This window comes from Sphingobium lactosutens (assembly GCF_013393185.1).
Taxonomy (GTDB): Bacteria; Pseudomonadota; Alphaproteobacteria; order Sphingomonadales; family Sphingomonadaceae; genus Sphingobium; species Sphingobium lactosutens_A.
Genome location: NZ_QJQX01000022.1, coordinates 57,672 through 115,342 on the forward strand (window position 1 = coordinate 57,672; position 57,671 = coordinate 115,342).

Here is a 57,671-nt window from a genome sequence, read left to right on the forward strand (position 1 = left end):
ATCCCTTCTGGGCGCATCCCCGCATCGTCATCACCCCCCATATCGCCAGCATGACCCGGGCGGACAGCGCCGCGCGGGCGCTGATCGCCAATATCCGCCGGCATGAGGCGGGCGAGCCGATGGATGGCGAAGTCGCGCGGAATCGAGGCTATTGAAGGCGCGACATTCCATGCCGTTCGCAGCGCCCCTTCTGCCGTTTCGTCCCTGCCCCGATGCCCCGATTGCCGCTTGCCCCGAAGCGCGGCAAACTATGCCGAAAGGATCGCGAGAAAGCCGTAAATCTGCGTCCCGACCCGAGGATATCGGGCGCATGTTCCGGCTCCGCCATGTCGTAATGCTGTTGTCACACGGCTTCCCAAGCCAATCGTAGAACCTGCAAAGGACGCTCCGTCGATGCCCAATTTCCGGCCCAAATATATCAGTTTCGACTGCTATGGCACGCTGACCCGTTTCCGCATGACCGAGATGGCGACCGCCTTCATGGCCGATCGCGTCGCGGCGGAAGACCTGCCCGCCTTCTGCAAGGACTGGAGCGCCTATCGCTTCGACCAGGTGATGGGTCCGTGGGAACCCTATCAGGAAATCATCCGCAATTCGCTGGCGCGCACCTGCAAACGCTGGGGCGTGGACTATCGCGAGGCGGACGCCGATGCGGTCTATGCCGCCGTGCCGACCTGGGGTCCGCATGACGATGTGCCGGGCGGCCTTTCCAAGATCGGCGACAAGATCCCGCTCGTCATCCTGTCCAACGCGATGAACGACCAGATCCATCATAATGTCGGGATGTTGGGCGCGCCCTTCCATGCGGTCTACACCGCGCAGATGGCGCAGGCCTACAAGCCGCGGATGCAGGCGTTCGAATATATGTTCGACCAGCTCGGCGCGAAGCCGGAAGAGATGATGCACGTCTCGTCCAGCTTCCGTTACGACCAGAACACGGCCACCGACCTGCATTTCGGCTGCCGCGTGTTCGTGGGCCGCGGGCACGAGCCGTCCAACGCCTTCTATCGCGACGTCGAAATCCCCCATATCGGCGCGCTGCCGGCGGTGGTGGGGCTGTAAGAGCGCCATGACGGCTCCCTCCCTCTCCTATTGGCTGGCCACCGCCCCCCCTTTCGCCGGCGGGGCGCAGGGCGGCGTCGAAGGCAAGGTGGACGTCGCCATCATCGGCGGCGGCTTCACCGGCCTGTCGGCGGCGCTCGCGCTGGCGAAGCAAGGCGCCAGCGTCGTGCTGCTGGAGAAGGGACGGGTGGCCGGAGAGGCTTCGGGACGCAACGGGGGTCAGTGCAACAATGGCACGGCCCACGACTATGGCGCGCTGTCCGCGCGTTTCGGCAAGGATGTCGCCAAGGCCTATTATCGCGCCCATTGCGACGCGGTGGATCTGGTCGAGCGGATCGCGGCGGACGAAGGCATTGATTGCGCCTTTCGTCGCTGCGGCCGGGTGAAGCTGGCGGCGAAACCGGCGCATTATGACAAGCTGGTCCGCGCCCACGATCTGCTGGCGGCGGAGGTAGACGAGAATGTCCGGCTGGTGCCGCCCGAGCGTATCCGGGAGGAAGTGGGATCGGACGCCTTTCATGGCGCGCTCATCCAGACAACCAGCGCACAATTGCATCCGGCGCGCTTCGGCGTGGGGCTGGCCGAAGCGGCGGCGCGGGCGGGCGCGCGAATATTCGAAAATGCCGAAGTCACGGGCATGGATCGTCTGGCCGGCGGCGGCTGGAAGGTGACGACGCCCAAAGGATCGGTCATGGCTTCACAACTGCTGGTCGCGACCGGCGGCGCGCCGCCGGCGGCGCCGTTCGGCTTCTTCCGGCGGCGGATCGTGTCGGTCGGCAGCTTCATCATCGCCACCGACCCGCTGGACGATGCGCTGATCGCGCAATTGCTGCCGAACCGGCGCAATTATGTGACCAGCAAGAATATCGGCAATTATTTCCGCCTGGCGCCGGACAATCGCCTGATCTTCGGCGGGCGGGCACGCTTTGCGATCAGCGATCCGCGGTCGGACCTGAAGAGCGGGCGCATACTGGAAGAGGTAATGGGCGACATCTTCCCGGCGCTGAAGGGCGTGGGCGTCAGTCATGTCTGGGGCGGGATGGTCGACCTGACCGCCGACCGCCTGCCCCGCGCGGGCGAGCAGGACGGGATGTATTATTCGATGGGCTATAGCGGCCATGGCGTGCAGATGGCGACCTATATGGGACAGGCGATGGCGCGGGTCATGGGCGGCGATACAAGCCCCAATCCCTGGGCCGGGCTGGACTGGCCCAGCGTGCCCGGTCATTTCGGCAAGCCCTGGTTCCTGCCAATGGTAGGCCTGTGGTATAAATGGCAGGATCTGATCCATTGATGGACGATATTTCTGCCCTTTCGCGGCGCGGGCTGATCGGTGCGGGGCTTAGCGCAGGTCTGGGCCTTGGGGCCGGGCTGCTGCTGCCTGACAGTGCTCTGGCCGCCAGCAAGCCCCGTCGCGGCGGACGCATCCGCGTCGCTAGCCTGTCCAGTTCGACCGCCGACACGCTCGATCCGGCCAAGGGCGCGCTGTCGACCGACTATGTGCGCCATTATATGCTCTATAACGGGCTGACCGAGATGGGCGGCGACCTGATCGCCCGCCCTGCCCTGGCCGAAAGGATCGTCAGCAACGACCAGACGGTCTGGCACATCAGGCTGCGCAGGGGCGTGACCTTCCATGACGGCGCAAGCCTGACGAGCGAGGACGTCGTCTGGTCGCTGCTGCGGCATAAAGACCCTGCGGTGGGATCGAAGCTTGCCACCATCGCCGAGCAGTTCGCTGAGGTCAGGGCGGCAGGCAAGCAGGACGTCGTCATCCGCCTGACCGGTCCCAATGCCGACCTGCCCGCTATTCTCGCCCAGTCCCATTTCCTGATCCTGCGCGCGGGCACGAAGGATTTCCGCACCGCCAACGGCACCGGTCCCTATATGGTCAGCCAGTTCCGGCCGGGCGTACGGACGCTGGTGCGGCGTAATCCGAATTACTGGAAAACGGGCAAGGCCTGGCTGGACGAGATCGAACTGATCGGCATTCCCGACGAGGTGAGCCGGGTCAATGCGCTGCTGTCAGGTGACGTACAGCTGGTGATCGCGGTCAATCCGCGATCGACCAGGCGGATCATGGCGTCGCGCGGCCATGCGCTGCTGGAAACGCAATCGGGCCTCTACACCAACCTCATCATGCGGCAGGATCAGTTGCCGACCGGCAACGCCCATTTCGTCGCGGCGATGAAATATCTGTTCGACCGGCCGCTGATCAAGCGGGCGCTCTATCGCGGTTATGCGACGATCGCCAACGACCAGCCGATCCCGCCCTTCCACCCCTATTATCGCAAGGATCTGCCGCAGACGGCGCTGGATCTGGACAAGGCGCGCTGGCATCTGCAACGCGCGGGCCTGTCCGGCGTCCGGCTGCCGATCTATGCGTCTCCGGCGGCGGACGGATCGGTCGACATGGCGTCGATCCTGCAGGAATATGGGTCGCGCGTCGGCCTGAACCTGGCAGTCAACCGGGTGCCGGCGGACGGTTACTGGTCGACCCACTGGATGAAGCATCCGCTCGGCTTCGGCAACACCAACCCGCGCCCGACCGCCGACCTGTTGTTCAGCCTCTTCTACAAGTCCGATGCGGCCTGGAACGAGAGCGGATGGAAGAATCCGCGCTTCGACCGGTTGCTGCTGGAGGCGCGCGGCGAGGCCGATCAGGCGCGGCGCAAGCAGCTTTATGGCGAAATGCAGGGGCTGGTCCATGATCGTTGCGGGGTCGGCATCCCAGTCTTCATCAGCCTGATCGACGGCTATGACCGACGGCTAAAGGGGCTGCGGCCGGTGTCGCTGGGCGGCCTGATGGGCTATCAATTCGCCGAACATGTATGGTGGGAAGGCTGATGGCGGGCGCTTCGACTTCCAGCGGCGCAAAGGCCGCACTCGTCCTGATCGGCCAGCGCCTTGCTTCGTCGCTGCTGACGCTGTTGCTGGTGTCGGTGACAATCTTCGTCATCGCGCAACTGCTTCCGGGCGACGCCGCGCAGGAAGCGCTGGGCCAGAGCGCGACGGCGGAGCAGGTCGCAGCGCTGCGGCACGAGATGGGCCTCGATCAGCCTGCGCCGGTCCGCTACATCAGCTGGCTGACGGGGATGGTGAGCGGCGATCCGGGCCAGTCGCTGGTCGCCGGCATGCCGGTGTCCGAAGTCATTTCCAGCCGCCTGCCCAACAGCCTGCTGCTCGCCGCATTGACGGCGCTGGTCGCGGTGCCGGTGGCGCTGGCGATCGGCATCGGATCGGCGATGAACCGGGGCGGACGGCTTGATCGCGCGCTCAACATCAGCACTTTGTCGATGGTGGCGGTACCTGAATTTCTGGTCGCGACGATCGCCGTGCTGATCTTCTCGGTCAAGCTGCGCTGGCTGCCCTCGATCGCGCTTGCGTCCGACGAGATGAGCTGGGGCGACTATCTGCGCGGCGCGGCCATGCCGATCCTGTGCCTCAGCATCGTCGTCATCGCCCAGATGGCACGGATGACGCGGGCGGCGGTGATCGACCAGATGGACCGACCTTATGTCGAGATGGCGCTGCTGAAGGGCGTCGCACCGGTGCAGATCGTCCTGAAGCACATCATGCCCAATGCGATCGCGCCGATCGTCAACGCCATGGCGCTGAGCCTGTCCTACCTGCTGGGCGGGGCGGTGATCGTGGAAACCATCTTCAACTATCCGGGGCTTGCCAGCCTGATGGTCAATGCCGTCACCAGCCGCGACATGCCGCTGCTCCAGGCCTGCGCGATGATCTTCTGCGCCGCCTATCTGATCCTGATGCTGATCGCGGACGTGACCGCGATCCTCGCCAACCCAAGGCTGCGCGCGCAATGATGGCACGGTCGATCAAGGGGGCGATTGCCCTGCCGCTGTCGGGCAAGATCGGCCTGACGCTGGTCCTCTTCTGGATCCTGGCCGCGCTGATCGGGCCGATGCTGGCACCCTATCCGGTCGGCGCCTTCGTTGCCTTTGACGTGTTCGACGGTTCGTCGGGCGCCCATTGGCTGGGCAGCGACTATCTGGGCCGCGACGTGCTGAGCCGATTGCTGTGGGGCGCGCGCTATACGGTGGCGCTGGCCGCCGCCGCCGCCTTGCTGGCGAGCACGACCGGCACGGCGCTGGCGCTGACCGCCGCGGTGGGCGGGCCGAAGGTCGACGAACCGCTGTCGCGCTTCATGGACATGCTGATCTCCATCCCGTCCAAGATCTTTTCGCTGGTGCTGGTGGCGGCGTTCGGATCGTCGCTGCCGCTGCTGCTGCTGATCGCGGCGATCACCTATGTGCCGGGCAATTACCGCATCGCCCGCGCGCTGGCGGTGAACCTCGCGCAAATGGACTATGTGCAGGTTGCGAAGGCGCGGGGCGAGGGACGGTTCCATATCGCCATCGCCGAAGTGCTGCCCAACATGATCCATCCGCTGCTTGCCGATTTCGGGCTGCGCTTCGTTTTTATCGTTCTGCTGCTGTCGGGCCTCTCCTTTCTGGGCCTTGGCGTGCAGCCGCCAGACGCGGACCTCGGATCGCTGGTGCGCGAGAATATTTCGGGGCTGGGCGAAGGGGCGCTCGCCATCCTGGCGCCGGCCGTTGCGATCGCAACGCTGACGGTGGGGGTTAATTTGCTGATCGACGCCCTGCCGGGCAGGGGGAAGCGCAAATGAGTGACGCCTTCCATGTCGAGGTGAAAGACCTGTGCGTCACCGCGCGCAATGCCAAGGGCGAGACTTTCCCGATCGTCAGCGGCATCGATTTCGCGCTGAAGCGCGGCGAGGTGCTGGCGCTGATCGGGGAATCGGGGTCGGGCAAGACCACCATTGCCCTCACCCTGCTGGGCCATGCCCGGCCGGGCGCGACGATCGCGGGCGGCTCGATCCGCGTGGGCGATGTCGACATTTGCGCGCTCGATGCCAAGAGCTTGGCGCAGCTGCGCGGCAACCGCATCGCCTATATCGCGCAGAGCGCCGCGTCCGCCTTCAACCCGTCGCGCACGATCATGGATCAGGTGGTCGAGCCGGCGCTGATCCACGACCTGATGCCGCGCGACAAGGCGGAGGCCAAGGCCGTCGAGCTGTTCAGCGCGCTCGCCCTGCCCTTCCCCGACACAATCGGATCGCGCTATCCGCACCAGCTATCCGGCGGGCAGTTGCAGCGGCTGATGGCGGCGATGGCGCTGATTACCGATCCCGAACTCGTCATATTGGACGAGCCGACCACGGCGCTGGACGTGACGACGCAGATCGAGGTGCTGCGCGCGTTCAAAGCGGTGGTGCTGGAGCGCGGGGCGACCGCCGTCTATGTGTCGCACGACCTGGCGGTGGTGGCGCAGATGGCGGACAAGATCGTCGTGCTCAATCAGGGGCGCATCCGCGAGGCTGGCGCCGCCGATCAGGTGCTGCACCGGCCGGCGGACGACTATACCAAGACGCTGATGGCGGCGGCGCGCCCCGCGATCCGGCCGACGCCGAAGCAGGCCGATTTGCCGACCGCGCCGCTGCTGGAAATACGCGGCGTCACGGCGGGCTATGGCAAGATTGGCAAGGATGGCCGGCCGCGCGTGCCGGTGCTGCGCGACATCAACCTGACGATCGAGCGCGGCGCGACCTTGGGCGTAATCGGCGAATCCGGGTCGGGCAAGTCGACCATCGCCCGCGTCATTGCCGGGCTGCTGCCGCCGGCGAGCGGGCAGGTTTTGCTGGACGGCGAGCCGTTGCCGCCGGGGCTGGCGGGTCGGAGCCGCGAACAGTTCCGCCGGGTGCAGCTGGTGTTCCAGAATGCCGACACGGCCCTCAATCCGGCGCATAGCGTGGGGCAGATACTGGAAAGGCCGCTGGCTTTCTATCACGGGCTGAAGGGCAATGCCGCGCATATGCGGGTGCTGGAACTGCTGGACCTCATCCGCCTGCCGGTGAACCTGATCGACCGCAATATCGGCGGGCTTTCTGGCGGGCAGAAGCAACGCGTCAATCTGGCCCGCGCGCTGGCCGCCGATCCGCAACTGATCCTGTGCGACGAGGTGACGTCGGCGCTCGACACGGTGGTCGGCGCGGCGATCCTGGACCTGATGGCGGATTTGCGGCGCGATCTGGGGATCGCGACCATGTTCATCAGCCATGACATTTCGACCGTGCGGGCGATCTGCGACGATATCCTGGTCCTCTATTCGGGGACGATGGTCGAAATGGGACCGCGCACCGCTTTCCAGAGCGCGCCCTTCCATCCTTATACCGACCTGCTGATCGGGTCGGTGCCGGAAATGCGCGCGGGCTGGCTGGAGGAAAGCCATGCCGGGCGCAAGCCGCCGCCGGTCGGCGCGGCCGGCGACCATCCCGACCTCTGCCGCTTCCTGCCCCGCTGCGCCGCGCGCGTGGATGGTCTCTGCAACATCACCCCGCCGCCCCGCCATCCGCTGGAAAAGGGCAGCCGCATATTGTGCCACCATGGAGACGAAAGCTTGATCGCGTCATGAGCCGGTTCGTTCGACTGGGCGAAACCGACCGCCCTGCTCTCACCCTGCATGTCGATGGCCACGCCGTCGCGGCGCTGGAGGGCGATACGCTGATGGTCGCGCTGCTCGCCACCGGCGGCACGCTGCGCCAGAGCGAATTCGGGCCGGAAAAGCGCGCGGGCTTCTGCCTGATGGGCGCATGCCAGGATTGCTGGGTCTGGACCGAGAATGGCGATCGCCTGCGCGCCTGCTCCACGCTTGCCGCACCGGGCCAGCGCATCCTCACCAGCCAGCCGGAGGCGTCATGGCCGAGCCACGGATAATCATCGTTGGCGCTGGCCCGGCCGGCACGCGCGCGGCGCAAGCCTGCGTCGCGGCGGGCATCCGCCCAATCGTCATCGACGAAGGGCGGCGCGACGGCGGGCAGATCTACCGCCGCCAGCCGGAGCATTTCACCCGGCCGTATGAGAAGCTCTACGGCACCGAGGCGAACCTGGCGCAGGCGGTGCATGGCGCGTTCGACGCGATCCGCGACCGGATCGACTATCGGCCCGAAACGCTGGTCTGGAACATCGCCGATCGGCATGTCTGGACGGCGAACCAGACAATCCAGGCGGCGTTGCCGTTCGACGCGCTTCTGCTCTGCACCGGGGCGACCGACCGGCTGATGCCGGTCAAGGGCTGGAACTATGCCGGCGCCTATAGTCTGGGCGGGTCGCAGGTAGCGCTCAAGAGCCAGGCGGTGTCGATCGGGCATCGCGTGGTGTTCATGGGATCGGGGCCGTTGCTCTATCTGGTCGCCAGCCAATATGTGGAGGCGGGCGCGCAGGTGGCCGCGGTGCTGGATACGTCGCCCTTCTCGGCCCGGGTAAAGGCGATGCCGGATTTGATGGCGGTGCCTTCGGTGCTGTGGAACGGCGTTAAGCTGACGCGGGTGCTGAAGCGCGCCGGTGTGGTCGTCCAGCATGGCGTGACGCCGCTGGAGATTGTCGGCGATGCCGATACGGGCGTCAGCGGCATCCGCTATCGCGATGGCGGCGGCAAGGAACAGCGGATCGCCTGCGATGCGGTGGCGATGGGTTATCATCTGCGGCCCGAAACGCAGCTGGCCGATCTGGCGCGCTGTGCCTTCGCCTTCGATCCGCTCACCCGGCAATGGCTGCCCGAGCGCGATGGCGACGGGCGGGCGAGCGTCGAGGGCGTCTATCTGGCGGGCGACGGCGCAAAGATATTGGGCGCGCGGTCGGCTGAAGCGAGCGGGAAGCTTGCGGCGCTGGCGGCTTTGGGCGATCTGGGCCTGCCGGTGGACAAGGGCGAGATGACGAGCCTGCGCGCCGATGTTGCCACCTATGCCAGGTTTGCGCGCGGGCTGGCCAGGGCGTTTCCCTGGCCTGCGGCGCAGGCCGCCGCTTTGCCCGATGAGGCGGTCCTTTGCCGCTGCGAGGGCGTGACGGCGGGCGATCTGCGCGCGGTGATGCGTGAGACAGGCGCAAAGGAAGCGAACCGGGCCAAAGCGTTCAGCCGGGTCGGCATGGGCCGCTGTCAGGGCCGCTATTGCGGCCTGGCCGCCGCCGAGCTGATCGCAGCCGAGGCCGGCATTCCGGTCGAGCAGGTCGGCCGCCTGCGCGGGCAGGCTCCGGTCAAGCCACTGACGATCGCGATCGGAGACGAAGAATGAGCGGGGCGAGCGACGTCATGATCGTGGGTGGCGGGCTGATGGGGTCTTCCGCCGCTTTGTTCCTGCGCGGGCACGGCATTTCGGTCACGCTGCTGGAAACCGACCTGATCGGGCGGCAGGCGAGCGGCACCAATTTCGGCAATGTCCGGCGGCAGGGGCGCGCGATCCACCAATTGCCGCTCGCCAACCGCGCCATCGCCATCTGGCGCAAGTCGCGCGAACTGTTGGGCGCGGATATCGAATATCTCCAGTCGGGGCATATCCGCGTCTGCTATCGCGAGCGGCCCGAACTGGTCGGCGCGATGGAGGAATATGCGGACAAGGCGCGGCTGGAGGGGCTGGACCTCGAACTGCTGAGCGGCAATGCGCTGCGCGACAAATTCCCCTTCTTCGGGCCGGATGTGTTGGCGGGTTCCTATTCGGCGACGGATGGCCATGCCAATCCGCGCCTCGCCGCCCCCGCCTTCGCCCGTGCGGCGCAGAAGCTGGGTGCGGTGGTGCATGAGAATACGAAGATTATCGACGCGCAGAAAGTCGGCGAGGATTTCATCGTCACGGCGGCCGACGGGCGGACCTTCCGCGCGCCGATACTGCTGGTGACGGCGGGCGCCTGGGGCAATGCGCTGTCGTCGCAGTTCGGCGAGCCGGTGCCGATCGTGCCGCGCGGGCCGAACATGAGCGTGACAGAGCCGGTGCCCTATGCGATTCCCCCCGCCGTCGGCGTGATGACGCCGATCGAGGAAGAGACGGTCTATTTCCGGCAGGTCGCGCGCGGCAACATCGTGCTGGGCGGCAGCACGCGCGGACCATCCTATCCCGACGACTATCGCGCCTATGTGCTGCCTCAGAACACGCTGAGCCAGCTGAAACAGATACGCCGGCTGGCGCCGCAACTGGGCAAGCTCAACATCATCCGCGTCTGGTCCGGCATCGAAGGCTATATGCCCGACAGCCAGCCGGTCATGGGGCCGAGCGCAACGACCAGCGGCCTTTACTACGCCTTCGGCTTTTCGGGGTCGGGGTTTCAGATCGGGCCGGGCGTGGGCGAGACGATGGCCGAGGTCATCGCCAAGGGCGCGACGGATATTCCGATGGAGCCGTACCGGATCGCGAGGTTTGCGGCGCAGGGTTGAAACAGAATGGGCGGCTCCAACGAGCCGCCCATTCTGTTTCAGAATTCGATCAGCGCAGTCTTGGTCTTGAGATTGGCCATATAGGCTTCGCGGCCCAGATCCTTGCCGATGCCCGATTGCTTGTAGCCGCCGGTGGGCAGGATGAAGTCGTTGCTGCGGCCATAGCGGTTGACCCAGACGGTGCCGGCCTCGAGCGAGCGCGTCGCCCGGAGCGCTCTTGCCACGTCGCCGGTGTGGACGCCGGCGGCGAGGCCATAGTCGCTGTCATTGGCAAGGGCATAGGCCTCCTCCTCATCGGCGAAGGTCTGGACGGTGAGGACCGGGCCGAAGATTTCACCCTGCACGGCCTCGCTGCGCTGATCGACATTGGCGAGCAGGGTTGGCGCGAAATAGCTGCCCTCCTGCGGCGCAGTCGCGCGGCCCCCGCCGGCCAGTATTTCCGCCCCGTCGACCACCGCCCGCTTGACGATGCCGTCCATCCGGTCGAGCTGGCCTTCGGAAATGATCGGCCCCAGCGTCGTGTCGGTGCGCCAGGTCGGGCCGGCGCGGTGCGCGGCGAAGGCGGCGAGGATTCGGTCGATCACCTGATCGGCAACCTTGTCCTGCACCAGCAGGCGCGATCCGGCGACGCACACCTGTCCGGCGTTGAGCGTGATGGCGCGTGCGACGATCGCCGCCGCCTTGTCGATGCCGGCGTCGGCGAAGACGATCTGCGGGCTTTTGCCGCCCAGTTCCAGCGTCACCGGCTTGGGTCCGGTCTGCGCGCAGGCGGTCATGATCGCCGCGCCGGTGGCGGTCGATCCGGTGAAAGTGACCTTCGCGACTTCGGGACGGCGCACCAGCGGATCGCCGACCGATCGGCCGTCGCCCTGGACGATGTTGAACACGCCCGCGGGCAACCCCGCCTCGATCGCCAGTTCGGCGAGACGCACGATGCTGAAGGGCGTCATTTCCGAGGGTTTCAGGACCACCGAATTGCCCGCCGCGATGGCCGGGGCGATCTTCCACCCGGCCATGACCAGCGGCAGGTTCCACGGCGCGATCGCGGCGACGACGCCATAGGGTTCGGCGATGGTGAGGCCCAGCTTGTCGGGCGTGGTCGCCGCGACCTCGCCGCCAACCTTGTCCGCCCATTCGGCGAAGAAGCGGATCGTTTCTGCGGTGTAGCTCAGATCCCAGCCGTTGATCTCGTTGATCGTGCGGGTCGATCCCAACGCTTCGAGCGGGGCGAGCGTCGCGCCGTCGGCGTCGATCAGGTCGGCCCAGCGGCGCAAAACCTTCATCCGACCGCGCGGGTCGGTCTGCGCCCAGCCGCCGCTCTTATAAGCAGACTGTGCGTTTTCGACGGCCTGCGCGAGCTGATCCGCGTCGACGCTGTCGAGGTCCGCCTGCACCCGGCCGTCCGATGGGCGGCGCACGGTGATCGCCGGCCCGCGCCCTTCGACCCGGCGCCCGCCGATGAAATTATTGGCCCTGGGCAGGCTGATCTGATCGGGGTCGAAACCGGTCACGGCATATATCTCCTTGTGCGGACTTCCGGGCAGGATAAGGGTGCGCGGCGGCATTTGTTGCAGTTGCAAAGGAAAACCCGCGCGATAATCTTCCAAAAATATTGCGAAGGCAGCAGCCAATGCTTGGCGCGGCCTCCTAATGTCCGGCCACTGATTCCGATCAACCCCGGCGGGCGTCCCCCCTAACCCCGCCAAGGAGCAAGAGGCATGGCGACAGGCATAGAGGCGATGGTGGAGTTGCGGCGCATGACCGCAGAGGATCTCACCGCCGCCCACGGGCTTTCAAGCGAGCAGAAATGGCCCCATCGTATCGAGGATTGGGAAATGCTCCTGAGCCTTGGTTTCGGCTATGTGGCAACGCGCGACGATGAGGTTATGGGCACGGCCATGGCCTGGCTCTATGGCGAGGATGCCGCGACGCTGGGCATGGTGATCGTGTCGCCCCGCGCGCAGGGCATGGGCATCGGCCGACGGCTGATGGACGCCGTGTTGGCCGACCTGGGCGACCGCACCGTGCTGCTCAATGCGACCGACGAAGGCGCCCCGCTCTATCGCAAGATGGGGTTTGAACCGGTCGGACCCGTATTCCAGCATCAGGGCGCTGCCTTCTCGGTGCCAATGGCGGAACTGATCCCCGATGAACGGGTGCGGCCGCTGGGCGCGAAGGACATGGCCACGCTGCACGGTCTGGCGAAGCGGGCGACCGGCATGGATCGCGCCGCGCTGCTCGACGCGCTGGTGCCCGGCGCGCAGGGCGTGGTGCTGACGCGCAGCAACGAGCCGGTCGGCTTCGCCCTATTCCGTCGGTTCGGGCGCGGCTATGTCGTCGGGCCGACAGTCGCGCCGGATACGGGCGGGGCGAAAGCCCTGATTTCCCACTGGCTGGGGTCCAATGCAGGCATGTTCTGCCGGCTCGACATACCGGAGGAAAGCGGACTTGGCGCCTGGCTCGACGATCTGGGCCTGCCCTGCGTCGGCCGGGTGATGCGCATGGTGCGCGGCCCCTTGCCCAAGGCCGACCCGGCCATCACGATCTTCTCCCTCACGACGCAGGCGCTCGGATGACCCTTTCGCTCAACAATCCCGCCCTCTTCATCGAACAGGCGTTCATCGGCGGCCAATGGGCCGGCGCAGCGTCGGGCAAGACCGTGCCGGTCGACAATCCGGCGACCGGGGCAATCATCGGCAGCGTGCCCGATTGCGGCGAGGCCGAGACGCAGGCCGCCATCGCGGCAGCCGAGGCCGCCTGGCCGGCCTGGCGCGCGAAGACTGCCGGCGAGCGCGCGGCACTGTTGGAGCGCTGGCACGCGCTGGTGCTGGAAAATCTGACCGACCTTGGCCGGATCATGACCGCCGAGCAGGGCAAGCCGATCGCCGAGGCCGAGGGCGAGATCCGCTATGCGGCGAGCTTCATCAAATGGTTTGCCGAGGAAGCGCGGCGGATCGACGGTGGCATGGTTCCCGCGCCAGAGGCCAATCGCCGCATCCTCATCATGAAGGAGCCGGTCGGGGTGTCGGCGGCGATCACGCCGTGGAATTTCCCGGCGGCGATGATCACGCGCAAATGCGCGCCGGCGCTGGCCGCCGGTTGCCCGGTGGTGGTGAAGCCGTCCGAACTGACGCCGTTCAGCGCGCTGGCGTTGGCCAAGCTTGCGGAAGACGCGGGCCTTCCGGCCGGGGTGTTCAACATCGTGACCGGGATGCCGACCGCGATCGGCGGAACGCTGACCGCCAGTCCGGTGGTGCGGAAACTGTCCTTCACCGGATCGACCCGCGTCGGTGCGCTGCTGATGCGGCAGTGCGCCGACACCATCAAGCGGGTCAGCTTCGAGCTGGGCGGCAATGCGCCGCTGATCGTATTCGACGACGCCGATCTGGATATCGCCGTCGCCAGCGCGATGGTCAGCAAGTTCCGCAATGCGGGCCAGACCTGCGTCTGCGCCAACCGCATATTGGTGCAGGATGGCGTCTATGACGCCTTTGCCGAGAAGCTGGCCAAGGCCGTGTCCGCGCTGAAGGTCGCGCCGGGCGATCAGGCGGGCAGCACGATCGGACCGCTGATCAACGCCGCCGCCGCCGACAAGGTGAAGGCGCATATCGACGATGCGCTGGCCCATGGCGCGAAAATCTTCGCGCAGGCGCCCGACGGCGCGACTGGCGAGCGGTTCGCGACGCCGGTGGTGCTGACCGGCGCGACGCGCGCCATGCGGCTGGCCGAGGAAGAGACGTTCGGCCCGGTCGCGCCGCTGTTCCGCTTCACCCATGAGGAGGAAGGGATCGAGCTGGCCAATGCGACCAGCTATGGCCTGGCCAGCTATTTCTACACCGAGAATCTCCATCGCGCCTTTCGCGTGGCGGAGCGGCTGGAGGCGGGCATGGTCGCGCTCAACAGCGGATTGGTCGCGATGGAGGTCGCGCCCTTCGGCGGGGTCAAGATGTCGGGCCTGGGCCGCGAGGGCGCCCATGCGGGACTTGAGGAATATCTGGAAACCAAGGCGTTCCATATTGCGGGGCTGAAGCTTTAAGCCCCGCACTTTTCTTCAGAAACAACAGCCCTTTGACTGGCCCAGGGCGAACGGAGTGATTATGTCCGCCACCAACCGCAACTATTCCATCTCCGTCATCCCCGGTGACGGCATCGGCAAGGAAGTCATGCCGGAGGGCATTCGCGTGCTGGAGCGCGCGGCGAGCCTGTACGGCTTTTCGATCGAGCAGACTTGGCAGGATTTCGCCTGCTGCGACTATTATGCCCAGCATGGCCAGATGATGCCGGACGACTGGAAGGAACGGATCGGCAATCCCGACGCGATCTTCTTCGGAGCGGTGGGCTGGCCCGATACCGTGCCCGACCATATTTCGCTGTGGGGGTCGCTGCTCCAGTTCCGGCGGGAATATGACCAATATGTCAATCTGCGCCCGGTTCGGCTGATGCCGGGCGTGCCCTGCCCGCTGGCCGGGCGCGAGCCGGGCGACATCGATTTCTGGGTGGTCCGCGAGAATACCGAGGGCGAATATAGCTCGGTCGGCGGCAAGATGTTCCCCGGCACGCCGCGCGAGGTGGTGATCCAGGAAACGGTGATGACCCGTCACGGCACCGACCGCGTGCTGCGCTATGCGTTCGAGCTGGCGGCGACGCGGGAGCGCAAGCATGTGACGTCGGCCACCAAGTCCAACGGCATCGCCATCACCATGCCCTGGTGGGACGAGCGGGTGGAGGAGATGGCGAAAAACTATCCGACCGTCACCCATGACAAATATCATATCGACATATTGACCGCGCAGTTCGTGCTGAACCCCGATCGCTTCGACGTCGTGGTGGCGTCGAACCTGTTCGGCGACATCTTGTCCGACCTGGGTCCGGCCTGCACCGGAACGATCGGCGTCGCGCCGTCGGGCAATATCAATCCGGACCGCACCGCGCCTTCGCTGTTCGAGCCGGTGCATGGCTCCGCGCCCGATATTGCCGGCAAGGGCATCGCCAATCCGGTCGGCCAGATCTGGTCGGCGGCGATGATGCTGGAACATCTGGGCGAGGCGGACGCCGCCGCCGCGATCATGCGCGCGGTCGAGACGGTGCTGGCGAAACCGGGCCTGCGCACCGGCGACCTCAAGGGCAAGGCGAACACGCAGGAATGCGGCAAGGCGATCGCCGAGGCGCTAGGCTGATAGGAAAAACGCCGCTTAGCTTCGCACATTTCCCGCCGATTTCGACATTTTATTGCAGCCGCCTGATCCTATCGGAAAGCCGCGTCGGGAAAATATGAGGGCGTGCCAGACCTGCCGCAGCAGGAACGGTACGCCCTTTTCATTGTATGAGTTCATAGCATATCAAGGGGCCTGTAGGACAGCAGCAGATTATGCCGCGTCGCTTCGCGATTAAGGGCGGGGATGGCCGCCATCCGCGCAATATCGGGCTTTCGCTCTGCGGCATGCGGCTAGGCTGATGCCATGACCACAACAGCGAGCCCCCCTGATGACGCTGCATAGCAACCGGTCCCTGCTGGACATCGACCGCGACCACCTGATCCATCCCGTCACCTCCTTCCGCGGCCATGAGGCGCATGGCGCGCTGCTGCTGGAAAGCGGCAAGGGCATGTGGCTGAAGGACATGGAGGGCAAGGAACTGCTCGACGCCTTTGCCGGCCTGTGGTGCGTCAATGTCGGCTATGGCCAGGACAGCATCGCCGAGGTGGCGGCCGAACAGATGCGCCGCCTGCCCTATGCGACCGGCTATTTCCATTTCGGCAGCGAGCCGGCGGTGAAGCTGGCGCAACGTCTGGTCGACCTCAGCCCCGAGGGACTCGACCATGTCTATTTCACGCTGGGCGGGTCGGACGCGGTGGACAGCGCGATCCGCTACATCACCCATTATTACAACGCGATCGGCAAGCCGACGAAGAAACAGTGCATCGCACTAGAACGCGGCTATCATGGATCGAGCAGCACCGGCGCGGGCCTGACGGCGCTCGCCAATTTCCATCGCGGTTTCGACCTGCCGCTGCGGTGGCAGCATCATATCGCGTCGCCCTATCCTTATCGCAGCGATCTGGAGGGCGACGACGCGGCGATCATCGCGCGGTCGGTGCAGGAACTGAAGGACAAGGTCGCGCAGCTGGGCGCGGACAATGTCGCCGCTTTCTTCTGCGAGCCGATCCAGGGTTCGGGCGGCGTCATCGTGCCGCCGGTCGGCTGGCTGAAGGCGATGCGCGAGGCCTGTACCGAGCTGGACATATTGTTCGTGACCGATGAGGTCATCACGGCATTCGGTCGCACAGGTCCGATGTTCGCCTGCGAGGCGGAGGGCGTGTCCCCCGACCTGATGACCGTCGCCAAAGGACTGACCGCCGGCTATGTGCCGATGGGCGCGGTGCTGATGTCGGACAAGGTATATCAGGGCATCGCCAATGGCGCGGCGGCCGATGTCGTGATCGGCCATGGCGCGACCTACTCCGGGCATCCGGTCAGCGCGGCGGTGGGCCTTGAGGTGCTGCGCCTCTACACCGAAGGCGGCATATTGGCGAACGGGCAGAAAGTCGCCACCCGCTTCGACGCGGGCATGGCGGGCATTGCCGATCATCCGATGGTGGGCGACACGCGGGGACGCGGGTTGCTGGGCGCGATCGAGCTGGTCGCGGACAAGGGCAGCAAGGCGCGCTTCGATCCCGGCCTGAAACTGGCCGACCGACTGTTCGCCAAGGGATATGAGAATGGCGTGATCTTCCGTGCCTTCGCCGACAATATCATCGGGCTTGCGCCGGCGCTCTGCGCGTCCGATGAAGAAATGGACATGATCTTCGCCCGCATCCGCAAAACGCTCGACGACCTGCTCGAAGAAGCAGATATTCGCGCGGCGGTGGGATAAGAAACGAAGGGGGAGCAGGCATATGTTGGGCGGACCAAGACTGGACAGGATCGACCTCAAGATCCTCACGCAGCTTCAGCAATCGGGCCGCATCACCAATGTCGAGCTGGCCGACGCGGTGGGCCTGTCCCCCAGTCCCTGCCTGACCCGCGTGAAGCGGCTGGAGAAGGCGGGCTACATCACCGGCTATGGCGCGCATATCAACCTGCACAAGCTGGGCGAATATCTGACCGTCTTTACCGAGGTGACGCTGACCGAGCATCGCGCCGGCGACTTTTCCCGGTTCGAGACGCGCATCCGCAAGCTGGACGAGATCGTCGAATGCCATCTGGTCAGCGGCGGATATGACTATCTGCTGAAATTCGTGACCCGCGGCGTGGCGCATTATCAGTCGATCATCGAGGGGATGCTGGAGAGCGACTACGGCATCGAGAAATATTTCAGCTATGTCGTGATCAAGTCGCCCTTCATCAAGCATCATTACCCGATCCAGCATCTGTTCGGCGAACAGAGATAGGGCGTTTTGTTGAGAACCGCACCGGCCTTCAAACGAGTCACGCGCCTCGTTTGAAGGCCGGTGCGGCAAAATGTGCGTTTCAGCACATTTTCAGATAAGGCTTTCCCATGACCGACATTGCCGACCTGATCGAACCGCTCGTCGCCTTCCGCCGCGACATTCATGCGCATCCCGAGCTTGGCTTCTGCGAGCATCGCACCGCCGGGCGGATTGCCGAACAGCTCCGCGCGCTGGGGCTGGAGGTACATGAGGGGATCGGAAAAACCGGCGTGGTGGGCATGCTGCGCAACGGGACGTCTTCGCGCAGCATCGGCCTTCGCGCCGACATGGACGCGCTGCCGATCCATGAGCAGACCAACCTGCCCTATGCCAGCAAGACGCCAGGCACCTTCCATGGCTGCGGCCATGACGGGCATGTCGCCATGCTGCTGGGCGCGGCGCAGCATCTGACGCGGAGCCGCAATTTCGACGGCACGGTCCATTTCTTCTTCCAGCCCGCCGAGGAAGGTCAGGGCGGCGCGCGGGAAATGGTGAACGAAGGGCTGTTCGACCGCTTCCCGTGCGACCGGGTGTTCGGGCTGCACAACTGGCCCGACCTGCCCGCCGGCACGATCGCGACGCGGCCCGGCCCGATCATGGGCGCAGCCGACAAGTTCGAGATCCGGCTGGAAGGGCGCGGCGGCCATGCCGCGATCCCGCAGGATACGCCCGACGCCATTCTTGCCGCCGCCGCTCTGGTGCAGCAGCTGAACGCCATCGTGTCGCGCCGGATCGCGCCGACCGCGTCGGCGGTGCTGTCGATCACCCAGATCCATGGCGGGCATACGCATAATGTGATCCCCGAAGCGGTGACGGTTTCGGGAACGGTGCGCACCTTCGACCCCAAGGTGCAGGATCGGATCGAAGAGTCGATCCGGCAGGTCGCGGCAGGGGTCGCTCTGGGCGGCGAACTCACCGCGACGGTCGATTATCAGCGCTATTATCCCGCGACGATCAACGATGCGGAGGCTGCGCAGGAAGCGCTGGCAGCGGCGGCAACGGTCGGCACGGCGCAATTGGCGCCCGATCCGGCCTTCACGTCGGAGGATTTCGCCTTCATGCTGCAAGCCTGCAAGGGCGCCTATATCTGGCTGGGACAGGCGAAGCCCGAAGGATCGACGCCGCTGCACAACCCGCATTACGACTTCAACGACGATGTGCTGGAGCTGGGCGTGCGGCTGCATGTCGCTCTGGTGGAGCAGCATCTAGGCAAATAGAGCGATTTCCAGGCGATCGGCATCGATTGCCGGTTAAGAAATCGCGGCAAGACAAAAACTGGAACGGTTGATCTGATGTAATCAGATTAACCGTTCCGGGTGCCCAAGCGCTGAACCATCGGACATATCCCCCTGCGCACTGGCCGGGCCGGTGCGGCCATATCATGCTTCCCCAGGTCCGACGCCTGTGCGCGTCCTGATTGCGGTGGCGATGAGTCATGAACATCCTTGGCACGAACAAGAATGACACGCTCTACGGCTCGACTCTTACGGACGTGATCCGGGGCTATGCCGGCAATGATACGCTTTCGGGCGATGCCGGCGACGACCAGATATTGGGCGAGGATGGCGACGACAAGCTGTATGGCCAGGCCGGCGACGATTTCCTGAAAGGCGCGGCGGGCGCCGACCTGCTGGACGGCGGCGACGGCAATGACGGGCTGGATGGCGGCCCCGGCAATGATGTGCTGCGCGGCGGATCGGGGAACGACACGCTGGAGGCGAAGGATGGCAACGACACCCTCGACGGCGGTTGGGGCCATGACATGATGCTAGGCGGCACGGGCGAAGACATCATCCAGGGCGGCGGCGGGCGGGACTATATCGATGCCGGACCGGGCAACGACCGCATCTATGCCGGCGACGATGATGACGGCTTCATCAACGAGATCAATCCCGCGACCGGCCTGCTGACCACCGAAGCGGTGTCGGGCGGCGACGGCGACGATATCATCTATGGCGAGGGTGGCGATGACGCGCTGAAGGGCGAGGCGGGCGACGACCGTATCGACGGGGGCGACGGCAATGACCGGGTCGATGGCGGCGACGGCGACAATTATCTCGACGGCGGTGCGGGCGACGACATCATTTCGGCCGAATGGGGCGACGACCAGATGCTGGGCAAGGCCGGCGACGATCTGATCGAAGGCGGCGATGGCGATGACTGGATCGACGGCGGCGGCGATGATGACAGGCTGATCGGCGAAGGCGGCAATGACCTGTTGCTGGGCGGGAGCGGGCAGGACCGCCTGCTCGGCGGGGATGGCAACGACCAGATTTACGGCGGTGACGGCAGCGACCAACTATTTGGCGACGCGGGCGATGATGTGCTTCTTGGCGAACTGGGCGCTGATCGGCTGTGGGGCGGGTTGGGCGCGGACCGGTTCGTGTTCAAGGGCGCTGGCGCGCTGGATGGCGGCGACCGGATCGACGATTTTCAGGATGGCGTGGACAAGATCGTGCTGGAAAAGCTGGGCGTGACCCAGTTCAGCAGTTCGGGCCTGCCCGGCACGGTGTTCGCGCAGGACCAGCCCGACGGCGATGTCGCGCTGTGGGTGACGACCAGCAGCGGCGCGCGCTTCGGCATCGAGATTGGCGATCCGTCGGCGACGCTGACGGCGGCGAATTTCTCCGCCGCCGATTTTCTGTTCGTCTGATCAGAACCAGAATCTTATACCCATGACCAGGCTGGTGGCCGATGCCCCCTCCCCTTCGGCGCGGGCGTAGCGGGCGGTGTCGCCGAAGCTGCGTTCCCAGTTGACACCGATATAAGGCGCGAACTCGCGAGCGAATTCGTAACGCAGGCGCAGGCCAAGCTCGATGGTCGAGAGACCCGACCCGATGCCCAGTTCCGGCACGCCCTGCGCGGCAATATTCACTTCGGCGGCGGGTTGCAGGACCAGCCGCTGGGTGATGCGCTGGTCATAGCTGCCCTCGACGCGCAGATGGGCATCACCCTTGTCGGAGAGGAAAGCCTGCGCCTCCAGCTCGAACCAGTAGGGGGCAAGCCCTTCGATGCCGACCGTCGCATAGGTGCGCTGGGGTTGGGAGCGGAAATCCTGGCGGACGCCGGCAACGACATTCCACCAGGGATCGATGGCGCGGCTGTACAGCGCCTGAAGTTCGGCGCTTTCGAGGCGGCCGCCGACAGCGCCCTCCCCTTCCGACTTGATGGCGAGGCGGTTGATGTCGCCGCCGATCCAGCCTTCGCCTTCCCAATGATAACCGTCGCTGCCCTTTTGCGCGCGATATTCGGCGCGGTCGATCATCAACTGGGAGAAGGTCATGCCGCCGCTTTCCTTGCGCATCGCCGCGCGGGCGCGAGCCATGACGTCGGGAGCGTAAAAGGCTTCGGCGGCATGGTCGGTCGGGACCGGCGGGGCGGTGCCTTGCGGGATGCTATCGTCGGTTGCGGGCGCGCCGTGACCGGCATGGGGATTGGCAGGCTGATCCTGCGCGGGCGCTTCTTCCGCTTGCGGCATCTGATGGGCGCCATGGTCCATCTGGCCATGATCCATCGTCTGCGCGAGGGCGGGCGCTGCGATCCCGGCGAGCAGCAGCGCGGCGGCGGTCAGGCGGATCATGCCGCGCCTCCTTCATGACGGACGGTCACGACGCGCATCATCCCCGTGTGCATGTGCATCAGCATATGGCAGTGGAACGCCCAGTCGCCGATCGCGTCGGCCGTGAGATCGAAGCTGACCTTGCCGCCGGGCAGGACGTTCACCGTATGCTTGCGCGGATTGTGGGTCGCATCCTCGCCGGTAACGAGCTGAAAGAAATGGCCGTGGATATGGATGGGGTGCGGCATCATCGTGTCGTTGATGAGGTTCACCCGCACCCGCTCCATATGGCGGAAGGGGATGGGATCGGCCCCGTCCGACAGCTTCACTCCGTCGAAGGACCACATATAGCGTTCAATGTTTGCGATAGACCGCCCGAAGAGTGCGGCGAAATATTTTATATAGCTTTTTCAAAATTTTATATGGCCTGACAATTGATGACATTGGGTAGAATGCTGGCTGGGAGCCATATGGGAGCCACGCGAACGCAAGTTCAGGCGCAGAGAAGCGAATTGTAGCAAGCGCCTTCTCGAGTGGCCGACGCCATGGAATGGTCCGCTTCATGATCGGATCGAAACCGAGAGCCAAGACGATCTCACGGCCGCTCGCGAAGCTAGTCTCATGTGTCGTGAAGCAACGACGTACAGTGTATCGGCATCCTTGCGCGAGTAAGGTCCATCCCGACCACAGCGCAATTTTCCTTTGGGCGCTGCCTGACCTTTTCCAGTCAACTACCACCGTTCAGGCGTGTTAAGACCGCCTTGCCGGGCTTGAAAAATGGCCGGCTCTTCGCCTCCACGCTGACCGCCTCCCCGGTCCGGGGATTGCGCCCCGTCCGAGCCCGGTAGCTTCTCACCGAAAAGGCACCAAAGCCACGCAGTTCGACACGGCCGCCAGCATTGAGTTGGGTAACGATCGCGTCGAAGAATGTCTCGACGACCTTTTCGACCTCGCTTCGGCTCAGACCCGGATTTTCTTCGGCAATCCTGTCAATCAGGTCAGATCGTACCATAATGCTTTCCTGCCCCCATAGGTCCAGCAACAGTTGCAGAGATGCTTTGGCGCGGAAAGCGGTGTTTCCGACCATCATCGCCATTGGTTGGCATGCGACTATGAGAGCCTGCCTCCCAAGGCCGTTAACGGACGCCCGATCTCCCTGCCTTCCGCAGAAGGATCAACCGCCGTTGAGCGGCCGGTGACAGGCTTGGCTCTATCAATCCATGAGCCGGCCGGGCTTTGGCCGCAATGCTCTCGCCCCCGCGATCAGTCGATTCGCCAGGCTCCAGATTGAACTGACGGCGCAATCGTTTGAGACGAGTGAATCTGGACGCTGACAATTTCCCTACCCCCGCTGCGGAAAGCCCCGCCGTACCGTGCGCGGTAATAGCTGGCTGCGAATGCTTCCAATCCGCAAAAATTATCTGCGACCCCCAGTTTGTGGGTTCCCGCGCGCCAGTGGCAGAGAAAGGCTGCGGCGATCACTCGCCATTATTAGGGCAATTCCCTTTGCGTATCGCATCTGCCGCCAGCGAGTAGGGCTATGATAGATGCCGACGGCCCGCCAGAAATCCTTCGCTTCGTGGAGCGCCGAAAGAAATATCCATCTGGCAGCGTCTACGTTGAAGCAGGGGTCATTCCGGAGCCATGATCTTACCTGCGACTCGCTTCGGTGGATCAGCCGAGCGATACGAGGAACCCACCAGCTGTTCACCTGCATCGGCCCCAGATCTACCGAGCCGTCTGCATTCCTCACTTCCGCACCAATCCATCCCCCCTCCTGCCTCCTCAAGGCCCGCAGGGTTCGCCCCAACTCCTCCACTTCGTTTCGGTCCTGCGGATGCAGCCCGACTTCATCGGTGAGCCTGCCGGTCCACGCCTTGCCGCCCACCCCGCCTCTCCGGCGGCCGGTGCCCGATACCGGCTTTGGCAGTCCTGCCTATGCGAGGGAGGAACTGGTGGCCGAAATGGCCAGCGCCTTTCTCTGCGCGGAATTGGGCATCGTGCCGACCGTGCGCCATGCCGATTATCTGGGCGCATGGCTTTCCGTCCTGCGCGAGGACAGCAAGGCGATCTTTCGCGCTGCCAGTCAGGCCAGCAAGGCCGCCGACTATCTGCTCGCCTTCCGGGATAGGGAAGAGCAGGGGGAGGAAACGGCATGACCCATGATCGCCATGCCGCAGAGCGTCAGCGCTATCGCGCGGCGCTGGCAGGACTTCCCTCCATCCCCCGCATCGTGTTCCTGCTGCACAGCCTCGATCGCCTGAACTATGAGCAGATCGCCTTTCGCATCGGGGAGGATGTGGGCGCGGTAGAGCGGCATTTCGCCACCGCGCTTAAGCATCTGGTGCGGGAGATTGACGGGCCTCCGCAATGAATCGCCATTTTGGCGATAGTTGGCCAAGGGCGTCCGAACATCTTCATTTGGTGGACGGGCGCTGTTTGGCTAGGAGGGGTGCAATGCGCACCGACCTCGACCATCTGCCAGCCTCCAAACAGCGCGAACTTGAGCGCGTCGTGCAGATCATCTTCGAGGAATTCGGCGACGCCAACAACCTCGCCACCGGCAAGCGCAAGGCGGGGCGTATCCACAAGATCATCCTCTACGGCAGCTATGCGCGGGGCGGATGGGTTGACGAGCCGCACACGGCCAAGGGCTACAAGTCCGATTATGACCTGCTCATCATCGTCAACCAGAAGGAACTCACCGACCGGGTCCAATATTGGGAGAAGACCGACGAGCGGCTGATGCGCGAACTGGCCATCACCCAGACGCTCAAGACCCCGGTGAATTTCATCGTTCACACTCTGCAAGAGGTGAACGATGGGCTGGCGCACGGGCGCTATTTCTTCATGGACGTCGCCGATGAGGGGATTGCGCTCTATCAGGCCGACGAAAGCGAACTGCACCAGCCAAAGCCGAAAACGCCAGCGCAAGCGCTGGCGATGGCGAGGGAATATTTTGAGGAGTGGTTCCCCAGCGGCGCAGGGCGGTTAGACACCGCTCGCTATGTCCAGCGGGAAGGGAGGTTGAAGGAGGCCGCATTCAACTATCACCAAGCCGCTGAATGCCTCTACCATGGTGTGCTGCTTGTTACGACCTTTTACACCCCCCATGTCCACAATCTGAGCTTCCTTCGAACACAAGCTGAGCGTCTGGACTATCGTTTGTTCAACGTCTGGCCACGCGATACGCGGGCCGAACGGGCGATGTTCGAAAAGCTGAAAGACGCCTATGTGAAGGCGCGATATTCCAAGCACTACGCGATCAGCGCGGAGGAATTGACCTGGCTTGGCGCGCAGGTCGAGGAGTTAGGCCGCGTCGTCCACACCGTTTGCAGTGAGAAGATCGCGGCCCTTGAGGCTGCCCTCAGCGACGCGGCGTAGCCTCGCCCGCTACCTGTTTCATGAGGATTGCGCCGACCTTTTCGGCCGCCGCCAGTAGGGCGTCGTCTGCCAGATGCGCATAGCGAGCCGTTGTCTTGATCCGACGATGCCCCAGCAAGCGGGAGGTAGTCAGCAGGGTTTCGCCCGACATGACGGCATGACTGGCGAAGCTATGGCGCAGATCGTGGATGCGCAGTTTCGGCGGCAGGTCGGCTTCCCGCCGTACCGAAGTCCAGACGGAACGGACGGCCTCATATTCTCCTTCTTCGATCATCGGAAACACCCGTTCCGGGTTGAGCGCGGATCGCCATCGTTTCCCGCGAACCTTTTGCGCTCTCAGGAAGCGGCGGACGGGCGCGCCGATGATGACGTCTCGCGGTCCCGTCTTGCTATCGCGCAGGCTTATGCGGAGACGGTCTACTCTTCACAGTCGAAAACCTATCCGCGGGTCTTCGTTCTTGCGCCGGTCGGCTCTCCGCTCGTCACTGGACAGAACTTTTACACTGCGATCACACGCGCGGAATATAGTGTGACGCTTTGGACGGAGGATCGAGCGGACCTCGTCGACAAATTGAAGCATAACACCGGTCAGAAGACATCCTCCCTCGAAGGGATGGATATGATCAGGCGGAGCGGGACGGAAGCCCGGCTCGATCGAGAGGCTGTTCGCATCCAGAAGGAACGCGACCTCTATGACGTGCAGCGGCGAGAATTGGCCCTTCTAGGTGCTGAGCGGCGAGGCGTTTATAGAGGGAGCGACCGCAAAGGTCTGGCTGGCGCGGGGCTCCGCGCAACGGAAACGCTCACCGCCCTCATCGACCGTATGCTGCGGAACAAGCCCAAACCGGAAATCTCCCGTCCCAAAGAACCCGACCGGACGGACGAGGCACGCTGCGACCGAGGGCGCGATCGATGACCGGGCGGCATCGTGCATCGCTGATGAGTTGCTGCCTAGCAGCTGTGCTCATTGGGCAGGTTACAGCCGCCGAAGCCGTTATAGGGAGCCAAGGCGTCGTAGAGGCCGAGAAGGCGATCGATCAGTGCATCCATCAGGCAGCGTCCGGGCGCCCATGGCTTGCGCAAAGCCCCGACTTGCGGCCCGACGCGGTGGGCCTATAGGGGAACGCCGCCCACCCCGCCGCGCCGGAGGCCGGATAACGACGTCATCGCGGTACGCGATGGCCGCCAGCAGCCAGAGGCTGCCGCGTCAGCGATCGTTACCCGACAGGGCCGAGACAAGCGTAGCGCAGGCTCGGTGGAGCGAAGCGGAATAGAGCGCGCCCGCCTTGAGCGGGACGCCCACACTCTTCTCCCCAACATCGGTTGAATTGAGAATATTGTTTTGGCCAACCAAGACACTTCAATCGAAGGCGGCTCATACAGTCCCAAGGCCAGACAATAATTCAGACCATCTATCTGGACGGAAAATTCTTATTCCGTTTCCGAAACAATAAATCCGCCAAAAGTCCCGGCACATCGGGCTTTCGCCATACGAGGAGAGATTACGCCCCCGAAAGCCCGAAAAATTTCTCTTGACCACCTCTAGCGATTCAGACTTTCGCGCGGTGTTATGAGCCGGGGAATATTGCCGATTCGCACTTTTTATGCCCGGGATGAAAATAAGCCTGGCGCTTTGTTGCGTTCTCGATTCTTATGATTCGGAAGGGGACCGAATTATGAAAACCGCTGCAATCATAGAGGGTTTAGGCATGGAGACGGCGAAGGCTACGCCGCCCGTCTATGTGGACGCTTTTGCGGGATGCGGTGGTCTTAGCTTAGGCCTGGATAGAGCAGGTTGGTCGGGCCTTTTCGCAATTGAAAAGGATGAATCCGCATTTCAGACGCTCCAGGAGAATTTTCTCGGGGACGCGAGCCGATACCGTTACACATGGCCAGACTGGTTAGAAAAAAAACCCTGGACCGTGGAAGCGCTACTCAGCGAGCATATTGAGCAGCTTCGGCAGCTTAGCGGAAAGGTTGACTTGCTTGCCGGCGGCCCACCATGCCAAGGGTTCTCAAGCGCGGGTCGCCGGAAGGCGGACGATCCACGAAACGCATTGGTCGAACGCTATCTTGAGCTGGTGGACGTTCTCAAGCCGCGCTTGATTCTATTAGAAAATGTCAAAGGTTTCACGCAAGATTTTAAGGCGAATACCAAGAATGGCAGAAGCGCCCGAGAAAACGTCGCAGCGCAAATAACACGACGGCTTTCCGCCTCTTATCATGTTCAATCGATTTTGCTCAAAGCGTCCGACTACGGCGTTCCCCAAGCTCGCCCGAGATTCATTCTTGTCGGCGTCCGCATTGACAGCGATCTAAGCGATAGCCCACTCGATCTTTTGGACCAGACAAGGGATGAAGTTCTCAGGTCTCTCAACTTGCCGTTGAAAAGCACCGCTTCGGATGCGCTCTCTGACCTGGAAATCGGCAGAAATCCGTTGATCAACTGCCCAGATTCCAAGGGTTTTGAAGCAATCGGATATGTGGGGCCACTAACCCCATTCCAGCGCTGGTGCCGCGATGGAAGTGATACACCGCCGTCTAGCACTCGTCTGGCAAATCATCGCGCGCCGATACGCGAAAGATTTGCTGAGATAATTGAAATGTGCAGGGAACAACAACGCTCCACACGCTCGCTCTCGCAAGCGATGCGTGATCAATTCGGTCTCAAAAAACTGGCTACGAGGGTCCTCGACCCTAAAGAACCCTCCCCGACTGTGACGAGTATGCCGGACGACCTAATTCATTATTCAGAGCCACGGACGTTAACCGTTCGGGAAAATGCCCGGCTACAAACCTTCCCAGATTGGTTCAAATTTTGCGGAAAGTATACGACCGGCGGTCTTCGACGCCGCGTCGAAGTACCCCGATTTACACAGGTCGCGAATGCCGTACCGCCATTGCTGGCTCAAATATTGGGGACGCGCCTGATTAGACATCTTAATCGGCCGCCAATGGATGGCCAGTAGGGAAATCGGGTGAAGGAGCAGCAACCGACTCTACCGCTTGCTCGACCACCTTTTCCACTTCTTCAATTTGATCAGCCAGCGCAGTCTCTCCATGCGCCTCTGCCATTTCTTTCAATATGGCCAGAAGTGTTTGCAAATTGTCCGCATGGCTCAATAATTTCAAGCGAAGTTGGATCATGCTATTCTGATCAAAGGCTTCGTTGCGGCCTTCGAGAACTAGCTTTCCTTCCTTCATCGATGCGCGACGATGGGCAAAGTCATTGCGCGGCGTAATGACCTCCTGCGCATACCGACCTAGCGCATCTAAAAGATGGGTCTCTCGAATTTTATCCGCGATTTTCTCTATTTCCGCCTGAAGAACCGTCAATCGAATAGCGGCTCCAAATGCTGGCTCTTTCAGAAGTTTATCAAGGCGGCCTTTATTTCCTAATTTTTCTATATCATCTGCCTTGCTACGCATACTGGTAGCAACTTTCTCGCCAATCAATTTAGCGAACGATGCCGCGTCTGCCGGATAGACGACAGCCTGAACCACCTCCAGACAATCAATCATTGCCTGATCCAAATCGCTAGTCGCGGCCATCACAATTCCGCGCATATGGTTTAGGTCCAGAACCTTTCTCATTTGCGATTGAATATGGCTTATCGTGCGAATGCCCAATTCAGTGCGGTTCACGCAATGAACGCCGTCAAGATCTTCATCAAAGATCGCCTTACGCAACGCTTGAGGCGACTCTGAGCTGTAAAATATGATGTCGGTGTCGCGGAATTTCTGTCGGATACGCCGCGCCAGCTTGGCTCCGTCGTGACTACCGCCCAGACGCCAGTCCATGAGGACGAGATCAACATCGCTTTGATCTGGTAAGTCGGTCAATGGGTCTTCAACCCCCGCTACAGGCGCGCGCATAGTCACTTCTGGCTCAAAGCCAAGCCTAGCAAGGCCGGTTAGGATACGGTTCTCGACCGGCTTGGCATTGTTAGGCTGATCATCAAACCAAAGGATACGGTAGTCGAGCCTCATCGAATTTACCCCCTAATCCGAACGACAAATCGCGCGCCGTTCGGCAACCGCTCCGCCGCGATCGAACCGTTCATGTCATCGAGAATTTCGGCGACATGATAAAGCCCCAATCCCGATCCAAGAGAAGTTGTGAAACCCTTTTCAAACAGGCGATGCAAATCCGTTATCGAGTCTGAAAACCCTCGTCCATCGTCATCCGCAACAATCCGAAGTTCCTTCGCCGACGGCTGATCAATGAAAAACTTTATCGTTCCCGCATCAGCGCGGCCAGCGTTGCTGATAAGATTGTCGATCACGATTGCCACTTCGATCGGCTTGAACGTCTTCACCAATGACTTGGCTTCGCTGTCGACCAAAATCTTTATTCCAGTTTCAGCGAACGTCGGAGCGACTTGCTCGATATATTGCTCAATGTAGAGCGCCAAATCTTCCTGTATATTCTCCGAGTCCAGTCTGAAGTTCGCCTTTGTAGCAAATCGAGCAGTAGATAGGACTTTTTTGTTTTGAAATGATATATTGTCGAATGTCGTCAATAGATCATCCAACGATGGCATGTGTCCTGCTCGGATATTCTCCAACTGACCTTCAATGATCTCATTTATCGCAGCAGAGTGTATGACAATTTGGTGGTGCAAAATTTCGACTGTATCTCGATCAAGTGAAGAAAGGGATGTCAGGAATAGATTTCTTTTTCTCTCTTCAACGTAACTTTTGGTCGCCTGATCTGCACGCAGCGCAGCGTCTCTCGCCTGTCGTTCCGCTTCCCGTCGCGCAATTCGCTCGCGGTCTGCCGCCTCGCGCGCAGCTGCCTCTGCGCGTTGCAGTTCATTAAAGCGAGTGGAGGCTGCGTCTATTTCGTTCAAAAGTTGTTTATTGTCGGATTTTTCTGCAAGCAGCCTTAGGCCGGAGAGGGATTTCGAAAATTCATCCGATCGCTCGTTGAGAATTCGAATAAGCTCTCGGTTGTAGTCGAGCAACTCGACGCCATCTGCACCCGCCAACTGAGTGACAATGGCTGTGATCCGGGCGCTGGCATGGTCGCCTTTCAGCCTAGACGTATCCTCAACCTCTAAATCGAGAGGGTCTTTCCAATTCACCCCCACGACATATCGCTCCAGACGGCGAAGGCACATTTCATCAAAGCAGTCAGTCAACTGCTCGTATGCTGGCGTGTCGATCAGCCCTTGATTTCGGCTGGTTGCCTCCCGAAAATGCTCATCGTCGCCAGAAATATCAATGCGGCCGATCACATCACGAGTACCTAAAAAGCGAGCATAACCCTGTTGCTTACGCCGATCGATGCCAAAGGTATCGACACCAGGTTCGCCAATCGGAAATATTCTGAATCCGTTTTTGAATAAAAATATCGATCCAAATTGAACTGACGGGACTCCCATCCTTACTGCGAAGGTTGCCTTGGCCGATCGATTAAGATAGAATAAATTGCTCGAAAATTCAGAACCTGACAGAAGTGGATACGGATTTGGCTCGCGCACTTTATAAATAAGTGCGCCACGATCATTTAATTCGGAATATAGAAATTTACCATCTTTCGAAATTTCTACAGATAGATGAGTCGTCTTCCCTTTAAGTGTCTCAAATATGAAATTCTTGATAGGACCATTTACAATATCTACCGCCTCAGTGTTGCCCTTTTGCTGGGCGGTGATCCGTTCAGCCTGATCTACCCTATCTTCATGCGGAGCAGTCAAATTCACGACGAATTTATGATCCGCAGTACCAAATGGATTTATCAACTTCGCAAGGGCAGCACGCAATTTTAGCAGTTTGTCACGCGGCCAGTCTTCTCTGAGACCGCCAATTTCCAAAACAGTGCCATACTTAATCTTCGTCACTTCGGCAGGAAGATCAAATTCACCCATAGAAGAATGAGAAACGGGAATATCTATGAACTCGTCCTGGGAGTTGGCTTCAAACAAATCCCAATTTACATTCAACAATGTTACGCTGGAATCGCCAGCCCTGCGGCTTTGCAACCTGAGTTTTCGTCCCAAGCGATCGCACGAGAATCGACCTACACCTTTGCTACCTGCATAGCTTCTCTTATGTCCGATCTTATCTCGGTAATCGGCTGCATCTTCGCTGCCGTCGCGCTTGGCTGAATACGCCACGAAGAGCCATTTATTCTCGATATCTTCGAACGACATCCCTTTACCATCATCGGTGATGAATAAGGTGCCATCGACAAACGCCACTTCAACGGTTTTGGCTTGAGCATCGAATGAATTTTTAACCAGTTCGAAGATTGCCACAAACTCGTCGGTGATGAGGTCGCGACCAATCACCCGCTTAAGAGCGGAACTGATACGAAAGTGGAGAGGCATCGCCCCGGTTTGCTTGATCTCACCGCGAGGCATCTCAGCTGAATCCAAATCCAATTCCCCACTCTCTTCTGACGCTAGCCTCTCCTTTAATGCGGCTTTGCGACATAGTAAAATTTTCTACGATCTACTGACGGTTAGCCCATGCTCAGGATCGCCTAGCGTACTCCGTTGAAAACCGATAAATTTCCACCTTTATGCAAGGCAACATGACGTTGAGCCAATGATCCCTATCAGAAATGATGCTCCATTCGATGCCAAGCTAGCGCGTTGCCACTCGGATAGTCGACCGCTAGCGATGGCAAACTCAGTTTGGATTTCGCCAACCCCTCGTACTCGGTTCCGATCAAATGCGCGGCTGTAAGAATGGACATGTCGGCCGCAATTGAAATGTGACCCAAATCAAACAACGTGTGAATGTCGGCCCGAAGCAACAAGCCGTTTGGCGTAACGTTCGTTTGAGCCCCTAAGTATGGCCGAATATGAGCTGCTTCCAGTAAGGCCTGAATCGGGCACCGCGTAATTGCGCACCTCCCTCCATAAGCGCGAAGCAATTTCCTACGGAATGCTGGCTGCCCCTGACGCCGTCGCACCTGCGCCCAAATTTTCTTGCGACCATCCTCTACGGAATGAGGATCGAAATTATCCTCCGGTTGATTGGCCTGCTCGTGTTCCGTCCATCGCTGCAATATAAAATCGGTCGGCATCCCATTGCTGTGGGACACGTATCGAAATCGGCCTTCAAACCGAAATCCGGCTCCGGGATGCTGCCGCTTACTGTCGCGAAAAAATACAAGCAATTCATCGCCCACATCCTCGTGATTGATGATTACTCCATCGGTTCTTCCCTTCGATTGCCCCTGCCAATAAAGAATATCACCCTCGAAACGATCTTCGTACTGCGTACGATCCTTCGTTTTTTCCTTTGTTACGAACAGCCAAATAGAATTTGTGCCCTTTGGACGAAAAACTCCATTATCAATAGTTGCATCTGTTATATTGAATTTTTCACGAAGATCATTTCTCGTATAAATTTTGTCGAGAATTAAACTCGGCGACGTCCAATTTGACACCTTGAACCCCAGCGCTGCCATGCGCCTGATGACGGGCGGGCCGCCATAAAAGTCATCTGAATGCAAAGCGTGTTTCCGCCCGTGCTGGAAACCATATGCCGCTGCTGCCAGCGGTTTACTGTCGTACCCAATTCCGTCTTCAACAACAAAGTGATCTCTTGAGCGCCCAAAAGCGGCCTCTGGAGCGCTATACTCAGCAATGAACGCATCGCGGCCTAACTCGCGGAACTGCTTCATCGCTTTTCGTACTGCCGCGACGCTAGTTAGGTCTTCAAGATTGCCGCCAGTTGCCAAGTGCTTCTACTCCTTTGTCGAGCGCCACTCGTCCTTAGCTGCTCGCCCACCTTCCTTTCAACCATAGCGCACCCAAAATTAAGACTTCGCAATTCCTAATTGATCTCCGGTAGAGCGCAGTCAGGTGTAGGATTGACTTTATTCACTGGGCCAGCGTCGGGAAACAGGTGATGGGGCGCGGCTAAGGCACCGTGCCCCGTTTCTGGCTATGCCGCCTCCCAAACCTGATTCAGAATCTGCGCTGCCATCGCCGCCTTATCTTGAGGTAGAAAGCGGCCGTAATGCTTTGCGACCATCTCCGGGGTGTCCTGAATCGCATAGCTTGCCTGTTCGTAGGAGCCGGTATGCTTGAGGATATGGGTGGCAAGAACGTCGCGCACATTGTGTGGTCCATGAGGTAGAAGCCCTCTGATCGCACCACGCCCGGTATAGGGATTGAAGACCCCGTACCGCTGGATGACCAATCGCCACGCTTCGTAAAATGTGGACTGGTTGTACGAGGCGTCGCGACTGGTGGCCTTGACGGTCTTGACGAAGAATGTCCCCGGATCGTTTGCGCCGTTGAGCAGCATGGATCGGTGCCGCCCAATATACTCGGTGATATGATCATACAGGCCGCCGAGGTTGGGCAAAACTAACCTAAACGGCTTGCCCGCAAAAAACGACGAATGGGCGTTCTTGAATGCCACGGCGGGCACGAAAACCTCCCAGCCCTCATCACGTTCGCTCCAACGAATTTCGCCCCGCTTCTGCACCTCAAGCTGACGCTCCGAACGTGGAAGGTGCCCGCGCGGACACACCATCAATTGGCGCAGGTTCTTTTGACGCAGTCCAAGATGAAGGCCCAATCGGATGAGGAGGTAGGAACGTGCCGTTTCCGCCGCTGCACGAGGGTAACGCCGCGCATCTGGGCGAATCTTCATTATTTCATCGGCGATTTTCAGATATTCGGCAACAGGGCTATGAGCTTCCAAGATCGCCAAAATCGGTTCGAACGGATCGCGATGAATGCGCGCAACCCGGTCAACCTCTTTCACTCGCGCGCCCGCGTGCGCATGAAGGAAATCACACGCCCCCTGCCAATCTGCGCGTGCGGACGCCACCTCCTCGGCAGAAACAAGCCCTGCTATCGGCACAAGACGAGCGGCAAGCTCGGGATGCTGGCGTAGCCATCCAGTATCAGCACGGACCAAGGCCATGGCGTTGCGCAGCATGTCGCACTCCCACCGCGTGAAGAAGCCGCGCCGACGTTCGCGCCACTGGACATACCAGTCCCACACACGCGGGAAGACAAGCATGGCGAACGACATATCCTTGAGCGGCACCCCATGGCCCTGGATACTCGGTGGCACCCGATATCACCACATTCTGCACCCAATCGAGAATTTCCGCCTGTTCCTTCAAAGAGCGTGAATTGAAATCATCAGGTAGATGCCATGCCAAGCGACGCTGCTCCGCCGGTGACACGCCCTTTATCAGAAACCCGGATGGCGCACGGGCCGGGTTGGGCAGTTTCGATTTGAAGTACCCCGCGGGCAAGCCGTAGCGATGCTCGATGCGTGCCAAGATTTCCAAACTGGCCGCGTTTCTGGGTGCGCGGCGTCCCTCGACCCAGGATTGAAGGGTCGAGCGATCTAGCTTTTCACCCACCTTTATGATGGCGCGGTGAAGCTGATAATAGCTTTCCGAAAAGCGCCCCAGGTGAAGCACAAGGGCCTCCCGGAAACCGGGCGGATCAATCCATTCCTCGGTATTCGGCATGGGGTTCTCAACAACCGGCGTAGGCTTGCGCCCGCGCTTCGACACTTCGCGCTGCTCCCCGTCGCGGCTTGCGCCGCGTAACTTCAATGACATTTTTTGATAATCCGAATGATAGCTACGATAACCCGACATTTGGTTCGGGTGCGCGTGATCTGCGCGCAAATCGCATGACGTCAAGGAGGTTCGGTTTGCGTCTTATCTGACGGAAAAATGTCCGATAAAATGCGCTTAGACACTGATCATTTTCTGATCGACAGGAAGCTAGCTGTCAGCTTGGTCGTTTGCAGGCAAAGTCCTGAGTTATAAACGTTGGATTTATACCTCAAATTATGCCATTTTATGATCTATAATTGACATCGGTATGGCTCATGAAATGGAACTGGCAACAATCTGACTGGCCAAATTTTGAATGGGACGCCCCCGCACTGGCGGCGTCGGAGGCTCAGTTTTTGCAGCAATCGGGCGTCGTCATCGGCTCCGTCAAGCATCTTGGCAACGAGGACCGGGCGTCCCTTACGATCGACCTGATGACCGGGGAAGCGCTCAAGACTTCCGAGATCGAGGGCGAGATACTCAACCGCGATAGCGTCCAGTCGTCTCTTCGTCGGCAGTTCGGCTTGGACACCGATCATCGCCGTATTCCGCCCGCCGAACGCGGCATCGCGGATATGATGGTTGCTCTTTATCGGGGCTATGCCGAACCGTTGAACGATCAAACGCTATTCGCTTGGCATCATATGGTTCTCAACGGTCGGCAAGATGTTCGAGCGATCGGCCGCTATCGCGATCATGACGACCCGATGCAGGTTGTCTCGGGGCCGTTGCATAAGCCGAAGGTGCATTTTGAAGCACCGCCATCGTCCTCCATGCAGACGGAAATGCGGCGGTTCATTTCATGGTTTGCTGCAACCGCCCCCAATGGCAAAACTCCATTGCCTGCAATCACGCGGGCGGCTGTTGCGCATCTTCATTTCGTCAGTATCCATCCGTTCGAGGACGGCAATGGTCGGATCGCACGGGCGCTGGCTGAAAAGGCGCTGTCACAGGCTATCGGCCAGCCAAGCCTTATCGCCCTGTCTCATATCATCCAACGGAAGCGCTCGGCCTATTACGATGCGCTGGAAGCCGCCAACAAGCGGAACGAAATCACAGACTGGATCGCATACTTCGCAGAGACAGTGATCGACGCGCAGGACCACAGCCTTGCGCTCATCGACTTCCTCCTGACGAAGACCAAATTCTATGACCGCTTCCGGGATCGCTTGAACGAGCGGCAAGCTAAGGTCATCGCCCGGATGTTCCGGGAAGGTCTCGACGGCTTCAAGGGCGGTCTCAGTGCCGGGAATTACATCACGATTGCTGATACCTCTCGCGCAACAGCGACGCGCGATCTGCACGAACTGGTGGCGATCGGCGCGCTCACCTCATCCGGCGCGCTAAAATCCAGCCGCTATCATATCAATCTTGGCGGCCCCGCACAATCATTGCTCCAACCTCGATTGCTGATGTCAGATGGGCACGAACGCCCAGTTTAGGATTCAGGACGCTTGCCGCACCAAGGAGTTACCTTGACGGGTTCGTTCTGACTGTTTGCGAGTATAAGCGGTTTGCGTCGTCCTTCTGCGCTGCGAACGAACGCGAGACGTTTGGCGCGGAGGTTCGCTTACCACCGAACTGCTCAATCCCGCCGCACCCCTTAATCATAGCGCCGGTAATTTGATGGAAAATTATGAGTGAGGATAGTTGCTCGCCAGCCATTCGAGATATCGGAACGCTTATGACTTAAAGCCCACTTCGAAATGAAGTGAGTCACAACATACTGATAGATAATGATAATTTGATTATCCTACGATTTCTGCGGGTTTGCCGAGTCAACGGCTTTATTTCACTTTTTTGAACCGCACTGCCCTTGATCTATCGTTGAACTGTGGTTGAGAATATCGGCATGTTCGAGATTGCAGCAGCATTGTTGAAAGGAGGCATAAGCGCCAGCGGGCTATTCGCTCTCACACTGCTGATCCTTGTATGGCGAGTGCTGCCGAGACTGATTGACCGGCTCCCTGAAATCATCAAAGCCGTTTCCGATGCGAGAGTGAAGAATGGTCGACGGCGACAACCCTAGACTGTAATGCGAATAATCCTTGACCGGGCACAACATTTTACGCAAAAATGTGCCCTGAGAGGAAATGACGTTCATTCATAACCTCTTGAATTATCGCAATTTATTGGCAGCTCGTGAGCGTAGGGTGCATTACACCGGCCTTGGGCCCGTGCGTCCGCCCTTCGCAGCGCCCAGCCGCTGCGTCCGTCATCAGACGGCGCGGGCGGGCCTCCTCGAACGGGTTTTCATGCCGGTCGGCAAAGCGGGCGATCTGGGAAGAGCGTTGCAAGCGCCTGCTCCTTGGAGAATAGTTGGCGATGGCGGGCAGACCCCTTGCAATGAGGAGTCGATACATGCCCAAGATGACGGATCGCGAGCGGCTCGCGAAGATAGAGGCCGACCAGCAAAGCCTTGCTCAAGAGGCGGAAACGGTGCGGCAGGCTTTACGTGCGCATTACGGAAAAATCGCGACGGACCTTGCCGTCGAAAGGCTGAGCGAACGGGAATTTCGGGATGTGCTCAGCCACGCTATTCGAGTCGGCGGCGGCGCTGCGATAGCAGCGCTAAAGCCATTGTCAGCGGCCAGCGCGCCGCCTGAACAGCCGCCACTCAAGAAGCCTGCGGAGGCGCGAAGCAAGCCGCCACAAGGCAGCGGAACAAATGGCGACGACAAGACGCTGTCCGTCGTCCAGCCCTAGCGATATGGTATCGTGCCGCTGGCACGAAAAAAGGACCGGCGCGCGCTTGCGGGCCGGTCCCTTCCTCTTCTGTCGTAGTCTCTAGGCGGGTATTACGCGCCGCCTGCGCTTGATGGGAATGTCGGGTGCCTGCTCGCTCGCCAGGAAAACATGAGTGGGCACGCGATGGCCGCTCTGCGGGTTGAACAGTTCATAAAGGCTCGCCTGAATGCCCGACCCTTCGCAAAGGATCGCCTCAACCGGCATGAGTGCGGCAATGTCCCGATTGCGTTTGAAGCCTGCGCCTTTCCCGCGCCCATAGATGCCGAAGGTGACACATGGCACGCCCCTTTGCGCGGCCCATGCGGCGGCGGCGGCATCCACCTCCAAGCGCTGCCCGGTGGTGACAAGCAACATGCGCGGGATGCGCGTCCTGATCTGTTCAAGCCGGTTCCAGATGATGCGCCCGTCATGCCAGTTCTGCGGACCGGAAACGACGACGATAGGGCCTTGCGGTTCATAGCGCTCGCGCCGCTTTTCCGCCCGGACGCGCAGGAAGTCGAGTGCCGATATCTGGCTTGCGGTCGTGACATGCGACGCCCGCGACCCGCGCGCCGGGGACCATGGGCGGCCCGAGCAGGTGCGATACATGGCGGCGGCATAGTCCCGCATCGCCTCAATCGCGGCGCGCTGTTCGGCTATGGACTGGCATTCAAGCTGCGTGTCCTCCAGTTCCTTCATGAAGACTTCGCCCGGTTCTGTCCGCCGCGCCATATCGCGGATATTGTCGGCAAGCTGATCTTCGCGCCGCTCCAGCTTTCCGGCGACGAAATGCAGCGAATTGACAATGCCCCATGCGACTTCAGGGGCAAGCGCCTCCAGCCGGGTATCGGTGAACAGGTCGAAAATCGACGCAATGATGCCGCCGCATTCCGCCTGCGCCGCGATGGGTTCGGGCATGTCGAGTTCTGCGGGTTCCTCGCCCCGCTCCATGATCGTAAGCGGCATAGGATCGCCGAACGATGCCAGAAAGTCGGGCGTGGCGATGAGGTCGGCATAGAGTTCCGGCAGGTCGGCAAAGCTGCTAACGCTCCGGTAGGCTGTTGGCTTGCTCATGGGATCGCTCCTGTTGAGAGGATAACGGTTCAGGGCCGGGACAGCGTGACGGCGCTTCCCGGCCCGTCCTGGCTGCCCCTAGAAAGGCACCTCATCGTCAAGGTCGCGAGGAGCCCCGCCGGTAGCCTGGTGAAAAGGGGCCGGCGCCGCCGCTGAAACGGACAAACGCCGCCGGCCCCTTTTCGCCTGGCGGAGCTTGGCTCCGACGCAACTCGTTGTGGCCGAAACCGGTTCTGCAACGCGCGGAACCTGCGAGGGCGGCGAAGGGGGTGATGGCTTGTCCGCCGGCTCCACGAACCCTATCGCGCGAAGCGCGATTCCATAGGCGAAGCCTGAAATGCGCAGGTCGCGCACCGCATAATGACGCCAGCGGCAGAAGGCCGACCTCTCCACTACCCCCGCGGAAGGGATCGTTACGGCGTCAGGCGCGGCATCTACGATAATATGAAGACGGCGGTGACGAGCGTGTTCACCGGCAAGGAGCGGGTGTTCAACCGGCGGTTCCTGATCATGGCCGACCATTATATGGTCGAGCCCACTGCCTGCTCGCCGGCGGCGGGCTGGGAGAAGGGACAGGTCGAGAACCAGGTACAGACGATCCGAGGGCGCTTCTTCCAGCCCCGTCTGCGGTTCGCCAGCCTCGAAGAGCTCAACGGCTGGCTGGAAGCCGAGTGCCGGCGCTGGGCCGAACGACAGGCGCATCCTGAGCAGGGCGAACAGACCGTGGCACAGATGCTGGAGATCGAACGCCCTGCATTACAGTCGATGCTGGGGCCGTTCGACGGCTTCAACGAGAGCGAGCATGGCGTGAGCGGCACCTGCCTGATCAGCTACGATCGCAACCGATACTCGGTCCTCTCGACGGTGGCGCGGCGCACGGTGCAGGTCCGGGCCTATGCCGACCGCATTGTCGTGCGATGCGGTGATGAGGTCGTCGCCGAGCATCCCCGTTTCTTCGGGCGGAACCGCACGATCTATGATCCCTGGCACTATCTGCCGGTGCTGGCCCGCAAGCCCGGTGCTTTGCGCAATGGCGCCCCCTTCCAGGACTGGGAGTTGCCGCCGGCCTTGGCCCGGTTACGACGCAAGCTGGGCAACGGCGATGATGCCGATCGGCGGTTCGTGCGCGTGCTGGCGGCCGTGCTGACCGATGGCCTGGAACTCGTCGAGGCCGCCGTGCGGGAGGCGCTGGCGACCGGCACGGCGAGCGATGATCTGATCCTCAATATCCTGGCACGGCGCCGCGAACCGCCGCGACCGCTGACGATCGTCACTTCGGAGGACAACGCCCTGCGGCATCCCCCGATCGCCGACTGTGCCCGTTACGACCAACTGAGGAACTTCCATGCAGCGGCATGACATGATCGACGCGATGCGCGGGCTCGGACTCAAGGGGATGGCCGGCGCGTTCGATGAGGCCGTCACCACGGGCCTCCAGCGTCAGCGCACGACGATGGAGATACTGACCGATCTGCTGCGCGCGGAGGCAACGCACCGTCACGCGGCCTCGATCCGATACCGGATGGCGGCCGCCAAGCTGCCGGTGGTGAAGGACCTTGACGCCTTCCACTTCGAGGGGACACCGATCAACGAGGGGCTGGTCCGTTCGCTGCACAGCGGCGCGTTCCTGCCCGCACGGCGCAATGTCGTGCTGGTCGGCGGCACCGGCACGGGCAAGACCCACCTGGCCATCGCCATCACCGCCAATGTCGTTCGCGCCGGGGCGCGGGGGCGTTACTTCAACACGGTCGATCTGGTGACCCGCCTCGAAGAGGAAGCCCGGATCGGCAAAAGCGGCGCGCTTGCCGCCCAGCTCTCCCGGCTCGATCTCGTGGTTCTGGACGAGCTTGGCTATCTGCCGTTCGCCCGTTCAGGCGGGCAGTTGCTGTTCCATCTGGTCAGCAAGCTTTACGAGCAAACCAGCGTCGTCATCACCACCAATCTGGCGTTCGGGGAATGGCCCACCGTGTTCGGCGATCCCAAGATGACCACCGCTCTCCTCGACCGCGTCACGCATCATTGCGACATCATCGAAACCGGCAATGACAGCTGGCGCTTCAAGAACCGAAACTGATCCCCGCCACACGCCTGGATTAAGATGCTTTGCGCTGCGCGCGCCTCCGGTCGGGCTCCGCCCTCCCTACGCCGCGCGCAGCGCAAGGCGCGTTCCTCGACCGTTGTGCCACCCTTGAAGGGGGTCCCTTTTGCGCGCCGATCGGGGGTCCCGTTTGCACGCCGATTGACACTTGCGCTAATCGACTTCCTCCTGACGAATACCAAATTTCTATGCCCCCTTCCGGGATCGCTTGAGTTAGCGGCAGGCTAAGATCATCGCCCGGATGTTCCGGGAAGGTCTTGACGGCTTCAAGCCCGGTCTCAACGCCGGAAACTACATCACTATTGCCGAGACCTCCCGCGCAACAGCGACGCGCGATCTGCACGAGCTAGTGATGATCGGCGCGTTGACTTCATCCGGCACGCTTAAATCCAGTCGCCATCACCTCGATCTTGGCGCTTCCGCACAGCCATTGCTCCAACCTCGGTTGCAGACGTCGAGTGGGCATGAACGCCCTGCTCGTCTATACCGATGACGCGACCAGCGAACTCATGCGCCTCGAGATCGTTGAGAACAGAAACATCTCCGCATAAGCAAGAAACCAAACAAGTATTTCAATTATCGCTTACAGGTCATCGGAGATTGCGTTGAGAACCGGTGAAGCCCTCACGACATGCAGAGGTGATGACGAAAACTGAATCGGTGTCCGCAACGCGCGGAGCAATGTGCCATCCTCGCGAATGACTTCGGCGATCATGCCACGCGCAATGATCTGAGGATCCTCCAGTGCCTGTGCGACGGAATTGATCGGGCCGGCAGGAACGCCAATCCGCTCGAACTCCGCCAGCAGCGTATCGCGGGTCGATAGACGCGTCGCTGCCGCAATGGACCGCCCAAGCTCGGCGCGATGCGCAACCCGTCCGGCATTGGTGGCGAACGCAGGACGGTCTTCCAGTCGCAGCAGCGCGGCGACCCGCCGATACTGGGCATCGTTACCGCATGCTAAAATGAACCAGCCGTCTGATGCAGGAAAAGCCTCATAAGGTACGATATTGGGATGTGCGTTACCGAGACGCGTCGGGCTGACGCCGGAAACCAGTGCATTCATTGCCTGATTGGCAAGCGTTCCAACCATGACATCGAGGAGCGCCATGTCGATCTGCTGCCCTTTCCCGCTCACGTCACGCTGGCGAAGGGCCGCCTGGATGCCGATCACCGCATAGAGACCCGTCAGGATATCGGCATAGGCAACCCCGATTTTTTGCGGAGGCCCGTCCGGCTCACCCGTCAGGTCCATGATCCCGCTCATGCCCTGCACGATGAAGTCATAGCCCGGACGATGGGCATAGGGACCGGTCTGGCCAAAGCCCGTGATCGAGCAATAGATCAACCGAGGATTGATCTGGGCGAGACTGGCATAATCCAGTCCATATTTCGCAAGTCCGCCAACTTTGAAATTCTCGATAAGCACGTCGGCATCGCGAACAAGGGCACGGATATCGGCCTGCCCAGCGGGTGTGGTGAAGTCGACGATACGCGATGTTTTGCCCCGGTTCGCTGCATGAAAATAGGCCGCGTCACAGGTGCCGTCGGCGTTTTCAACAAAGGGGGGGCCCCATGTGCGGGTGTCATCCCCCGCTGGGCTCTCGATCTTGACAACCTCCGCACCAAGATCGGCGAGCACTTGCCCAGCCCAGGGTCCAGCGAGGATACGGGCAAGCTCGACCACCCGAACGCCGGCAAGAGGGGCTGCTTCCATCAGAAAGCCGCCAGACCGGTAATTGCGCGACCAAGGATGAGTGCGTGGACATCATGCGCGCCCTCATAGGTGTTCACAGTCTCAAGGTTGACCATGTGGCGCATGACCTGGAACTCCTCGGAAATACCATTGCCGCCGTGCATGTCGCGCGCATGCCGGGCAATCTCCAGCGCCTTTCCGACATTGTTGCGTTTCACCATGGAGACCATCTCCGGCGCAAACCGCCCTTCGTCTATCAGGCGGCCCACACGAAGGCTCGCCTGGAGGCCGAGGGAAATGTCGACCATCATGTCCGCCAGCTTCTTCTGATAAAGCTGGGTTCCTGCAAGAGGCCTGCCGAACTGCCTGCGGTCCAGTCCATATTGTCGCGCGGCATGAAAACAGAACTCGGCTGCGCCAAGGGCGCCCCAACTGATGCCGTAGCGCGCACGATTGAGACAACCAAATGGGCCCTTCAGCCCCTCGACTTCCGGAAGCAAGGCCTCCTCGCCCACTTCCACCTCATCTAGCACGATCATGCCAGTGATCGAGGCACGCAGGCTGAGCTTACCGTCTATCTTCGGGGTGTCGAGCCCCTCCAGCCCCTTCTCCAGTACAAAGCCTCGGATAGCTCCCCCATGCGCGTCGGACTTGGCCCACACGATGAAGACATCGGCGACCGGCGCGTTCGATATCCAGGTCTTTGTACCTGAAAGACGGTAGCCGGTTGCTGTTTTAATCGCTCGCGTCCGCATGCCGGAGGGATCGGAACCGGCATCCGGCTCCGTCAACCCGAAGCAGCCGATCCACTCGCCCGATGCCAGCTTGGGCAAGTAATGCTGCTTTTGCTCCTCGGAGCCATAGGCGTAGATCGGGAACATCACCAGACTGGACTGAACCGACATCATGGATCGATAGCCCGAATCGACCCGTTCGATCTCGCGAGCGATAAGTCCATAGGATACATAGGAGGCGCCTACACCGCCATATCCCTCTGGAATCGTTGTACCCAACAGGCCAAGTTGACCCATTTCCCGAAATATGGCGATGTCCGTTTCCGCATCGGCATAAGCGCGAATGATACGTGGCTGCAGCCGCTCCTGCGCATAGGCTTGCGCGGTGTCGCGGATCATGCGTTCGTCGTCGGTGAGGAGGGTATCGAGATCGAAGGGATCCGACCAATCGAACGGCTGCATCAGGCTTCTCCTATGAAACTTCACGCACTCTTGAACCGCGAGCACAAGGCACTCAATCTCGAAAGCATTGGCATTTGATCGAAAAATACGATTAAATCGCCACATGCCTGATCCCCGTGACCTCCGCCTGTTTGTCTGCCTTGCCGAGGAGCTTCATTTTGCTCGGGCCGCCGACCGCCTGGGCCTTGCGCAATCCAGTCTCTCTGTGCGTCTCCAACGGCTGGAGGACATTGTGGGAGCACCGCTTTTCGATCGTCATAAAAGAGCAGCCGTCCAACTCACCGAGGTCGGGTCGGTGTTGCTTCCCGAAGCGAAAGACACATTGGCCCGAATGGCGCGCTTCGAAGCCATCGGACGCATGGCCGCCCGCGGTGAGGTAGGGACGCTTCACCTGGGCTATATCTTTTCGGCGGCGATGAATGGAATGCTGGGTACGGTTTTGAGCGCTTTGCGATCCGAGGGCGCGTTTATCGATCCTCAAGCCAGGTTACTCGACACACCCTCGCAGCTTCGCGCGATCGCGGATCGCACCATCGACCTTGGCCTGTGCAGACCGCGCCCCCTCTATCCGGCCAATGTCGAGGCGCGCACCATCCATCGCGAACCGCTTGGCCTGCTTATGCGGCATGACCACAGGCTCGCAACCTCGACCATAGTTGCCGCGAAAGAGCTTGAGGCGGAGACTTTCCTGCTGCCCCAGTTCAACGAGCGTTTCGGCCTGGTGGAGAAGCTGGACCGGCTTGCCATCACGGGCGGCTTTCCTCCGCCCGATCCGGTCCGCACGCATGATTTTGTGACCGCCGCGAGCATGGCGGCTGCTGGATATGGGATCGTCCTTGGTCCACGCTCACTGATAGGCCTCGGGATCGACGCTTTGCGTTTCGTTCCTGTCGCAGACTTCGGTGAAGCTATCGAAACCGCACTGATCTGGCATCAGAAGACCAGCCGCTTCATCCGTACCCTTGTCGAGCAAATTGCCGCCGCAGACGGCACCCCGGCAGAAGATGGTGCGCCGTTCCCTTCGTCCCGCTTCAAGCCAGCACCTTGACGGCCGACCAAGCGAATAATCGGGGATCAGCATCACGATAAATCGCGGTATAGTCGAGCCTATTCACCAGCAGCCCGGCTGTGCGCATGACCTCGACACCGATCTGACCGAATATCGCGGTGAAGCCGGGCTGCCGGGAAACGGTACGGCGCAGGAGAGCTACGCTCTGATAGGTCCGTTCCCCGCTGGTGATCTTGCGGATGAATTCAGCTTTGTCCTCAACCATGCCGTTAGCGTGGGTATAATGGAGATCATCGGCCAGGACCGCAAACAGTTCCTCCGCGTCGCTTTTGGCCATCGCCGCAAAGCGACGGTCCTCCATGGCCAGGGCAGAGATATGGCTATCAGGCATCGACTGATCCTTTCTGTGGTTTCGATTGTACGGGCGATGCGCGCGGGCCGCTCCGCTATACTGCCGTGTAGACGGTTTTGGTGCGCGTGTAGAATTCGTGCGCCGCAAACCCTTGCTCGCGCGGGCCCATGCTGCTCGCTTTCGTGCCACCGAACGGGACATGATAATCGACGCCTGCGGTCGGCGCATTGACCATCACCATGCCAGCCTCGATCCGCGTCCGGAATTCCCTGGCATAAGCGAGTGAGCGTGTCACGACCCCAGCGGACAGACCGAATTCGGTGCCGTTTGCGACAGCGATCGCTTCTTCAAGGTCGCCCACCCTGACGACGCTCGCGACCGGACCGAAAATCTCTTCCCGGTTGACGCGCATCTCCGCAGTGGTGCCCGTGATCAGCGTTGGAGCGAGGAAATAGCCTTCGGTGTCACGCCGCAGACGTTCGCCCCCGCAAGCGATGCGGCCACCCTGCTCCACCGCAATCGAGAAGAAGGCTTCGATAGCATCGCGCTGATCTTCACTCGCGACTGGGCCGACCTGTGTTTCCGGGTCGAGCGCATGCCCCACGCGCAGGCGTCGCACAGCATCGGTCAATCCGTCCACAAATCGGTCGTGAATGGCGTCGGTGACGATGAGCCGACTGGATGCGGTGCACCGTTGACCGCTCCCGAAAAAAGCCCCGTCCAACGCTATGGCGATTGCCCGATCAATGTCCGCGTCGTCGAGCACGACAAGCGCGTTCTTGCCGCCCATTTCGAGCTGGACCCGCTTGCCACGCCCGGCTGCCGCTACCGCAATCTGCTGACCGACCTGCGTCGAGCCGGTGAATGTGATGCCTGCCACTCTGGAGTCTGTAGCAAGCGCCCCCGCCGTCCGTCCTGGGACGAAGACGAGATTGAATACCCCTGGAGGCAGGCCTGCTTCATCTAGGATATCTGCCAATGCCGAGATGATCGCGGGTGTAATGGCCGCAGGCTTGAGCACCACGGCATTGCCAAAGGCGAGCGCCGGCGCCGCTTTCCATGCAGGGATGGCCAGCGGAAAATTCCAGGGCGTGATGAGCCCAACCACGCCGAGCGGCTCCTGCCATGTCGCCACGTCCAGCCCCGAACGCACCGATGGGAGGCTGCGGCCATGAAGACGCAATGCTTCGCCACCAAAAAACCGAAAGATACGGGCAGCGCGTATAACCTCTCCCCTGCCCTCCGCGCGCGTCTTTCCTTCTTCGCGCGACAATAATTCCCCAAGCAGATCGGCCCGTTCCATGAGGAGAGCGCCTGCGCGATCCAGAATGTCGCCACGTATTTCCGGCGACACGGCCCCCAGCCACGCTGCGCACTGGCGGCTGCGGCAATGGCGTCGCCTAGAACGGCCGCATCGCCGTTCGGCGCGCGGGCGACAATGTCGGAAAGATCTGAAGGATTGCGTCGCTCGATCAGCATCGCGCCTGCGACCCTCTCGCCGCCGATCCTGTGCGTCAGGGTCTGTGTCATGCTGTCAGCTCCGGCCAAGCTCTTCACGCAATTGCGACACATAATCGCTGCGGTCCATGCTGCCTGGAAGTCGGGCGACCAAGTCCCTTGTCTCCGCAAGGATCGTCTCGTCGCTCTTGGTCAGATCGAGCGGATCGGCACAGGGCTGAGGCGTGTGGAACACCGTATCCAGATAGACCTCGACCCGGTTCCGCTCGGGATCGTAGAAATAGATCGACCATGCATTGCCATGGTTCAGTCCGATCATGTCCGTCGCGCCAGATGCCTCCGCAGCCGCGCCGACACTGCGCAGAGCGGCGAGGCTTTCCACCTTGAACGACAATTGCATAATCGTGCTGGGCGTGTCGGGCGCGCGTCCGGTTGACAGCACGATCTGATGATGCTGCTCCGCCGCACCGCTCATGAACACAAGGCTGTTCTTAAACACCGCGCCGACGCCGCGGTCCGTGACATACAGGCCAAACACGCCCGCATAGAAGCGTTCCATCGCGTCGATATCGACGACAAAAATCCCCAGATGCGCCAGTGATGGCCGCGTCATGCCAATCGCAGTCGTCATATCTTGCCCTCTTCCATATCTATTGCACTCAGACCGCTTGACGAAAAGCGTCCGGAATGATCGCGCCGATCTCCCTCGCCAGCGCGGTCAGCCTGTTCACGGTGCCGATCGGAACCGGCACACCGTCCCGGCTGCGAAGCGCTTCGGTCTGATGGCCACGTTCCCCCGGCAGCAGCACGCTTGTAAACCCCGGAGCAGGCGGCAGGGCGTGGATCGCGTCTGCCAGCACGCCGACCTGCGTCAGGAATAGATCCCGGTCTCCGAACGCAGCCGGATCGACAGCTAGGACCATGCCGTTGAAGTCTCCAACCGTTCCGTCGATCAAGGCTGGAGCGATGTTCGGCGCACCGGCGAGCAAGCTGCACAATATCTCGATCATCAGGGACAGGCCGCTGCCTTTGGCGCCGGCCATTGGCAGGACTGCAGCGACCGCATTTGGATCGGTCGTCGCAGCGCCATCTGCATCAACGCCCCATCCTTCCGGGATCGTCTTGCCTGCATCCCTGGCCGCCATGATCTTGCCCAGCGCCACGGCAGCGGTGGACATATCCAAAATAATGGCCGGTCGATCCTGCGACTGGGGAACAGCAATCGCCAGTGGGTTGGACGACAGCGCTTCACCCTTCGCGCCATGATAGGTCATAAGCGGCTTGGACGCAGTCATTGCGATGCCGATCAAACCTCGATCCGCAAGCTGCTGGACGAAATAGCCAATTGCGCCCGCATGGGAAGTGCCCCGGACGGAACACCATCCCAGCCCGAAACGAGCAGCAAGATCGGTAGCGACACCGACCGCACGGTTCATGGCTGTCGCGCCCGGCGCCCGGCCAGCGTCGAGAACGCAGATTGCCCCGGTCCGATGTAGTTCGGTCATCTGCGCATCGGAACGGACAAGGCCGAGTTTCAGCATCTCGGCATAACGCGGGATGCGCAGAACGCCGTGTGAATCCACCCCGCGCAGGTTCGCCCATAGCAGCAGGTTCGCCATTTCCTGCGCTTCAGCCGCTGTAAAGCCGCTGCGTTCGAGCAGATCGGCCGCAAATCCGCGCAATGCGTCCGGCGCTATGACGATCGCCGTCACGGCTGTGTTCCGGCACTCAGGGGCGACGGGAAAAACTTGTCCAGCCAACCCTTCATCATCGCCTTGGTGCGCGGCGCGTCAGATGGTGCAAGCGGGAAGTGCGCCGTCGTATCGACCAGCATGAGCTCGGTCGGCTGCCCGGCTTTTTCGAACATCCGAACGGACTCGATCGTCGGCGTGATAGTGTCATGGGCCGTGTGGAACAGCAGCAGCGGGCGCGGCGCGATATTCGCCACCACATCATCTGCACGAAAATTCATCATCGACCAGGCCGTCTCGGTCGGAATCTCCATGATGGCCTTGGGCGAGAGATTCTTGCGCAGCGCCTCTGGTATGGGAACAGCGTCGAAGCGGGAAATCCAGAGACTTTCACCGGTCTCCTGCTTGTGCAGCCGGCCCTTTTCCAGCAGGCCGGTAAAGCGCGCCCAGGCTTCATCGGTGGGATGCTGGCCCCGGAACTTGCGCTCACCATCACCCCAACCGCAAGAAGACAGGCAGCAGGCGACCCGTTCGTCGATGCCTGCGGTATAGACCGAAACCGCTGCGCCGAAGCTGTGGCCCGTTATGCCGATGCGGGCGGCATCAACTTCCGGTCGCTTCGCCAGCCATGTCAGCGCGTTCTTCGCGTCGGCGACCTGATCCTGACAGCGTACCTGCGCACGCTCTCCCTCACTCTCGCCGCATCCACGGAAATCGAAGCGGAGCGCGACATAGCCGAAGGACTGCATCATCTCAGCCTGAATCTGCGCGTGGCTTTCGTCTTTCGAGCCAACGAAGCCATGGCATACGATAAAGGCCGGAAGGGGTTCGCCGTGATAGCCGTCCGGCACATGCAGGACACCCGACAGCCTGAGGCCATCTGACTCAAAAAATACATTCTCCTGCAAGACTTCCTCCCGGTTTTTGTTTGATATGCGGACCCTTCGCGGGCGTTACATGCGTTCGTGGGCGACAATGTTGTTAAGGCGGCCCACGCCCGGAATTTCGACCTCGACCATGTCACCGACAGCCAGAAAATGCTGAGGTCTGCGCGATGCGCCAAAGCCCGATGGCGTACCGGTCGCGATGATGTCGCCCGGCGCCAGCGGCGTGATGCGAGACAGATAGGCCACGAGCCAGGGGACATCGAAAATCATTCTGTCCATGCCGACACGCTGCTCTACCGATCCGTTGACCCGCGTCTCCAGCGAAAGATCCGCAAAGGCGGGAATCTCGTCGCATGTGACCAGCCATGGCCCCATGCTACCGCTGTGGTAAAAATTTTTTCCCGCCGTGAACTGGCTCGAATGCTTCTGCCAGTCCCGCACGCTGCCGTCATTGAGGCACGAATAGCCAGCGACATGATCCATCGCGCGCTCGGACGTAACGCGATGTGCGTACCGTCCGATTACGACGGCCAGCTCGCCCTCAAAGTCATAAGCTTGCGTAACGCAAGGCATCTCCAAAGGCTGGCCATGCCCCACGAAACTGTCAGCAAAGCGCGTAAACAGAAGCGGATGGCTTGGCTCTGGCTTGTCGCCGAGTGAAGCTTCTCGAAAATTTGTGGCAACGCACAGGATTTTCCCGGCGTCCGGCACTGGCGGGAGCAGTTCAAGGTCGGCAAACGGGATGCGGGGGCCCACCGGAAGGTCCGGCCAGCCTGTCTGAAAGTGCCGCTCGATATAAGCGCGCAGACTGGGCAGGTCCGCGCTGTCCAGCCGCACGACCGCATCGCCGATAACGGCGCCATATCCCATTTGTCCAGCCAGCCTGAAACTCACGAAGCGCATCAGCGTCGTCCCTATAACGTGGTGGCGGTGCGCCCGCCTGACAGGCAGCGCCGAAGACCCGATTTCGGCGCCCGTCGCCCCGATTGCAGATGACAAATACGCAAGTTGCCAACCGGCATATCCCGCCACCACGAGCGGCGGCTTTGCCATCGACGACATTATCTATTTTGGATTTTCGAAATTTCCAAGCGCTAAATTCGGCTCGAAACCAATTAATTTCTAATTCAAATCCTCTGAATCCCCAAATTCATCAGATTTTCGAAATATTTCAGCGCGCCCGTCAGGGCAACCGTGCGCCCTCCTCCTCACGCACAATGCCGAGGCCGTTACGGATGATATTCTGGGCAATCTCCCGGATATGCCGCTCAACCAGCGCCTGAGAGAGCTCCACATCGCCGCTAAGCACCGCCTCCATCATCATACGGTGCTCATCTGATTTTTGACGCGGACGCTTGCGCACGAGAGCGGATATCCGACGATAGCGACGCGCACGTTCAAAGAGCGTGTGACGGATTTCCCGGAACGTAGGCGAATCGGTGGCAGCCACCAGCCGATCATGGAACTCACTGTGGAGGCGATCCCAATCGGCAGAGGTGCGCAATTCGTCTCCCATCGCCTCCTCAAGGCGATCGAGACGATGAAAAGCCGATATGATGCGGGCTTTCCAGTCGGCATCACCGCGCGCGATCGAGCGGCCGATACACTCCCGCTCTATGACGACGCGCGCATCGGTGATGTCGAGCAAATCTTCTTCTGTAATCGGCGCCACGAAAAAGCCGCGCTGCCCTTCGGCGACGACCAGCCCCTCAACGACCAGCCGAGACAGCGCTTCGCGAAGCGTAGAAAAGCTGACGCCGTACATGGATCGGAGCGCTTCAAACCGAAGCTTTGCACCGGGCTCCAAAACGCAGCTGATGACGTCTTCACGCATGCGTCTCAGCACATCTACCCCAAGAGTGCCGCCCGCCGGGAGCTGAGACTTCTGCATGACATCATTCTCCAAAACCAAAGGACGCCGCTTAGCCGCCCCCCCCCGCTATGGCTAACCCGTATCGATACCGGAAAGCGCGGTAATAGCTGGACACGCTATCCCGACAGCGCCTTCGATCCAAGACATTTTACGAAAATTCGAATCGCGCATTTATTTCGTAAATCGGTGGTATTTGATTGCCTCATCGAGGTCGAAAGCCAAATTTTTGGCCTCAAAAACGGCAGTTGTGTGGCGTTTTCTTTAAAAATATGACCCCGTTCCATAATTACGAAATTAACTTGCAGCGGTGACGTTAATCGCATTATGGTGGGTTACGAAAAAAATATGGAGGGGAGAGCCAAATGGTTCATACGAAGCTTTTGGGCAGCGCGGGCATCGGCGCGCTTTTCGTCAGTGTGCTGAGCGGTCCGGCATTTGCGCAACAACCAGCGTCGGCGGATGCGCCACCTTCAGCAACCAGGCCCGCTTCATCCGGTTCCATCGCCGATATCATCGTCACGGCAAACCGTCGATCTCAGAGGCTCCAGGACGTGGGCATGGCAATCAGCCAGTTCTCGGGGAATGATCTGGCAAAGCAGGGCGTGACATCAGCTATCGACATCGCTCAAATCGTGCCCGGCGTCTATGTCGCGGGCGCCTTTGGGGGCCAGAGCCAGCAATATACGATCCGCGGTGTCACCCAGTCCGACTATCTCGATACGATCGAGAACCCGGTCGCCTTTTATGTGGACGATGTCTATGTCACGGCATCGCAGGGGCAGACACTATCCTTGCTCGATATTGATCGAGTAGAGATATTGAAGGGCCCTCAAGGTACGCTGTTCGGCCGAAACGCGACCGGCGGACTAGTGCACAACATTGTGGCGAAGCCAAAACTCGAAACGTTTGAAGGATATGGGCGCGTGACCTATGCGCGCTTCAATGAAGTAAATGCTCAGGGGGCGCTCAACATCCCTCTTGGAACCAATGCCGCCTTTCGCGGCTCAGCGCTCTATTCGCGGATCGATAATTTCTGGAAGAATGTCTATCCAGCAGGCGCGGCGGGCAGTCGCGTCATCACATCGTTCGCACCGAATGGCGCTACCGTGTCCCCGAGCGGAGAAGATGTCGGCGGTGGCCGCAACGTAGCGCTGCGCGGGCAATTGCTGATCGAGCCGACGGCTGCGCTCAGCATCCGCCTGACGGCCAATTACGCGAACAGCCATCAGTCCACGGCACCCTATTCGAGCGAAGCGACCATCGCCACGGTCGATTCCCAGGACAGAATTATCGGCCAGGATCGTGTCTCATCGACCGAAACACGGCTCGCAATCGGTCCCGGCGGCGCCAATTATACCGGCCCTGCAGTGATCGTCCCCGTCCTCAACGGCGTGCTGTCACGTCCGGCTGCAGGTGGCAATTTCTATGGCTATGTTCCGGTCGATCCGGACAAGCTTCAGCTGTCCTCAGCCTATGCGCGGAGCGATCTCAATCGGACCGAAGCGCAAATCTATGCCGCGCACATCTCCTATGATCTGGGTGGTGTCGAAATCAGTTCGATCACGTCGTACCAGAAATATTTCAAGAACTTCTATCTGAGCGACGGGACACCCAATGACACCATTGCTTTTGGCGATCGTTCGGACACGACGGCATGGTCGGAAGAGTTTAGGATCGCCGGAAAGACAGATCGCCTGAACTGGCAAACTGGATTGTTCTATCTCGATAATCGCGTCAACGCGCTTCAGGGCGTGATCGAACCGCCCGGATCCGCGCTCGCGAACCTTTCGGCGATGGCGTCGGGCAGGCCGATCCTGGCCATTGTCGGCAACCAGCTGAACACGCAATTGCGGTTTCGCTCTCGGTCTATCTCAGCCTTTGGGCAGGCCGAATACAGCTTCGCCGACCGCTGGACGATCATCATGGGCGCCCGATATATCCACGAGAATCAGACCAACAGCTACCGCGAATTCAACGCGTTGAACCAGGATTCCTATCAAATCAGCGATATCGTGACCGCCCCGTCCTTCCAGCCGGATTATGATGACCGCAGGACTTTCAATCTGTGGACCGGCAAGGCGCAAATCGAATTCAGGCCCGCCGCTGGACTTCTCCTCTACGCGGGAGTCAACCGTGGTGTGAAGGCCGGCAATTATAATGCGCCGCTGACCTTCAGCCCCGCCGATATCGTGCCGGTCGCCAACATTGCCTATAAGCCAGAGACGCTATTGAGCTATGAGGGAGGCGCCAAATGGTCTCACGGCCCCTTCCAGCTGGCCGGTTCGGGCTTTTACTATGACTATAAGGATTATCAGGCGTTCGTGTTCAGCACCGCGTCCGGAGTGGTCCGCAACGTCGACGCACAAGTCTACGGCGCTGATGTCGATGCATCGCTGAATGTCGCGACCGGTCTTCGGCTCGGCGCAAGCTTCGCCTATCAACATGCACGCATTCCCAACTTCGCCATTGCGCCAGGCGTGTTCCGGACCGTCCGGCCGCCATATTCACCCCGCACCCAGGTTACGGGCACAATTGATTACACCGTGCCGGACACTGTGCTGGGTGGCACGCTTTCCTTCAATGCTACGGCGAATTATGCTGGTGCCATCTATAATAATATCCGCAACTTTGCCTCGCAGCGTTTCGCGGGCCGGACATTGGTCAACCTGTCTGCGACCTGGGAAGACAAGCAGCGCGGCATAAGCATCACGGCCTATGGCAAGAATGTAACCGACGAACGCTATGGCCAGATCGGGTTCGACAACACCGCTGTTATCGGCGCGCAGTTCGTTTCCTATGGACCACCGGCGAGCTATGGCCTGACGCTGGGCTACCGTTTCTGACCCAAAGTGGAACGCGACTTTGTGCGCGCTCCATTGCCTTCGGGACGCTATAGACTGAAAATAAAAACGGGCGATCCGGTGAAAAATTCCGGACGACCATGAAAGAAGGGAGAGGTGATGACCGGATTGCTTGCGGAGGCCGCCAATGGCCACGTCGAAGTGCCTGATATGATGACGGCAGCCCGAATGCACGAAGTCGGCGGTCCGCTCATTCTGGAAAGGGTTCCTACCCCTACCCTCGGATCGATGGATGTCCTGGTGCGGGTCCGCTCCTGCGGGATCGTCCCCAACCTTGGCAACATCCTTGCGAACTGGACGACCTGGTTCCCTCATATGCCGCTTCCGCCCCTGCCCGCAATCTTCGGGCTCGACCCTGCGGGTGAAGTGGTGGCAGTGGGCACTCATGTACATCGCATCCGGCCCGGCGATCGTGTTTACGTCAATCCGGGACGCTCATGCGGATCCTGCCGCCATTGTCGGCGCGGTGATGGTCTGTCGTGCCAACACTACGCGTTCCAGGGCTATTTCGGTTTCAGCGAGCATGCCCTCCAGACATATGGCGATTATGCCAGCGGTGGGATGGGTGAATATATCGCAGCGCCGGCATCCTCCATCGTCCAGTTGCCAGATTGCATGTCCTTCGATCAGGCGGCGCGGCTCGGCTATATGGGCACGGGCTACTCGGCCCTGAAAAAGGCGCATGTCGGGCCGACCGACACCATTCTCGTGAACGGCATCTCGGGCACACTCGGTATCGCATGCGCCCTATTTGGGCTGGCGATGGGCGCGAAGAAGATTCTGGGGACCGCACGCGATCGTGCGCTTCTTGACGAGATCAAGGCCCTGTCTCCGGGCCGTATCGAGACCTTCTCGATCCATGACGGTCCCATCGACGATTGGGCGCGAACGCATACGGAATGCGGCGAGGGCGTGGATGCCTTCATCGATTGCAATGGCCCGGGCGCTGGGCACGATGCATTTCTCCAGGGCATCGCAGCGCTGCGACGGGGCGGCATCGCCATCAATATTGGTGCAGTGATGGGGCCCGTGCCGATCGACGTGCACACCATGATGGATCGCAACCAGCACCTCCACGGCTCGGCATGGTTCACCACCCATGAAGGCCAGGAAATGGCGGACATGGTCGGCGCGGGCATCGTAGACTTCTCGATCCTCGAAACACAGGCGACGCCACTGGCTGACGTCAATCAGGCGATCTCCGGCATCGGGCAGCGTCACGGCGGCTTCTCCAACTTCACCATTCATCCCTGATGGCTGCGGATATCGTGCGCGCCATGCACAAGGAGGATTGAGACCAATGAGACGCATCGTGACGAGGGTGGACGAGACCGGCAAATCCCGCGTGACGAGCGACGGCTCGCCACCGCGCGAGCGAGTGCTGTGCCATACGCCGGGCTTTGTTTCGTCACCTATCTGGATGGCGGTAGGCGCGACCACCGCAGAGCAGCGATCCGACGCGCTTCTGGAACGCACGAGCCTTCTGGCGCCTCCAGGCGGAGCGACCTTCCTCGTCGTGACCTTTCCGCCCGACTCGGTGATGGGGTCTGCGGACTTCGATCCTGTGGCAGCGGGTCAGGAGCATCTGGAAGCGGCACCCGGTATTGCGGATACGTTCGAACCGCAATCCCCAGGCATGCATCGCACGCCTACACTCGACTATGTCACCGTCATTGCCGGACGGATCGTGCTCGAGCTGGACGAGGGGCAGTGCGTAACGCTCGTCGCAGGAGACACGGTTGTCCAGCATGGCGTGCGTCATGCGTGGAGGAACCCTGGCCATACACCCGCGACCCTGTCGTTCGTCATGCTGACCCACCAACCCGACTGATACGCACCGAAATCGGTTGTGCCTGCCCTCGTCCGGTCCGGATCACGCATCCCTCACGGCCTCCTGATCCTGTATCGATACGCGTAGCTGGCGCGCCGTCTCCCATAACAGCTGACGAACCCAGACATGGACGCCAGAATGATGCGTGCGATCGGTCCAGGACATATTGATCTCGATCGGTACGTCGATCGGGAACGGACGGATTATGAGCCCGCCTTCGAGCTGGCGCGCAAGGCGTTCGGGAATGGACGCCACCAGCCTGCTTCCCACAAGCAACCGTTCGATGCTGTCGTGACTGGGGACGGAAACCGTGGGCATCAGGGAAACGCCCTGAGCCCGTAACAGTGGAACGAACAGCGCTTCCCAGCGCCCGTTATGCGTTACCACAAGATGCTGTGCATCCCTGTAGTCCTGAACGGTGAACGCAGCGGTGGCCAACGGATTGGCCGGATCCATGACGCAGACGTAGCGATCGGTGAACAGCCGCCGCCGGTAGAATGACTCGCCGTCCATATTCATCGGGCCAAGCACGATGTCGGCCAGTCCCTCGCTGAGCTGCCGCCGCCCTTCTACCGCCGCTTCATGCAATTCGATCCTCAGCCCCGGTGCGTTCTCCCGGATCCGGCGCAGGGCGTCGGGAATGAGGGCGCGCCGTTCGTGGAAATTGCACGAAATGACCACCTGTCCCTGCGCGTTGCCTGGACAGAAGTCACCTGGCGTCAGAGCCTGTTCCATCGCGATGAGCATCGGTCGCAATGTCGCGACCAGATCGACACAACGCGGCGTCGCGACGATGCTGTTGCCTGCGCGAACGAACAGAGGATCACCAAAGACGCGGCGTAGCGCCTTGATACGGTAGCTGACGGTCGACTGTTCGACACCAAGCCGCTCTGCCGCACCGGTGAAGGAGGCCGCATCGTGAATGGCGGCTAGGGTTCTCAACGTACCCAGATCCAGTTTGTCCAGCACATCCCTCTCCATCTAATTATTAAATCGCTTCTATTGAGACGATAGCATTTATCGATTGATGCCGACCGAATATTCATCGCTTCAGGAGAAAAAATTCATGCATCAGGACGACTGGGCGGACGGATTACCCGCAATCGACGACATTATAATGGGCGATCTCATGGAGGACCCCTACCCCATCTATGCCCGTGCCCGTGAAATGGGATCGGTCGTACGCATCGCTGCAACCGGGCTGTGCCTCGTCACCCATTTCGACGACATCATCGCCATCGAGCGGGATCCGGAGACCTTTTCGTCGCGGATTCCGGAATCGAACGTGGTGCAGCTGTTCGGTGCCAATCTGATGCGCAAGGATGGGCACGATCATCGCCGCGAGCGTCAGGCGATCGACCCCGCGCTCCGACCGGGCACAGCCAAGCGCTGCTGGGCGCCACGCCTTGAAGCGATTGTCGATGATATCCTTAACGAAGTTGAGCCTCTCGGCCAGGCCGACCTGTTCAGCGCCGTCGCGGAACCGATCGCAGGCAGGGCCTTGATTGAGGTTATCGGATTTGTCGACCTCGAGTGGCAAACCATAGCCCGCTGGTCGCAGGCCATGATGGATGGGAGCAGCAATTATTCGCAGGACAGCGAGCCTCGCCTCCGGGCGCTGGCCGCAGGTCGCGAGATTGAGCGTGCTGTCGATCTAAGCTTAAATCAGGCTGGCGGACCGCCTGAGGATTCGATCCTTGGCTCTATGTCGCGCGCCGGTCTTAGCCGGGAGGAAATACATGGCAACGCGAAAGTCGCGGTCGGCGGCGGGTTCAACGAACCGAGAGATTCGCTGCTCTCGCTCCTGCTGGGCGTTCTGAGCGATCCGGTCCAGCGGGATCGGCTGCTGTCCGATCCTGCACTTTGGCCTGCGGCCTTCGACGAGGCCGTCCGCTGGATATCTCCGATCGGCATGTATCCACGAAAGCTGACCCGGGATGCCAGTATCGGCGGCGTGACACTGCCGCGCGGGGCGCTCATCGGACTGTCGGTCGCGGCCGCAAATCGTGAGCCGGAGCGGTTTGTCGATCCGGATCGGTTCGATTTGTCCCGCCCCAAGGTAAAGAACCTCGCCTTTGGATCCGGTCCGCATTTTTGCGCAGGAAGCTGGGTCGCGCGCACGCTGGTCGGCGGCATTGCCGGCCCCCGGATTTTTTCGCGATTGTCGGCCTTGCGCCTCGTGGATTCCGAAACGGTGCCGGTGCGCGGATGGGTGTTTCGCGGCCCTACCAGTCTTCCTGCCCAGTGGACTGTTTAGGGTTGAGGCGTGATCGCCGCATCCCCTTAAGGAACTAACATCATGAAAACCCGCGCAGCCGTCGCCTTCGAGGCGAGAAAGCCCCTCGAAATCGTGGAACTAGGCCTAGAAGGTCCGAGGTCCGGCGAGGTGCCTGTCGAGATCATGGCGACTGACATTTGCCACACAGATGCCTACACGCTCGATGGCCTCGACAGCGAGGGACTGTTCCCAAGCGTGCTGGGCCATAAGGGTGCCAGTATCGTGTGCGAGGTTAGCATCGAGGCCGAGTATCATGCCAAGTGACCAGGTTATCCCGCTCCATACGCCGGAATGCTGTCAGTGCAAGTCCTGCCTCAGCGCCAAGACAAATCTGTGCAAAGCGAACCGCGCAGCACAGCGCAAGGGCCTGATGCCCGACAACAAGACGCGCTTGATTTACAAGTCGC

At 61.0% G+C, this 57,671-nt stretch carries 48 protein-coding genes and 4 pseudogenes (1 of these 52 only partly in view); 31 read left to right on the forward strand and 21 right to left on the reverse strand.

Annotation, left to right across the window (positions count from 1 at the left end; all coding sequences use genetic code 11):
• From DM806_RS02235 to DM806_RS02280, 10 genes are all read left to right on the forward strand, one after another.
• Positions 1 to 155 carry the end of an NAD(P)-dependent oxidoreductase gene (locus DM806_RS02235; RefSeq protein ID WP_256869051.1) on the forward strand. Its footprint begins 979 nt before the window's first position, so only the last 155 of its 1,134 coding nucleotides appear in the window; the start codon falls outside the window, past its left edge; the stop codon is at positions 153 to 155.
• 238 nt (positions 156 to 393) lie between these two features.
• On the forward strand, positions 394 to 1,062 hold the full coding sequence (locus DM806_RS02240) for a haloacid dehalogenase type II (protein ID WP_179041641.1): 669 nt from the start codon (positions 394 to 396) through the stop codon (positions 1,060 to 1,062).
• Between the two features lie 7 nt (positions 1,063 to 1,069).
• Positions 1,070 to 2,356, forward strand: coding sequence for an NAD(P)/FAD-dependent oxidoreductase (locus DM806_RS02245; RefSeq protein ID WP_179041642.1), 1,287 nt, complete (start codon positions 1,070 to 1,072; stop codon positions 2,354 to 2,356).
• Positions 2,356 to 3,909, forward strand: coding sequence for an ABC transporter substrate-binding protein (locus DM806_RS02250; RefSeq protein ID WP_179041643.1), 1,554 nt, complete (start codon positions 2,356 to 2,358; stop codon positions 3,907 to 3,909). The genes DM806_RS02245 and DM806_RS02250 overlap by 1 nt, the downstream gene beginning before the upstream one ends.
• Positions 3,909 to 4,889: an ABC transporter permease gene (locus DM806_RS02255; protein WP_179041644.1), complete on the forward strand. Its 981-nt coding sequence runs from the start codon at positions 3,909 to 3,911 to the stop codon at positions 4,887 to 4,889. Before DM806_RS02250 ends, DM806_RS02255 begins: the two co-directional genes overlap by 1 nt.
• Positions 4,886 to 5,713, forward strand: coding sequence for an ABC transporter permease (locus tag DM806_RS02260; protein ID WP_179041645.1), 828 nt, complete (start codon positions 4,886 to 4,888; stop codon positions 5,711 to 5,713). Before DM806_RS02255 ends, DM806_RS02260 begins: the two co-directional genes overlap by 4 nt.
• The gene (locus DM806_RS02265) at positions 5,710 to 7,518 is read left to right on the forward strand and encodes an ABC transporter ATP-binding protein (RefSeq protein WP_179041646.1); all 1,809 of its coding nucleotides are present in this window, start codon (positions 5,710 to 5,712) and stop codon (positions 7,516 to 7,518) included. Before DM806_RS02260 ends, DM806_RS02265 begins: the two co-directional genes overlap by 4 nt.
• On the forward strand, positions 7,515 to 7,820 hold the full coding sequence (locus tag DM806_RS02270) for a (2Fe-2S)-binding protein (RefSeq protein WP_179041647.1): 306 nt from the start codon (positions 7,515 to 7,517) through the stop codon (positions 7,818 to 7,820). Before DM806_RS02265 ends, DM806_RS02270 begins: the two co-directional genes overlap by 4 nt.
• Positions 7,802 to 9,175 carry an FAD/NAD(P)-dependent oxidoreductase gene (locus tag DM806_RS02275; RefSeq protein ID WP_179041648.1) on the forward strand — a complete coding sequence of 458 codons (1,374 nt, stop codon included), beginning with the start codon at positions 7,802 to 7,804 and terminating at the stop codon, positions 9,173 to 9,175. The genes DM806_RS02270 and DM806_RS02275 overlap by 19 nt, the downstream gene beginning before the upstream one ends.
• Positions 9,172 to 10,308, forward strand: coding sequence for an NAD(P)/FAD-dependent oxidoreductase (locus DM806_RS02280; RefSeq protein WP_179041649.1), 1,137 nt, complete (start codon positions 9,172 to 9,174; stop codon positions 10,306 to 10,308). Before DM806_RS02275 ends, DM806_RS02280 begins: the two co-directional genes overlap by 4 nt.
• A 38-nt stretch (positions 10,309 to 10,346) precedes the next feature.
• On the opposite strand, the gene DM806_RS02285 is transcribed toward DM806_RS02280, so the two are convergent.
• Positions 10,347 to 11,819: an aldehyde dehydrogenase family protein gene (locus tag DM806_RS02285; protein WP_179041650.1), complete on the reverse strand. Its 1,473-nt coding sequence runs from the start codon at positions 11,817 to 11,819 to the stop codon at positions 10,347 to 10,349.
• Positions 11,820 to 12,026: 207 nt separating this feature from the next.
• Between DM806_RS02285 and DM806_RS02290 the strand changes: the two genes are divergently transcribed.
• From DM806_RS02290 to DM806_RS02320, 7 genes are all read left to right on the forward strand, one after another.
• Positions 12,027 to 12,884, forward strand: a complete 858-nt coding sequence (locus DM806_RS02290) for a GNAT family N-acetyltransferase (RefSeq protein WP_179041651.1) — start codon at positions 12,027 to 12,029, stop codon at positions 12,882 to 12,884.
• Complete coding sequence (locus tag DM806_RS02295; protein WP_179041652.1) at positions 12,881 to 14,344, forward strand: NAD-dependent succinate-semialdehyde dehydrogenase; 1,464 nt, start codon at positions 12,881 to 12,883, stop codon at positions 14,342 to 14,344. The genes DM806_RS02290 and DM806_RS02295 overlap by 4 nt, the downstream gene beginning before the upstream one ends.
• A 61-nt stretch (positions 14,345 to 14,405) precedes the next feature.
• Positions 14,406 to 15,485, forward strand: a complete 1,080-nt coding sequence (locus DM806_RS02300) for a tartrate dehydrogenase (RefSeq protein WP_179041653.1) — start codon at positions 14,406 to 14,408, stop codon at positions 15,483 to 15,485.
• A gap of 307 nt (positions 15,486 to 15,792) precedes the next feature.
• Positions 15,793 to 17,181 (forward strand): aspartate aminotransferase family protein, encoded by a 1,389-nt coding sequence (locus tag DM806_RS02305; protein ID WP_179041654.1) that lies wholly within the window; start codon positions 15,793 to 15,795, stop codon positions 17,179 to 17,181.
• A 22-nt stretch (positions 17,182 to 17,203) separates the two neighbouring features.
• The gene (locus tag DM806_RS02310; protein ID WP_066855158.1) at positions 17,204 to 17,698 is read left to right on the forward strand and encodes an Lrp/AsnC family transcriptional regulator; all 495 of its coding nucleotides are present in this window, start codon (positions 17,204 to 17,206) and stop codon (positions 17,696 to 17,698) included.
• 107 nt (positions 17,699 to 17,805) lie between these two features.
• A complete protein-coding gene (locus tag DM806_RS02315; RefSeq protein WP_179041655.1) occupies positions 17,806 to 18,954 on the forward strand; it encodes a M20 aminoacylase family protein in 1,149 nt (382 codons plus the stop codon).
• Between the two features lie 218 nt (positions 18,955 to 19,172).
• The gene (locus DM806_RS02320) at positions 19,173 to 20,390 is read left to right on the forward strand and encodes a calcium-binding protein (protein ID WP_179041656.1); all 1,218 of its coding nucleotides are present in this window, start codon (positions 19,173 to 19,175) and stop codon (positions 20,388 to 20,390) included.
• On the opposite strand, the gene DM806_RS02325 is transcribed toward DM806_RS02320, so the two are convergent.
• From DM806_RS02325 to DM806_RS02335, 3 genes and pseudogenes are all read right to left on the reverse strand, one after another.
• Entirely contained in the window at positions 20,391 to 21,317 is a 927-nt protein-coding gene (locus DM806_RS02325) for a copper resistance protein B (RefSeq protein ID WP_179041657.1), read from the reverse strand.
• Positions 21,314 to 21,661 (reverse strand): annotated as a pseudogene (locus tag DM806_RS02330) (multicopper oxidase domain-containing protein); the annotation flags it as partial. The pseudogene DM806_RS02330 and the gene DM806_RS02325, both read right to left, overlap by 4 nt.
• 362 nt (positions 21,662 to 22,023) lie before the next feature.
• The gene (locus DM806_RS02335) at positions 22,024 to 22,308 is read right to left on the reverse strand and encodes an HU family DNA-binding protein (protein WP_179041706.1); all 285 of its coding nucleotides are present in this window, start codon (positions 22,306 to 22,308) and stop codon (positions 22,024 to 22,026) included.
• 910 nt (positions 22,309 to 23,218) lie between these two features.
• On the opposite strand from DM806_RS02335, the pseudogene DM806_RS02340 reads away from it, so the two are divergent.
• The 3 genes and pseudogenes from DM806_RS02340 to DM806_RS02350 form a co-directional block, all read left to right on the forward strand.
• Positions 23,219 to 23,455 (forward strand): annotated as a pseudogene (locus tag DM806_RS02340) (zincin-like metallopeptidase domain-containing protein); the annotation flags it as partial.
• Entirely contained in the window at positions 23,452 to 23,670 is a 219-nt protein-coding gene (locus DM806_RS02345; RefSeq protein ID WP_179041658.1) for a sigma factor-like helix-turn-helix DNA-binding protein, read from the forward strand. The pseudogene DM806_RS02340 and the gene DM806_RS02345, both read left to right, overlap by 4 nt.
• 83 nt (positions 23,671 to 23,753) lie before the next feature.
• Positions 23,754 to 24,680, forward strand: a complete 927-nt coding sequence (locus DM806_RS02350; RefSeq protein ID WP_179041659.1) for a HEPN domain-containing protein — start codon at positions 23,754 to 23,756, stop codon at positions 24,678 to 24,680.
• On the opposite strand, the gene DM806_RS02355 is transcribed toward DM806_RS02350, so the two are convergent.
• Entirely contained in the window at positions 24,664 to 25,086 is a 423-nt protein-coding gene (locus tag DM806_RS02355; protein ID WP_372859200.1) for a tyrosine-type recombinase/integrase, read from the reverse strand. The two genes, DM806_RS02350 and DM806_RS02355, sit on opposite strands and share 17 nt — an antisense overlap.
• A 1,270-nt stretch (positions 25,087 to 26,356) precedes the next feature.
• Between DM806_RS02355 and DM806_RS02360 the strand changes: the two genes are divergently transcribed.
• A complete protein-coding gene (locus tag DM806_RS02360; RefSeq protein ID WP_218647309.1) occupies positions 26,357 to 27,649 on the forward strand; it encodes a DNA cytosine methyltransferase in 1,293 nt (430 codons plus the stop codon).
• Here the strand turns inward: DM806_RS02360 and DM806_RS02365 are convergent.
• The 5 genes from DM806_RS02365 to DM806_RS27105 all read right to left on the reverse strand — a co-directional run bounded on the left by DM806_RS02365 (position 27,621) and on the right by DM806_RS27105 (position 34,272).
• Positions 27,621 to 28,670: a response regulator gene (locus tag DM806_RS02365; protein WP_179041661.1), complete on the reverse strand. Its 1,050-nt coding sequence runs from the start codon at positions 28,668 to 28,670 to the stop codon at positions 27,621 to 27,623. The genes DM806_RS02360 and DM806_RS02365 overlap by 29 nt on opposite strands.
• A 5-nt stretch (positions 28,671 to 28,675) precedes the next feature.
• On the reverse strand, positions 28,676 to 31,069 hold the full coding sequence (locus DM806_RS02370) for an ATP-binding protein (RefSeq protein ID WP_179041662.1): 2,394 nt from the start codon (positions 31,067 to 31,069) through the stop codon (positions 28,676 to 28,678).
• Positions 31,070 to 31,245: 176 nt separating this feature from the next.
• Entirely contained in the window at positions 31,246 to 32,379 is a 1,134-nt protein-coding gene (locus DM806_RS02375) for a DUF3427 domain-containing protein (RefSeq protein WP_179041663.1), read from the reverse strand.
• A gap of 206 nt (positions 32,380 to 32,585) precedes the next feature.
• A complete protein-coding gene (locus DM806_RS27100; protein WP_256869052.1) occupies positions 32,586 to 33,593 on the reverse strand; it encodes a hypothetical protein in 1,008 nt (335 codons plus the stop codon).
• Positions 33,559 to 34,272, reverse strand: coding sequence for a hypothetical protein (locus DM806_RS27105; RefSeq protein WP_256869053.1), 714 nt, complete (start codon positions 34,270 to 34,272; stop codon positions 33,559 to 33,561). The genes DM806_RS27100 and DM806_RS27105 overlap by 35 nt, the downstream gene beginning before the upstream one ends.
• 236 nt (positions 34,273 to 34,508) lie before the next feature.
• Here DM806_RS27105 and DM806_RS02385 point away from each other — a divergent pair, with 236 nt between their 5' ends.
• Positions 34,509 to 35,675, forward strand: a complete 1,167-nt coding sequence (locus tag DM806_RS02385; protein WP_179041709.1) for a Fic family protein — start codon at positions 34,509 to 34,511, stop codon at positions 35,673 to 35,675.
• A gap of 919 nt (positions 35,676 to 36,594) precedes the next feature.
• A complete protein-coding gene (locus DM806_RS02390) occupies positions 36,595 to 36,939 on the forward strand; it encodes a hypothetical protein (protein WP_256869054.1) in 345 nt (114 codons plus the stop codon).
• 81 nt (positions 36,940 to 37,020) lie between these two features.
• Here the strand turns inward: DM806_RS02390 and DM806_RS02395 are convergent, their stop codons facing one another.
• Positions 37,021 to 38,034 carry an SLOG family protein gene (locus DM806_RS02395; RefSeq protein ID WP_179041664.1) on the reverse strand — a complete coding sequence of 338 codons (1,014 nt, stop codon included), beginning with the start codon at positions 38,032 to 38,034 and terminating at the stop codon, positions 37,021 to 37,023.
• Positions 38,035 to 38,460: 426 nt separating this feature from the next.
• Between DM806_RS02395 and DM806_RS02400 the strand changes: the two are divergent.
• Positions 38,461 to 39,393 (forward strand): annotated as a pseudogene (locus DM806_RS02400) (Mu transposase domain-containing protein); the annotation flags it as partial.
• Complete coding sequence (gene istB / locus DM806_RS02405; protein WP_179041665.1) at positions 39,380 to 40,108, forward strand: IS21-like element helper ATPase IstB; 729 nt, start codon at positions 39,380 to 39,382, stop codon at positions 40,106 to 40,108. The pseudogene DM806_RS02400 and the gene istB, both read left to right, overlap by 14 nt.
• A gap of 607 nt (positions 40,109 to 40,715) precedes the next feature.
• Here istB and DM806_RS02410 read toward each other — a convergent pair.
• Positions 40,716 to 41,849, reverse strand: a complete 1,134-nt coding sequence (locus DM806_RS02410) for a CaiB/BaiF CoA transferase family protein (RefSeq protein ID WP_179041666.1) — start codon at positions 41,847 to 41,849, stop codon at positions 40,716 to 40,718.
• The gene (locus DM806_RS02415) at positions 41,849 to 43,024 is read right to left on the reverse strand and encodes an acyl-CoA dehydrogenase (RefSeq protein WP_179041667.1); all 1,176 of its coding nucleotides are present in this window, start codon (positions 43,022 to 43,024) and stop codon (positions 41,849 to 41,851) included. Before DM806_RS02415 ends, DM806_RS02410 begins: the two co-directional genes overlap by 1 nt.
• 103 nt (positions 43,025 to 43,127) lie before the next feature.
• On the opposite strand from DM806_RS02415, the gene DM806_RS02420 reads away from it, so the two are divergent.
• Complete coding sequence (locus DM806_RS02420; RefSeq protein ID WP_179041668.1) at positions 43,128 to 44,072, forward strand: LysR family transcriptional regulator; 945 nt, start codon at positions 43,128 to 43,130, stop codon at positions 44,070 to 44,072.
• Here the strand turns inward: DM806_RS02420 and DM806_RS02425 are convergent.
• From DM806_RS02425 to DM806_RS02455, 7 genes are all read right to left on the reverse strand, one after another.
• Positions 44,056 to 44,424, reverse strand: coding sequence for a nuclear transport factor 2 family protein (locus DM806_RS02425; RefSeq protein ID WP_179041669.1), 369 nt, complete (start codon positions 44,422 to 44,424; stop codon positions 44,056 to 44,058). The two genes, DM806_RS02420 and DM806_RS02425, sit on opposite strands and share 17 nt — an antisense overlap.
• 55 nt (positions 44,425 to 44,479) lie before the next feature.
• On the reverse strand, positions 44,480 to 45,688 hold the full coding sequence (locus DM806_RS02430; RefSeq protein WP_256869055.1) for an aldehyde dehydrogenase family protein: 1,209 nt from the start codon (positions 45,686 to 45,688) through the stop codon (positions 44,480 to 44,482).
• A 231-nt stretch (positions 45,689 to 45,919) separates the two neighbouring features.
• The gene (locus DM806_RS02435; RefSeq protein WP_218647310.1) at positions 45,920 to 46,474 is read right to left on the reverse strand and encodes a VOC family protein; all 555 of its coding nucleotides are present in this window, start codon (positions 46,472 to 46,474) and stop codon (positions 45,920 to 45,922) included.
• Between the two features lie 28 nt (positions 46,475 to 46,502).
• Entirely contained in the window at positions 46,503 to 47,555 is a 1,053-nt protein-coding gene (locus DM806_RS02440) for an Ldh family oxidoreductase (RefSeq protein ID WP_179041670.1), read from the reverse strand.
• On the reverse strand, positions 47,552 to 48,442 hold the full coding sequence (locus tag DM806_RS02445; protein WP_179041671.1) for an alpha/beta hydrolase: 891 nt from the start codon (positions 48,440 to 48,442) through the stop codon (positions 47,552 to 47,554). Before DM806_RS02445 ends, DM806_RS02440 begins: the two co-directional genes overlap by 4 nt.
• A 45-nt stretch (positions 48,443 to 48,487) precedes the next feature.
• Positions 48,488 to 49,474, reverse strand: coding sequence for a fumarylacetoacetate hydrolase family protein (locus DM806_RS02450; RefSeq protein WP_256869056.1), 987 nt, complete (start codon positions 49,472 to 49,474; stop codon positions 48,488 to 48,490).
• 130 nt (positions 49,475 to 49,604) lie between these two features.
• Positions 49,605 to 50,312, reverse strand: coding sequence for a GntR family transcriptional regulator (locus DM806_RS02455; RefSeq protein ID WP_179041672.1), 708 nt, complete (start codon positions 50,310 to 50,312; stop codon positions 49,605 to 49,607).
• A 344-nt stretch (positions 50,313 to 50,656) separates the two neighbouring features.
• Here DM806_RS02455 and DM806_RS02460 point away from each other — a divergent pair, with 344 nt between their 5' ends.
• From DM806_RS02460 to DM806_RS02470, 3 genes are all read left to right on the forward strand, one after another.
• Positions 50,657 to 53,137 carry a TonB-dependent receptor gene (locus DM806_RS02460; RefSeq protein ID WP_256869057.1) on the forward strand — a complete coding sequence of 827 codons (2,481 nt, stop codon included), beginning with the start codon at positions 50,657 to 50,659 and terminating at the stop codon, positions 53,135 to 53,137.
• 117 nt (positions 53,138 to 53,254) lie between these two features.
• The gene (locus DM806_RS02465) at positions 53,255 to 54,409 is read left to right on the forward strand and encodes an alcohol dehydrogenase catalytic domain-containing protein (protein WP_179041674.1); all 1,155 of its coding nucleotides are present in this window, start codon (positions 53,255 to 53,257) and stop codon (positions 54,407 to 54,409) included.
• A 46-nt stretch (positions 54,410 to 54,455) separates the two neighbouring features.
• Entirely contained in the window at positions 54,456 to 54,986 is a 531-nt protein-coding gene (locus tag DM806_RS02470) for a cupin domain-containing protein (protein WP_179041712.1), read from the forward strand.
• 42 nt (positions 54,987 to 55,028) lie between these two features.
• Here the strand turns inward: DM806_RS02470 and DM806_RS02475 are convergent, their stop codons facing one another.
• On the reverse strand, positions 55,029 to 55,955 hold the full coding sequence (locus DM806_RS02475) for a LysR family transcriptional regulator (RefSeq protein WP_218647313.1): 927 nt from the start codon (positions 55,953 to 55,955) through the stop codon (positions 55,029 to 55,031).
• A gap of 58 nt (positions 55,956 to 56,013) precedes the next feature.
• Here DM806_RS02475 and DM806_RS02480 point away from each other — a divergent pair, with 58 nt between their 5' ends.
• The gene (locus tag DM806_RS02480) at positions 56,014 to 57,243 is read left to right on the forward strand and encodes a cytochrome P450 (RefSeq protein WP_218647314.1); all 1,230 of its coding nucleotides are present in this window, start codon (positions 56,014 to 56,016) and stop codon (positions 57,241 to 57,243) included.
• Between the two features lie 42 nt (positions 57,244 to 57,285).
• Positions 57,286 to 57,667 (forward strand): annotated as a pseudogene (locus DM806_RS02485) (alcohol dehydrogenase catalytic domain-containing protein); the annotation flags it as partial.
• Between the last annotated feature and the right edge of the window lie 4 nt (positions 57,668 to 57,671).

Coding starts and splice junctions, on each gene's coding strand:
- DM806_RS02395 (WP_179041664.1), bottom strand. CDS start 38,034: ATGAGCAAGCCAACAGCCTACCGGAGCGTTAGCAGCTTTGCCGACCTG.
- DM806_RS02410 (WP_179041666.1), bottom strand. CDS start 41,849: ATGGAAGCAGCCCCTCTTGCCGGCGTTCGGGTGGTCGAGCTTGCCCGT.
- DM806_RS02385 (WP_179041709.1), top strand. CDS start 34,509: ATGAAATGGAACTGGCAACAATCTGACTGGCCAAATTTTGAATGGGAC.
- istB (WP_179041665.1), top strand. CDS start 39,380: ATGCAGCGGCATGACATGATCGACGCGATGCGCGGGCTCGGACTCAAG.
- DM806_RS02260 (WP_179041645.1), top strand. CDS start 4,886: ATGATGGCACGGTCGATCAAGGGGGCGATTGCCCTGCCGCTGTCGGGC.
- DM806_RS02325 (WP_179041657.1), bottom strand. CDS start 21,317: ATGATCCGCCTGACCGCCGCCGCGCTGCTGCTCGCCGGGATCGCAGCG.
- DM806_RS02305 (WP_179041654.1), top strand. CDS start 15,793: ATGACGCTGCATAGCAACCGGTCCCTGCTGGACATCGACCGCGACCAC.
- DM806_RS02390 (WP_256869054.1), top strand. CDS start 36,595: ATGCCCAAGATGACGGATCGCGAGCGGCTCGCGAAGATAGAGGCCGAC.
- DM806_RS27100 (WP_256869052.1), bottom strand. CDS start 33,593: ATGCTGCGCAACGCCATGGCCTTGGTCCGTGCTGATACTGGATGGCTA.
- DM806_RS02320 (WP_179041656.1), top strand. CDS start 19,173: ATGAACATCCTTGGCACGAACAAGAATGACACGCTCTACGGCTCGACT.
- DM806_RS02430 (WP_256869055.1), bottom strand. CDS start 45,688: ATGGAACGGGCCGATCTGCTTGGGGAATTATTGTCGCGCGAAGAAGGA.
- DM806_RS02360 (WP_218647309.1), top strand. CDS start 26,357: ATGAAAACCGCTGCAATCATAGAGGGTTTAGGCATGGAGACGGCGAAG.
- DM806_RS02300 (WP_179041653.1), top strand. CDS start 14,406: ATGTCCGCCACCAACCGCAACTATTCCATCTCCGTCATCCCCGGTGAC.
- DM806_RS02295 (WP_179041652.1), top strand. CDS start 12,881: ATGACCCTTTCGCTCAACAATCCCGCCCTCTTCATCGAACAGGCGTTC.
- DM806_RS27105 (WP_256869053.1), bottom strand. CDS start 34,272: ATGTCGGGTTATCGTAGCTATCATTCGGATTATCAAAAAATGTCATTG.
- DM806_RS02455 (WP_179041672.1), bottom strand. CDS start 50,312: ATGCAGAAGTCTCAGCTCCCGGCGGGCGGCACTCTTGGGGTAGATGTG.
- DM806_RS02345 (WP_179041658.1), top strand. CDS start 23,452: ATGACCCATGATCGCCATGCCGCAGAGCGTCAGCGCTATCGCGCGGCG.
- DM806_RS02315 (WP_179041655.1), top strand. CDS start 17,806: ATGACCGACATTGCCGACCTGATCGAACCGCTCGTCGCCTTCCGCCGC.
- DM806_RS02460 (WP_256869057.1), top strand. CDS start 50,657: ATGGTTCATACGAAGCTTTTGGGCAGCGCGGGCATCGGCGCGCTTTTC.
- DM806_RS02240 (WP_179041641.1), top strand. CDS start 394: ATGCCCAATTTCCGGCCCAAATATATCAGTTTCGACTGCTATGGCACG.
- DM806_RS02350 (WP_179041659.1), top strand. CDS start 23,754: ATGCGCACCGACCTCGACCATCTGCCAGCCTCCAAACAGCGCGAACTT.
- DM806_RS02280 (WP_179041649.1), top strand. CDS start 9,172: ATGAGCGGGGCGAGCGACGTCATGATCGTGGGTGGCGGGCTGATGGGG.
- DM806_RS02465 (WP_179041674.1), top strand. CDS start 53,255: ATGACCGGATTGCTTGCGGAGGCCGCCAATGGCCACGTCGAAGTGCCT.
- DM806_RS02255 (WP_179041644.1), top strand. CDS start 3,909: ATGGCGGGCGCTTCGACTTCCAGCGGCGCAAAGGCCGCACTCGTCCTG.
- DM806_RS02415 (WP_179041667.1), bottom strand. CDS start 43,024: ATGCAGCCGTTCGATTGGTCGGATCCCTTCGATCTCGATACCCTCCTC.
- DM806_RS02435 (WP_218647310.1), bottom strand. CDS start 46,474: ATGACGACTGCGATTGGCATGACGCGGCCATCACTGGCGCATCTGGGG.
- DM806_RS02265 (WP_179041646.1), top strand. CDS start 5,710: ATGAGTGACGCCTTCCATGTCGAGGTGAAAGACCTGTGCGTCACCGCG.
- DM806_RS02420 (WP_179041668.1), top strand. CDS start 43,128: ATGCCTGATCCCCGTGACCTCCGCCTGTTTGTCTGCCTTGCCGAGGAG.
- DM806_RS02245 (WP_179041642.1), top strand. CDS start 1,070: ATGACGGCTCCCTCCCTCTCCTATTGGCTGGCCACCGCCCCCCCTTTC.
- DM806_RS02480 (WP_218647314.1), top strand. CDS start 56,014: ATGCCGACCGAATATTCATCGCTTCAGGAGAAAAAATTCATGCATCAG.
- DM806_RS02470 (WP_179041712.1), top strand. CDS start 54,456: ATGAGACGCATCGTGACGAGGGTGGACGAGACCGGCAAATCCCGCGTG.
- DM806_RS02425 (WP_179041669.1), bottom strand. CDS start 44,424: ATGCCTGATAGCCATATCTCTGCCCTGGCCATGGAGGACCGTCGCTTT.
- DM806_RS02450 (WP_256869056.1), bottom strand. CDS start 49,474: ATGGCAAAGCCGCCGCTCGTGGTGGCGGGATATGCCGGTTGGCAACTT.
- DM806_RS02335 (WP_179041706.1), bottom strand. CDS start 22,308: ATGGTACGATCTGACCTGATTGACAGGATTGCCGAAGAAAATCCGGGT.
- DM806_RS02310 (WP_066855158.1), top strand. CDS start 17,204: ATGTTGGGCGGACCAAGACTGGACAGGATCGACCTCAAGATCCTCACG.
- DM806_RS02270 (WP_179041647.1), top strand. CDS start 7,515: ATGAGCCGGTTCGTTCGACTGGGCGAAACCGACCGCCCTGCTCTCACC.
- DM806_RS02365 (WP_179041661.1), bottom strand. CDS start 28,670: ATGAGGCTCGACTACCGTATCCTTTGGTTTGATGATCAGCCTAACAAT.
- DM806_RS02250 (WP_179041643.1), top strand. CDS start 2,356: ATGGACGATATTTCTGCCCTTTCGCGGCGCGGGCTGATCGGTGCGGGG.
- DM806_RS02290 (WP_179041651.1), top strand. CDS start 12,027: ATGGCGACAGGCATAGAGGCGATGGTGGAGTTGCGGCGCATGACCGCA.
- DM806_RS02275 (WP_179041648.1), top strand. CDS start 7,802: ATGGCCGAGCCACGGATAATCATCGTTGGCGCTGGCCCGGCCGGCACG.